Annotated in this window: 63 protein-coding genes (2 of these 63 running past the window's edge); 15 read left to right on the plus strand and 48 right to left on the minus strand. The window is 40.4% G+C overall.

Annotated features, from left to right (window positions below; translation table 11 throughout):
* On the minus strand, positions 1-238 hold the beginning of the coding sequence (locus R50345_RS19140) for a CAP domain-containing protein (protein ID WP_042129204.1). Its footprint begins 284 nt before the window's first position; the window shows 238 of its 522 coding nt (coding positions 1-238); its start codon is at positions 236-238; its stop codon lies off the left edge, out of view.
* A 175-nt stretch (positions 239-413) separates the two neighbouring features.
* Here R50345_RS19140 and R50345_RS19145 point away from each other — a divergent pair, with 175 nt between their 5' ends.
* Both R50345_RS19145 and R50345_RS19150 read left to right on the plus strand, forming a co-directional pair.
* Positions 414-839, plus strand: a complete 426-nt coding sequence (locus tag R50345_RS19145; protein ID WP_042129205.1) for a MarR family winged helix-turn-helix transcriptional regulator — start codon at positions 414-416, stop codon at positions 837-839.
* A gap of 84 nt (positions 840-923) precedes the next feature.
* Positions 924-2,333 (plus strand): MDR family MFS transporter, encoded by a 1,410-nt coding sequence (locus tag R50345_RS19150; RefSeq protein WP_042129206.1) that lies wholly within the window; start codon positions 924-926, stop codon positions 2,331-2,333.
* Between the two features lie 46 nt (positions 2,334-2,379).
* Here the strand turns inward: R50345_RS19150 and R50345_RS19155 are convergent, their stop codons facing one another.
* The 6 genes from R50345_RS19155 to R50345_RS19180 form a co-directional block, all read right to left on the minus strand.
* Positions 2,380-2,853, minus strand: a complete 474-nt coding sequence (locus tag R50345_RS19155) for a GNAT family N-acetyltransferase (protein WP_042129209.1) — start codon at positions 2,851-2,853, stop codon at positions 2,380-2,382.
* Between the two features lie 40 nt (positions 2,854-2,893).
* Positions 2,894-3,163, minus strand: a complete 270-nt coding sequence (locus R50345_RS19160; protein ID WP_042129211.1) for a hypothetical protein — start codon at positions 3,161-3,163, stop codon at positions 2,894-2,896.
* Positions 3,164-3,198: 35 nt separating this feature from the next.
* Positions 3,199-3,861: a DUF421 domain-containing protein gene (locus tag R50345_RS19165; protein WP_042129213.1), complete on the minus strand. Its 663-nt coding sequence runs from the start codon at positions 3,859-3,861 to the stop codon at positions 3,199-3,201.
* Between the two features lie 101 nt (positions 3,862-3,962).
* On the minus strand, positions 3,963-5,201 hold the full coding sequence (locus tag R50345_RS19170) for an ATP-binding protein (RefSeq protein ID WP_042129216.1): 1,239 nt from the start codon (positions 5,199-5,201) through the stop codon (positions 3,963-3,965).
* 659 nt (positions 5,202-5,860) lie between these two features.
* Complete coding sequence (locus R50345_RS19175; RefSeq protein ID WP_042129217.1) at positions 5,861-6,610, minus strand: DUF4184 family protein; 750 nt, start codon at positions 6,608-6,610, stop codon at positions 5,861-5,863.
* Positions 6,611-6,629: 19 nt separating this feature from the next.
* A complete protein-coding gene (locus R50345_RS19180; RefSeq protein WP_042129219.1) occupies positions 6,630-7,334 on the minus strand; it encodes a class I SAM-dependent methyltransferase in 705 nt (234 codons plus the stop codon).
* A gap of 122 nt (positions 7,335-7,456) precedes the next feature.
* Between R50345_RS19180 and R50345_RS19185 the strand changes: the two genes are divergently transcribed.
* From R50345_RS19185 to R50345_RS19195, 3 genes are all read left to right on the plus strand, one after another.
* A complete protein-coding gene (locus R50345_RS19185) occupies positions 7,457-8,278 on the plus strand; it encodes an AraC family transcriptional regulator (protein ID WP_331281339.1) in 822 nt (273 codons plus the stop codon).
* 73 nt (positions 8,279-8,351) lie between these two features.
* Positions 8,352-8,813, plus strand: a complete 462-nt coding sequence (locus tag R50345_RS19190) for an SRPBCC family protein (protein ID WP_042129221.1) — start codon at positions 8,352-8,354, stop codon at positions 8,811-8,813.
* A 54-nt stretch (positions 8,814-8,867) separates the two neighbouring features.
* The gene (locus tag R50345_RS19195; protein ID WP_042129223.1) at positions 8,868-9,227 is read left to right on the plus strand and encodes a VOC family protein; all 360 of its coding nucleotides are present in this window, start codon (positions 8,868-8,870) and stop codon (positions 9,225-9,227) included.
* A gap of 159 nt (positions 9,228-9,386) precedes the next feature.
* Here the strand turns inward: R50345_RS19195 and R50345_RS19200 are convergent, their stop codons facing one another.
* From R50345_RS19200 to R50345_RS19245, 10 genes are all read right to left on the minus strand, one after another.
* On the minus strand, positions 9,387-9,863 hold the full coding sequence (locus R50345_RS19200; protein WP_042129225.1) for a GNAT family N-acetyltransferase: 477 nt from the start codon (positions 9,861-9,863) through the stop codon (positions 9,387-9,389).
* Positions 9,864-10,003: 140 nt separating this feature from the next.
* Entirely contained in the window at positions 10,004-10,783 is a 780-nt protein-coding gene (locus R50345_RS19205) for an SDR family oxidoreductase (protein WP_156114831.1), read from the minus strand.
* An 18-nt stretch (positions 10,784-10,801) separates the two neighbouring features.
* The gene (cysC, locus tag R50345_RS19210) at positions 10,802-11,332 is read right to left on the minus strand and encodes an adenylyl-sulfate kinase (protein WP_081954132.1); all 531 of its coding nucleotides are present in this window, start codon (positions 11,330-11,332) and stop codon (positions 10,802-10,804) included.
* A gap of 51 nt (positions 11,333-11,383) precedes the next feature.
* The gene (locus tag R50345_RS19215) at positions 11,384-11,980 is read right to left on the minus strand and encodes a chorismate mutase (RefSeq protein ID WP_042129231.1); all 597 of its coding nucleotides are present in this window, start codon (positions 11,978-11,980) and stop codon (positions 11,384-11,386) included.
* A gap of 65 nt (positions 11,981-12,045) precedes the next feature.
* Positions 12,046-12,777, minus strand: a complete 732-nt coding sequence (locus tag R50345_RS19220) for a class I SAM-dependent DNA methyltransferase (RefSeq protein ID WP_042129233.1) — start codon at positions 12,775-12,777, stop codon at positions 12,046-12,048.
* A 143-nt stretch (positions 12,778-12,920) separates the two neighbouring features.
* Positions 12,921-14,891, minus strand: a complete 1,971-nt coding sequence (locus R50345_RS19225; RefSeq protein ID WP_042129235.1) for a serine hydrolase domain-containing protein — start codon at positions 14,889-14,891, stop codon at positions 12,921-12,923.
* 193 nt (positions 14,892-15,084) lie between these two features.
* Positions 15,085-15,570, minus strand: coding sequence for a hypothetical protein (locus tag R50345_RS19230; RefSeq protein ID WP_042129237.1), 486 nt, complete (start codon positions 15,568-15,570; stop codon positions 15,085-15,087).
* A gap of 145 nt (positions 15,571-15,715) precedes the next feature.
* Positions 15,716-16,177 (minus strand): hypothetical protein, encoded by a 462-nt coding sequence (locus R50345_RS19235; protein WP_042129239.1) that lies wholly within the window; start codon positions 16,175-16,177, stop codon positions 15,716-15,718.
* Positions 16,178-16,245: 68 nt separating this feature from the next.
* Positions 16,246-17,544 carry a DUF4179 domain-containing protein gene (locus R50345_RS19240; protein WP_042129241.1) on the minus strand — a complete coding sequence of 433 codons (1,299 nt, stop codon included), beginning with the start codon at positions 17,542-17,544 and terminating at the stop codon, positions 16,246-16,248.
* A complete protein-coding gene (locus R50345_RS19245; protein WP_042129243.1) occupies positions 17,537-18,082 on the minus strand; it encodes a sigma-70 family RNA polymerase sigma factor in 546 nt (181 codons plus the stop codon). The genes R50345_RS19240 and R50345_RS19245 overlap by 8 nt, the downstream gene beginning before the upstream one ends.
* A gap of 267 nt (positions 18,083-18,349) precedes the next feature.
* Here R50345_RS19245 and R50345_RS19250 point away from each other — a divergent pair, with 267 nt between their 5' ends.
* Complete coding sequence (locus R50345_RS19250) at positions 18,350-20,158, plus strand: LTA synthase family protein (protein WP_231573827.1); 1,809 nt, start codon at positions 18,350-18,352, stop codon at positions 20,156-20,158.
* A gap of 68 nt (positions 20,159-20,226) precedes the next feature.
* Here R50345_RS19250 and rbsB read toward each other — a convergent pair whose 3' ends face one another.
* The 9 genes from rbsB to R50345_RS19295 form a co-directional block, all read right to left on the minus strand.
* Positions 20,227-21,144: a ribose ABC transporter substrate-binding protein RbsB gene (gene rbsB, locus R50345_RS19255; RefSeq protein ID WP_042129247.1), complete on the minus strand. Its 918-nt coding sequence runs from the start codon at positions 21,142-21,144 to the stop codon at positions 20,227-20,229.
* 12 nt (positions 21,145-21,156) lie between these two features.
* Positions 21,157-22,125 (minus strand): ABC transporter permease subunit, encoded by a 969-nt coding sequence (locus R50345_RS19260; RefSeq protein WP_042129249.1) that lies wholly within the window; start codon positions 22,123-22,125, stop codon positions 21,157-21,159.
* A gap of 2 nt (positions 22,126-22,127) precedes the next feature.
* Complete coding sequence (locus R50345_RS19265) at positions 22,128-23,609, minus strand: sugar ABC transporter ATP-binding protein (RefSeq protein WP_042129251.1); 1,482 nt, start codon at positions 23,607-23,609, stop codon at positions 22,128-22,130.
* A gap of 18 nt (positions 23,610-23,627) precedes the next feature.
* Complete coding sequence (gene rbsD, locus R50345_RS19270; RefSeq protein ID WP_042129253.1) at positions 23,628-24,026, minus strand: D-ribose pyranase; 399 nt, start codon at positions 24,024-24,026, stop codon at positions 23,628-23,630.
* 2 nt (positions 24,027-24,028) lie between these two features.
* Positions 24,029-24,907, minus strand: coding sequence for a ribokinase (gene rbsK / locus R50345_RS19275; RefSeq protein ID WP_042129255.1), 879 nt, complete (start codon positions 24,905-24,907; stop codon positions 24,029-24,031).
* A 27-nt stretch (positions 24,908-24,934) separates the two neighbouring features.
* Entirely contained in the window at positions 24,935-25,915 is a 981-nt protein-coding gene (locus tag R50345_RS19280; RefSeq protein ID WP_042129257.1) for a LacI family DNA-binding transcriptional regulator, read from the minus strand.
* Between the two features lie 138 nt (positions 25,916-26,053).
* Positions 26,054-26,449 (minus strand): VOC family protein, encoded by a 396-nt coding sequence (locus R50345_RS19285; protein ID WP_042129258.1) that lies wholly within the window; start codon positions 26,447-26,449, stop codon positions 26,054-26,056.
* 53 nt (positions 26,450-26,502) lie between these two features.
* Positions 26,503-26,967: a DinB family protein gene (locus tag R50345_RS19290; protein ID WP_042129259.1), complete on the minus strand. Its 465-nt coding sequence runs from the start codon at positions 26,965-26,967 to the stop codon at positions 26,503-26,505.
* A 65-nt stretch (positions 26,968-27,032) separates the two neighbouring features.
* Positions 27,033-27,938, minus strand: a complete 906-nt coding sequence (locus R50345_RS19295; protein WP_042129261.1) for a LysR family transcriptional regulator — start codon at positions 27,936-27,938, stop codon at positions 27,033-27,035.
* A gap of 153 nt (positions 27,939-28,091) precedes the next feature.
* Between R50345_RS19295 and R50345_RS19300 the strand changes: the two genes are divergently transcribed.
* Positions 28,092-28,709: a histidine phosphatase family protein gene (locus tag R50345_RS19300; protein WP_042129263.1), complete on the plus strand. Its 618-nt coding sequence runs from the start codon at positions 28,092-28,094 to the stop codon at positions 28,707-28,709.
* Between the two features lie 90 nt (positions 28,710-28,799).
* Here R50345_RS19300 and R50345_RS19305 read toward each other — a convergent pair whose 3' ends face one another.
* The 9 genes from R50345_RS19305 to R50345_RS19345 all read right to left on the minus strand — a co-directional run bounded on the left by R50345_RS19305 (position 28,800) and on the right by R50345_RS19345 (position 38,755).
* Entirely contained in the window at positions 28,800-29,045 is a 246-nt protein-coding gene (locus R50345_RS19305) for a hypothetical protein (RefSeq protein WP_042129265.1), read from the minus strand.
* 176 nt (positions 29,046-29,221) lie between these two features.
* Positions 29,222-29,773 carry a polymer-forming cytoskeletal protein gene (locus R50345_RS19310; RefSeq protein WP_042129267.1) on the minus strand — a complete coding sequence of 184 codons (552 nt, stop codon included), beginning with the start codon at positions 29,771-29,773 and terminating at the stop codon, positions 29,222-29,224.
* A 338-nt stretch (positions 29,774-30,111) separates the two neighbouring features.
* Positions 30,112-31,476 (minus strand): 3-phosphoshikimate 1-carboxyvinyltransferase, encoded by a 1,365-nt coding sequence (gene aroA, locus R50345_RS19315; protein ID WP_081954133.1) that lies wholly within the window; start codon positions 31,474-31,476, stop codon positions 30,112-30,114.
* A complete protein-coding gene (locus tag R50345_RS19320) occupies positions 31,433-32,671 on the minus strand; it encodes a Coenzyme F420 hydrogenase/dehydrogenase, beta subunit C-terminal domain (protein ID WP_042129270.1) in 1,239 nt (412 codons plus the stop codon). The genes aroA and R50345_RS19320 overlap by 44 nt, the downstream gene beginning before the upstream one ends.
* A gap of 82 nt (positions 32,672-32,753) precedes the next feature.
* The gene (locus R50345_RS19325; protein WP_042129272.1) at positions 32,754-33,932 is read right to left on the minus strand and encodes a glycosyltransferase family 4 protein; all 1,179 of its coding nucleotides are present in this window, start codon (positions 33,930-33,932) and stop codon (positions 32,754-32,756) included.
* A gap of 20 nt (positions 33,933-33,952) precedes the next feature.
* Positions 33,953-34,387: a hypothetical protein gene (locus R50345_RS19330; protein ID WP_042129274.1), complete on the minus strand. Its 435-nt coding sequence runs from the start codon at positions 34,385-34,387 to the stop codon at positions 33,953-33,955.
* Between the two features lie 49 nt (positions 34,388-34,436).
* Complete coding sequence (locus R50345_RS19335) at positions 34,437-36,482, minus strand: alpha-amylase family glycosyl hydrolase (protein WP_042129276.1); 2,046 nt, start codon at positions 36,480-36,482, stop codon at positions 34,437-34,439.
* A complete protein-coding gene (locus R50345_RS19340) occupies positions 36,451-37,593 on the minus strand; it encodes a DUF1611 domain-containing protein (RefSeq protein ID WP_042129277.1) in 1,143 nt (380 codons plus the stop codon). The genes R50345_RS19335 and R50345_RS19340 overlap by 32 nt, the downstream gene beginning before the upstream one ends.
* Before the next feature lie 19 nt (positions 37,594-37,612).
* Positions 37,613-38,755: a DUF1611 domain-containing protein gene (locus R50345_RS19345; RefSeq protein ID WP_042129280.1), complete on the minus strand. Its 1,143-nt coding sequence runs from the start codon at positions 38,753-38,755 to the stop codon at positions 37,613-37,615.
* 200 nt (positions 38,756-38,955) lie between these two features.
* On the opposite strand from R50345_RS19345, the gene R50345_RS19350 reads away from it, so the two are divergent.
* Entirely contained in the window at positions 38,956-39,867 is a 912-nt protein-coding gene (locus R50345_RS19350; protein ID WP_042129282.1) for a LacI family DNA-binding transcriptional regulator, read from the plus strand.
* Positions 39,868-39,916: 49 nt separating this feature from the next.
* Positions 39,917-41,182: an MFS transporter gene (locus R50345_RS19355; RefSeq protein WP_042129284.1), complete on the plus strand. Its 1,266-nt coding sequence runs from the start codon at positions 39,917-39,919 to the stop codon at positions 41,180-41,182.
* Positions 41,183-41,203: 21 nt separating this feature from the next.
* On the opposite strand, the gene R50345_RS19360 is transcribed toward R50345_RS19355, so the two are convergent.
* The 9 genes from R50345_RS19360 to R50345_RS30895 form a co-directional block, all read right to left on the minus strand.
* Entirely contained in the window at positions 41,204-41,956 is a 753-nt protein-coding gene (locus R50345_RS19360; protein ID WP_042129286.1) for a hypothetical protein, read from the minus strand.
* Positions 41,953-42,441 (minus strand): GNAT family N-acetyltransferase, encoded by a 489-nt coding sequence (locus tag R50345_RS19365; RefSeq protein WP_042129288.1) that lies wholly within the window; start codon positions 42,439-42,441, stop codon positions 41,953-41,955. Before R50345_RS19365 ends, R50345_RS19360 begins: the two co-directional genes overlap by 4 nt.
* Positions 42,442-42,455: 14 nt before the next feature.
* Positions 42,456-43,487 (minus strand): aminoglycoside phosphotransferase family protein, encoded by a 1,032-nt coding sequence (locus R50345_RS19370; RefSeq protein WP_042129290.1) that lies wholly within the window; start codon positions 43,485-43,487, stop codon positions 42,456-42,458.
* A 113-nt stretch (positions 43,488-43,600) separates the two neighbouring features.
* Positions 43,601-44,020 carry a DUF305 domain-containing protein gene (locus R50345_RS19375; protein ID WP_052414652.1) on the minus strand — a complete coding sequence of 140 codons (420 nt, stop codon included), beginning with the start codon at positions 44,018-44,020 and terminating at the stop codon, positions 43,601-43,603.
* Positions 44,021-44,082: 62 nt separating this feature from the next.
* A complete protein-coding gene (locus R50345_RS19380) occupies positions 44,083-44,847 on the minus strand; it encodes an ABC transporter ATP-binding protein (RefSeq protein WP_042129292.1) in 765 nt (254 codons plus the stop codon).
* Between the two features lie 15 nt (positions 44,848-44,862).
* Positions 44,863-47,202 carry an FtsX-like permease family protein gene (locus R50345_RS19385; RefSeq protein ID WP_042129294.1) on the minus strand — a complete coding sequence of 780 codons (2,340 nt, stop codon included), beginning with the start codon at positions 47,200-47,202 and terminating at the stop codon, positions 44,863-44,865.
* Positions 47,203-47,247: 45 nt separating this feature from the next.
* Positions 47,248-47,871 carry a TetR/AcrR family transcriptional regulator gene (locus R50345_RS19390; protein WP_042129296.1) on the minus strand — a complete coding sequence of 208 codons (624 nt, stop codon included), beginning with the start codon at positions 47,869-47,871 and terminating at the stop codon, positions 47,248-47,250.
* Between the two features lie 139 nt (positions 47,872-48,010).
* Positions 48,011-48,580 carry a 5' nucleotidase, NT5C type gene (locus tag R50345_RS19395; RefSeq protein ID WP_042129298.1) on the minus strand — a complete coding sequence of 190 codons (570 nt, stop codon included), beginning with the start codon at positions 48,578-48,580 and terminating at the stop codon, positions 48,011-48,013.
* 74 nt (positions 48,581-48,654) lie between these two features.
* Positions 48,655-48,864, minus strand: a complete 210-nt coding sequence (locus R50345_RS30895; RefSeq protein ID WP_139328600.1) for a cysteine-rich CWC family protein — start codon at positions 48,862-48,864, stop codon at positions 48,655-48,657.
* Positions 48,865-49,074: 210 nt separating this feature from the next.
* Here R50345_RS30895 and R50345_RS19400 point away from each other — a divergent pair, with 210 nt between their 5' ends.
* The gene (locus R50345_RS19400) at positions 49,075-49,623 is read left to right on the plus strand and encodes a MepB family protein (protein WP_042129300.1); all 549 of its coding nucleotides are present in this window, start codon (positions 49,075-49,077) and stop codon (positions 49,621-49,623) included.
* Here R50345_RS19400 and R50345_RS19405 read toward each other — a convergent pair.
* A complete protein-coding gene (locus R50345_RS19405) occupies positions 49,593-50,126 on the minus strand; it encodes a hypothetical protein (protein WP_052414653.1) in 534 nt (177 codons plus the stop codon). The genes R50345_RS19400 and R50345_RS19405 overlap by 31 nt on opposite strands.
* 106 nt (positions 50,127-50,232) lie before the next feature.
* Between R50345_RS19405 and R50345_RS19410 the strand changes: the two genes are divergently transcribed.
* The 4 genes from R50345_RS19410 to R50345_RS19425 all read left to right on the plus strand — a co-directional run bounded on the left by R50345_RS19410 (position 50,233) and on the right by R50345_RS19425 (position 53,492).
* Positions 50,233-50,841, plus strand: a complete 609-nt coding sequence (locus tag R50345_RS19410; RefSeq protein WP_042129302.1) for a methyltransferase family protein — start codon at positions 50,233-50,235, stop codon at positions 50,839-50,841.
* 124 nt (positions 50,842-50,965) lie between these two features.
* Positions 50,966-52,231, plus strand: a complete 1,266-nt coding sequence (locus R50345_RS19415) for an alkaline phosphatase (RefSeq protein WP_042129303.1) — start codon at positions 50,966-50,968, stop codon at positions 52,229-52,231.
* 110 nt (positions 52,232-52,341) lie between these two features.
* The gene (locus R50345_RS32000; protein WP_042123336.1) at positions 52,342-52,740 is read left to right on the plus strand and encodes a helix-turn-helix domain-containing protein; all 399 of its coding nucleotides are present in this window, start codon (positions 52,342-52,344) and stop codon (positions 52,738-52,740) included.
* Entirely contained in the window at positions 52,692-53,492 is an 801-nt protein-coding gene (locus R50345_RS19425; RefSeq protein ID WP_231574208.1) for an IS3 family transposase, read from the plus strand. Before R50345_RS32000 ends, R50345_RS19425 begins: the two co-directional genes overlap by 49 nt.
* A gap of 110 nt (positions 53,493-53,602) precedes the next feature.
* On the opposite strand, the gene R50345_RS19430 is transcribed toward R50345_RS19425, so the two are convergent.
* Together R50345_RS19430 and R50345_RS19435 are read right to left on the minus strand one after the other, a co-directional pair.
* Positions 53,603-54,133, minus strand: coding sequence for a hypothetical protein (locus R50345_RS19430; RefSeq protein ID WP_042129305.1), 531 nt, complete (start codon positions 54,131-54,133; stop codon positions 53,603-53,605).
* An 86-nt stretch (positions 54,134-54,219) separates the two neighbouring features.
* Positions 54,220-54,753 (minus strand): PadR family transcriptional regulator, encoded by a 534-nt coding sequence (locus R50345_RS19435; RefSeq protein ID WP_052414654.1) that lies wholly within the window; start codon positions 54,751-54,753, stop codon positions 54,220-54,222.
* A gap of 176 nt (positions 54,754-54,929) precedes the next feature.
* Here R50345_RS19435 and baiCD point away from each other — a divergent pair, with 176 nt between their 5' ends.
* A complete protein-coding gene (baiCD, locus tag R50345_RS19440) occupies positions 54,930-56,855 on the plus strand; it encodes a bile acid Fe-S flavoenzyme BaiCD (protein WP_042129307.1) in 1,926 nt (641 codons plus the stop codon).
* Positions 56,856-57,077: 222 nt separating this feature from the next.
* Here the strand turns inward: baiCD and R50345_RS19445 are convergent, their stop codons facing one another.
* Positions 57,078-57,671, minus strand: the 3' portion of a protein-coding gene (locus R50345_RS19445; protein ID WP_052414655.1) for a winged helix DNA-binding domain-containing protein. It continues 501 nt past the right edge of the window; the window shows 594 of its 1,095 coding nt (coding positions 502-1,095); the start codon falls outside the window, past its right edge; it ends in the stop codon at positions 57,078-57,080.

Here is a 57,671-nt window from a genome sequence, read left to right on the forward strand (position 1 = left end):
TTGATTTCAAAACTGCAAGATCGGTGAGCCGAGAATTAAGAGTTACTGCAGCAATTCCTCTACTCGTCCGTTCTTCGTTAACTAATCGAAAGACTTGAAGTTCGAATGCATTGGCTTGTCTGATATGAATTCTTGACTGCCCTACTCTTTTCGTTGTTTTACTCGAAGTACGTTTCACTGTTGACCCTTTAGAAATAGAACTTTTCACTCTTCTTATTGATGATATTCTTTTTCTCATAATTTCCCCTCCAGCAATGTATTTATAACAATATATTGTGGAAGAGGTTTTCACGCTTGTACTTAAGTCTATAATACTACTATAAATTTACTTGACATGTATTAGATACTTTATGTTAATATAAACAAAACCATAACGTTGATATATCATCTATATTTGAATTAGGAGAGATCATATGGATTCCAAAGACCCGCTTGGTTTAGTTATTCGAGATTTGCATTTAGAAATAGCCAATTATTTGACCAGATTGCTTGCCCCTGTTCGACTTGCTCCTGAACAACATTTACTTATGGCTTTGCTGCTGGAGAAAGAAGGTTTATCTCAGAACGAGATTGCTTATAAACTTGGGAAGGACAAAGCCAGTGTTGCCCGAATGATCGCTAGCTTAGAGAACAAGGGTTACATTCATAAAGTAACAAGTACGCAAGATCGTCGTTCGGTAAATGTTTTTGTAACAGACGAAGGTAGACAATTAGAAACTAAGATAAATGAGGTGACTATCCAATTAAACGAAATTATTGCAACAGGATTATCTCCTGCGGAATATTCAACACTAAAAACTTTATTAACGCGTGTACAGAATAATGTAAGAGATGCATAAATGATTTTCGCTGTCCTATAGTTGACATATCATCTATTCTATATAAAAAATGAATCTATTTCTGAAAAGAGGTTTCTTCCTATCATGGAATCAACAGCAGCTGTTCAAGTTAAACGTCCCGCCCTTATGGCCTTCTCACTTATGCTAGGTGCATTCGTCGGGCTATTTAGTGAAACCGCCTTAAATATGGCTTTTACCAACTTAATGGATGAGTTCTCAATCAGTGCCTCAACGGTTCAATGGCTAACCACCGGATATTTACTTGTATTGGGAATCCTCGTTCCAATATCCGCCCTATTAATGCAGTGGTTTACCACTAGACAATTATTCACAGCTTCTTTGCTATTATCTATCGTAGGTACATTAATTGCTGCCCTCTCCCCAAATTTCACCTCGTTATTAATTGCGCGTTTAGTGCAAGCCTTGGGAACTGGTTTATTACTCCCCCTAATGACGAACATTATTTTAATTATTTTCCCTGCACATAAACGCGGAACCGTCATGGGGATGATGGGACTAGTGATTATGTGTGCACCAGCCATCGGCCCAACTTTATCCGGTTTGATTGTGGATCATTTGGGTTGGTCGTTTATCTTTTGGATAAGCTTACCTTTATTATTATTTACATTTGGATTTGGATTAACCTTTATCAAGAATGTAGCCAACATTACTAAGCCAAAAATAGATAGTTTATCCATCCTGCTTTCTACTTTTGGATTTGGAGGCATCGTATTTGGATTTAGCAACATCGCTGATCATGCTTTAAGTGAAATCATTGTCTATCTGCCTCTTATCGTTGGTGTCATCAGCTTAATCCTGTTTGTATTAAGGCAGTTTAAGTTAGAAACGCCGATGCTGAATTTACGAGTTTTTAAATATCCAATGTTTACAATAGGTCTGGTGATGGTCTTTTTAGGAATGATGATCATTTTATCCTCTGCCATTTTATTGCCCTTATATTTAAAAGGAGGTTTATTGTTATCAGCTACAGCTGCAGGAGTTCTACTCCTTCCGGGCAGTGTGATTAACGGAGCTATGGCTCCAGTTACTGGAAGAGTATTTGATAAGTTCGGTCCGAAATTATTGCTGCCGCTTGGGTTTTCCATTGCAACAATTGCTGGTTTTCTATTTACAGGCAACTCTACTGAAACTAGTAGCCTAGCCTTTATTCTCATTCACTGCGCAATGTTTATCGGATTAGCCATGGTCATAATGCCCGCTCAAACCAATGGCTTAAATCAATTGCCTGTAAAATACTATCCGGATGGGGCTGCGGTTATGAATACACTTCAGCAAATCGCAGGAGCCCTCGGTACAACGTTTGCTGTTACGCTAATGTCTAGCGGACAAACGCGGTTTGCAAACACAAATCCAACAGCAGCACAGCCTGAAATTTTAACCGCTGGAATTACACATGCTTACTTATTTATCGCAGCAATTGCAGGTATTGGATTGATTTTATCGTTTTTTGTGAAGCGTATTAGAGTTTACTAATTGTAATCAAAAAAGACAGTGGACATGAGATGTCCGCTGTCTTTTTTTAATCCATAAGTTTCTCATAAAATACTAAAGTTAATTTATCGTTTATTACCTTTGTTTCTTCCGTTCGTTTATACCCTACCTTTTCATATAAATAGCAGTTCCTCTGCTCTTGTTCAATACTATCCAGCTCCCACTTTTTTGCATCGCTATATCTCTGTTCAATGATTGCAAAAACCTGCTGGGCAATCCCCATTCCCTGGTATTCTGGCATAATAAATATGGGGCTGACACGATAAGTTTTATTCTCCTTTTTAACGATTCGGACCCCACCCACAGCAATATCAGAATTCTTAATCATATAATAATCTGTAAAAGACTGATTAATTCGGTTTCTCATTTGTTCTACAGACTCATTGGCTGGGCTCGTTTCATAATCCTTATATTTCTCCAGCAATGGCATAAAGGCTTTGACTTGCATTTGATGAATAAATTCTGCATCACTTACGCCTGCTTTACATAAAGAAATTCCCATGAAATTTGTCCCCTTCAAATATTTCCTAATATAAAGACCATCAGATATTCTTTTTATCACCCGATTTAGAGGAATCTCTAAAAGAGCCCGAAATGCCCGTAAAAAGTCCAATTATACCAATAAACATTCCTATCCCGCGACCGTCCTCATAGGCTAATATCACAACTGCTCCAAATAATGTGGTGTGAAGGCCAAAAAGTTGAGTTTGTAGCACACTAGGTCGGATAAAATCTAATAATGCTCCTGCGTGAAACATTACCGTAACTAACACAACTAGGGCGGTTAAAATCAATAATCCTAAATTTAGCATGATAACCTCCGTTAGAATATTATTAACAACAAGGTTTATCGTTTGTTTTTAGGTATGATATAGAGCGACCCGTCTTCCTTGTATTCAGCATAAGCAATATCCTCAATGCGTTTATAACCTTGCTCCTCGATCCATTCGTGGATCAGCATCTTATTCATCGGTCTGCCACGCATGGAATCTTCCAGTAGCCTGCCCTTATCTATAATTGTAATAGAAAAATCAGAAGACTGCTCCGGCTGCCCATCTTCAGACTTGCGCATAACCGACAAAGAACCGTTCGTTTCAAGCAAAGCATACTTTACTTCACTTAGAGAAAATATATTTTGCTGCCGCAGCATAAACAGCAGTTGGGTAAACTCGATATCATATTTCTCCATCAAATCCTGATTTACTTTACCATCGTCGATTAGCAACACTGTCCGACCTTCCGCCATGTTCCCGAACTTCACAAAATGGGTAGTCGCCTTTTCAAACAAATAAGACAAAGCGGTCCAGACGAATAGAGCAAACAGCAGCTGCCAGATCTTCACCTCATCATCGTATATCGTATTACCTACAATCTCACTTAAAATCAATGATGACAGGAAATCGAGTGGTGTCAATTGGCTAAGCGTCTTGCGGCCAGTAATAAAGGTAATAATCCACAAACCAAAGAAGCTGATGATCAGTTTGACACCTATAGTTATAAAAACCTCCATAGCCGCACCTCCTGATGGATTAATACAGGCTCGTAGCCTTTTTACACAAAATCCATTCATGAGAGGTATTACACTTTCCTAATAAAGGATAAACAGTCCGATTAAGTTGGGATAGTGATAAGAAACGTTGTTCCTTTGCCTTTTTCGCTATCGACTTCAATATTTCCTTTTACCTTATCAATGGTACTGTAGACCATTAGCATTCCCAGTCCTGTTCCTTCTGCTTTGGTAGAATAATACGGCTTACCTAGACGTGATATTTCTTCCTTAGTCATTCCAATGCCAGTATCTCGAATACTGATGATAATATTTTGTTTTTTTTCCGAAATATCAATGAACAGGGTGCCGCCTTCTTTTTCTTTCATGGCTTCAATTCCGTTTTTATAAAGATTAATTAGACATTGCTGTATTTGGTTCCGATCATAGTTTTTTTTTAACGAATTATTAAAACTAAATTTGACCTCTACTTTGTGCATAGTGGCATAAGGCATGATGATATTTTTAGTATATTCAGACTCCGCCTTCATATTAGAATAAACCATATTTTCGGACTGTGGCTTGGCAAAAGAGAGATAATCACTCACGATTTTTTCAGCCCTCTGTAGTTCTAGCAGAGATAGTTCTACGTATTGTTTTTCCTCTCGGGTGATCGAATTAGATTTATTCAACAGTTGTAAAAAACCGCTGGTCACTGTAAGTGGATTTCTTATTTCATGTGATACACTAGCCGCTAGCTCGCTGACGACATTTAATCTTTCAGAATGCATAATTCGGTCGCGATTCTTAATATTAGTAATTATCTTTTCTATTAGAATCATATTGATACTCATCACCCCGGCATGCGTCGTAAAGGCATTTAAGGTGAGAATCCAGAATTCCCTATTTAAACTTCCCTGTGTTAAACCTAATGTAATTAGGTAAAATCCCATCGTCAGAAAAGAGATGCTCGTTGCCGCGATGATGCGACCTTTCGACTCTAATTTTAAGAACCTTTTACTATATAGTGGGACCAGGATCAGGATTGTGGTGGCAAAAAGAAAGGATTGTAACGTCCCCTCTCCCCCCACATAGAATCGATAGATATTTAAAAGGATATATAGCGGCAGAACGTTCTTGTACCCGCCAAAAAGAGCCACAATAATAAATGGGACATATCTCAAATCAAAAATAAAGCCAATATCGAGTTTAAACGGTTTAGCAATACAAAGACACATGGTCACTGCCGACAATAGAACTAGAATCTTACTATTATAAGCAAAAGCTCGATTCTCAAAGAAAATTAGAAACATTAAGATTGGAAACAATAAAAACAAGAAATTCAAAAGCAAAGTCTCAAACAAAGGATAACTTCCTTTCAGGCTAGTGTTGCTTAAAATAAAGGATAGGACAGCGTGCTGGAAAAATACGCTAAAGTAATATTATAAGTTAAAGTTCCTCCTATTAACTATGTATTTCTCAACCATTTTTAAAATAATAAAAAAAACACCTGACGGCGTCCTTAGAGGTAAAGTTACAAGCTGAGTACATCCGTAATTCCATACTCGTATCCGTGTGAGGTTCTGCTTACCAACCGTATAGCCTTTATTTCGATGAAAAAAGCACATATATTAGGGACGGACCACATTGCACTTATTCCCTAACAACAATCCCATCCCGGGTGAATCAGGGCGAATAACGGCGCTGGCTCGTTACGTTACCTGCGGCACATTGTATTCGGTTTTTCGCATACATTTATCCGTAAGCTCGACTAAAACATGCATTTCTGGAGGATATAAGGTCCACTCGGTCCGTTATACATCCCAAAAGAGGCGTGTACTTAATAAAAAACAGGGCTCCCCATGGCCAGCAGTTGAATATAGGACCATCCATTGTATTTATTTCACATTTCTCCGCAGTCTCAAAATTTCACAAATTCTTTTATTGCAAAAAACATTCAATGGATGCTTTAATGATGCGATGATTTTCTTACTCGTAATTTATTTAACGAATCGAATTATGATTATTTTGTCTTTTGTAAACCTCTTATTATGATCGATACAAGCAATATTCCTAAACATCCACCTGTAATAGGCGAAACCACAAGAATACCAATTATATTCTTGCTCGAACTAAAAAGTAACTTCATACTGGTTACTGCTATCGCTACAACAACTACTGATGTCCAGAAAATACTTTTTTGTATTGTTGTTACTGTTGGTATCATGGTTACCGTTTCACGATGGCGATACAACGACCTAACTATGATCCAAGTTACCATGAGTAATCCGAATATGGAAAACGAATGCTGCAATATTTTATAAAAAGTGAAATTATAAATCACTATATCCCTTAATGGGGGAAATTGACCTACAAAGTAACCATTGAAATGTGTAAAACCATCGATGAACACGTGAGTAAAGAAACCAATAATCACAGATATGATGAACACTATCCAGCCCTTAGAGGTCAATCTCCACTTGCTCAAGGTATTGTACGCTCGTTGATCTATATTATAGTTCGAAGGAAGATGCAATATTAATATCTCCTTAACTAAAAAATGGAAAATTAGTGCAATAATCACACATAGGGGAATTGCCTGTACTAATAATCCTTTTATAGAATGCCCTATACTTTGATGGGGCTCAAGCATAATAAAATATTCAAAATCAGGTGACATACTTCCCAGAATCAAGCCGGTAGAACTAAAGTATTTTGGTTTCACATTTTTAAAAGGAAGTGCAAAAATAGGATGAGCAAAAGTGAAAGGCATAACAATCTCCTAGTGTTTATTATATTTTTTTAGCAACAAAGGTTATACAATCTGTTGTCAGTTTTACGGGCTGTCCATTTCTATCAATTTGATATTCTAATAATTTTACAAATCGTTGTTTAACTTCCCATCCAGTGTACTGCTGAACTAATAAATCCATCATTCTTTCTGTAGATATATTCACTTCGAATATCGGGTCTAGTTCTTGTCCATTTTCAAGGTTTACCTCTTGTATGTTCGATCCGATAATAATGCAATTGATTCCATTTCTTTTAGTTCCAATAATCATTTCGTTAAGCTTACTTTCCAGAGCTTTTTCCGAACTTATATGTTCCAAGGCAGATACAGCTAAGATAATGTCATATTCCTCTTGATCGATAATGAAATATTCAATGTCAGATAGTCTTGTTACAATAAATGGTTCAACTCCAAATTTTCGACTATAACCTTCCAATTTTTCTATGGCCGACTCCAATAAATCAACACAAACTATCTTCCCATTTCTATTTTTCATGAATTCCGCTATGGCGATACTATTTCTACCAATCCCAGCTCCTAAATCTAATACACTTAAGTATTCTTGATCTCTGTATTCTTCTAATAGATCGATTACCGTCTTTACGGGTCTATGTAGCCAGGAACCTGGCTCGAACAAATTATAACTATCGTAACACAAGTCATGATATCTCTTCTCTTCAGTTCTTATATTCGCTATTCTGTCCATATCACACCTCGAGCTTTCCTTATTACATATTTTCAACTAAGCATTGTGCGGCGTTCAAATAAAACCTAAAATACTACATATATAGGTTTTTTTTGATATCACACTATGAACCCCCTATGATAATGAAGGAGATGGTTAACGTAAAGCCTACTCATCTACCACATCATAGCTATATCCACGCGACGGAGCTAGCTATTCAATACATGAAGGAGCATCTTGATGAAGAAGTAACCTCAGAGCAACTCGCTCATCTAGTCGGTTATAGCGCCTATCACTTCACTAGAATATTTAAGAAGGCAACAGGAATTTCACCACGCCAATACTTGTCCGCCTTGCGGATAGAATCTGGTAAACAAGCGCTGCTGAAACAACCTTCGTTGCTAACGAAGATTATGCTCTCGATAGGCTTCCGAAGTGCCGGCTCCTTCCATCATCGGTTCAAGCAATTCGTCGGCCTATCACCTAAGAAGTTTGCAGCCACTTCATCTGAATTATTCTCCCATATGAATCAATATGAACACACACCCTTATCATCTGATATATTGCCATCCTCACCACAAATGTGCATTCACTGTCAGCTAGAGACACCACCGGATTTTCGCGGTCTATTATTTATAGGTTTATTTCCACGCCCCATTCCCGATCAGAAACCCATCGTCGGTACTGCGCTCAATATGCGCAATCGCGAATGCATATTTACTGATATCTCACCTGGTACGTATTACATACTTGCAGCAGGTATTCCATGGAGTCGTAATCCTGTTGACTATTTTAAGTTAGATACTTGTTTGCGAGGAAAATTTGATGAACCTGTTGAAGTGACTATTACAACGAAGTTACACGTACAAATCCTATTAAGAGATCCGCTCCCGTATGATCCACCAATCGTCGTTAATTTGCCGCTGTTATTGTTTGAGAAATTTAGCCGAAAGCGAGCAAACTAGAAGACTTTACAAGCTGATTAATCACATATACTTAATCAAATTGACAGAAATCTTCCTGATAAGAGGTGACCAGATGAGTCTAGTATCACAAATCGTCGTAAACAGTAATCTAGATTTGGTATGGAAGGCATGGACTGAAGCGGATCGTCTATCGGAATGGTTTGCACCAGAAGCATTAGTCGAATTGAAGGAAGGCGGGAAATACGAACTTTACTTCGATCCTAGCAACAAGCAATCGATGAGTACCGCTGGCTGTAAAATACTTCGGATAGAAGCACCTCATACACTCGTCTTTGAATGGAAAGGTCCTGATCCGTTCTCTGAAGTCATGAATAAGCCCGCAAATCTAACACAGATTGAGATGAAATTGAAAGCTCTTTCCGATGGTACACTTGTTACGATATGTCATTCGGGATGGACAGAATCTGAACCGTCACAAAACGCTAGAAGCTGGCATGAGCAGGCTTGGGCACAGATGCTTTCAAGTCTTAAGAACAAGTTAGAGGCAGGTCAAGGAATATTGTGCTGTCAATAAATGATCCTATCCCTTATTTGTGCACGTATTCTAACCTATTGGAGGAATAATTATATGCCTAATATCAGTGTTATTTCTATTAACATAGCAGATATGACTGCTGCCATTGATTTCTATTGTAATAAATTAGGATTCGAAATCTCCACCCAATATGATGATTGCCTTGTTAGCTTGAAGCACGAACCTATCCCGATTGTACTCTGTCAAGTGGAGCTCAATACTCAAGTTCAGTATCCAAGAGAATCACAAGTTGTAATTGGACTCCAAGTCGAGGACCTAGTCGCTTCTATTCAGCAATATAAGCTGCTTGGTATCAAAGTGCTATACGATGAACCTCGCGAGTGTCCTCCAGGCATCTATAACGCCATTGAAGATCCGTTTGGCAATGTAATTGAACTGTTGGAATATAGCTAATTAGTATAAACCGTTACTAGCATTTTCGAGTAGCGGTTTCTCTCATTGCTTTCAGACATCAATGCCTGTTCCATCTCCGAACGTGAATTGTGATTTGATACTGCTTCAAAGTAACGATGATTTCACGAAACGGTTCGACATCTCCAAGTGGAAAGCAAATCAAAGTCGCAATAGGGTCGTTTGCTCGCCTTCAATAATTTCGCCGCTGTCACGGAAGCCGAAGCTTTCATAAAGTCTTTTAGCGGGCAAGTTATCAGCCTTATAAGAAATCCAGCAATATTGTGCGGGACCTGCTGGTAAGGTGCGGATAAATTCCAAAATTCTTCTCATGGCTTCTCGACCGTATCCCTGATTCTGGTATCGTTTATCAATCATTAGTCGCAGGATACAATAGCTATCGTTCACGAATGATGGAACTTCATATCCAGTGATTCCATAAGTCAACATCACAAAACCAACCGGCTCTTCATCCGCGTAAATCGCAAACGGAATTGGATGACCACCATTGGTTACAAGGACATAACACGAAGCCATACTTGATAAATTGGACGCAACGAAGCGACGTTGATCATCTGAAACTTCCAGGTTAAAAATGGCACGTCGGTTTTCTAGTGTAATCTTTCTGAGAGTAATCATACTGGGCTTCTCCCTTCATATCTAAATTATTGAGTTTGGATATTATATCATCAATTCCCATGTTTTGTAGCGATAGTCTGCCCACTAGCTAAAAAAGGCTACCGTTCAATCGGTAGCCAGGATGAAGTACTTATGTCTTTTTATTTTCCTAGAAATCCACCTTCAGATTTTATCACTTGCCCCGTGATCCACTGCGAATCATCACTCGCTAAGAAACTAATGCCTCTAGCTGCATCTTCTGGCAAGCCGATTCTTCCAATTGGAAACATAGGCAAAAAGTGAGTTTTCATCTCATCTGTTATCCAGCCGGAATCCGTAGGACCCGGATCAAAACCATTGACTGTGATATGTAGCGGAGCTAAACCAACAGAAAGAGGTTCAATTAATCCGATTAGTGCACCCTTCGTCATTATATAAGCTAGGTTATCAGGGTCAGGCCCTTTAGAAACCATAAAAATAATCCTACCTGGAGTCCCCTTTGAATGATTCTTTTCGAATCTTCTGGCAAATTCAGTACTGAGTAAAACCGTGCCTCGATTGTTCACTACATAATGTTGATCTAATGAAGTGATATTCAGGTTCTGATAATTCGTCGGCACACAGTAAGCCGCATTATTAATCAAAATCGAAGCCTTTCCTAATGACTCTTCCACCTGATCCATAATCTTTATCGAGATTTCAGGATTGGCAAAATCTGCTTCCATGTGACTCGCCCTGACTCCCAAGCTTTTCAGTTCTGCACAAAGTTGCTCCGGCCATTCTTTTTCTCCACCATTCCCTTCTGTCTCATCAAAGGGATGCCAATGCGTAAAGAAAATATCCACCCCCTGGCTTGCAAGTGAACGGCATATGGCTGTACCGATCCCTGTGGATCTGCTTGCTCCAGTAACGATTGCTATTTTATTATTCAATGAGTTCAACTCTAGCACCTCCATTCATTAATTAGGAGGATAGGCATCCGCTCTAATTTTCATAGCTGATTGGCATTGAAGGATTTTCAATACGCATTCATCTATGGAATACTTATCCGTCTCTACGATCACATCCGGGCAAATAGGCTCTTCATATGGAGAGTCAATACCTGTAAAATGCTTGATTTGTCCGGCTCTTGCTTGTTTATATAGACCTTTCGGATCTCTCTCCTCACATACTTCCAGAGGGCATTGCACATAGACTTCCTTGTAGGAATCCCCAATGAGAGAACGGACCTTTTCACGTGTGGAGCGGTAAGGAGAGATTGAAGCAACAATCACATTCAGGTTCGCATCAAGCAGAATTTTTCCAATCTCACCAATTCTCCTGCCGACTTCCAATCGATCCTCTTCGCTAAATTGTAAATCCTGATTAATTCCTTTCCTCAATGTATCACCGTCCAGAATGTAGCAGTTCTCAATGTGCTTTTTCAGTTCCTCAGCAAGTGTTGATTTACCTGAACCCGATAACCCGGTCAGCCATATCATTTGATTCATTAATACGTACCTCTTCCTGCTTAATTCTATTGTTAAAAATCCCTTGTATAGTTACTCTAGCTTAAAAACAATCTCAGTGCCTGTCCCATCCTTCTTTATGGGTACACTAAATTCCTTAAACACTAATGTAATACCGGAGATATCATCTGGGAGAGGTGGAGATACTACGTAGTTATAGGCTGCATGTCCTGATGAACTTCCACCATTCGTCATTCGACAATCATACGATTTATCTATATATAACTCAAAGTGGTTAGGTTTATTAGCATATAATTCAGAGGTAATATCCCAATCCATACTAAGCGTGATAACACTTGCATTACTGTATTGTCGTATAGAGGTCAGTGTATAGAAGAACTCATCTGCCTCAATAGATTGTAGAACAGCAACATGTTTTCTAAAATCAGTTGGCTCAACCATCGGCTTAAAATGTTCTTCATTAAATAATGTCCCAAATACCGATTTCAAAAAATCCTCGTAAAGTTCAAACTTGCCCGCCCAATCAGAAATATACTCAAATGGTGGGAATCCTGGATTATTATCTGAGCATTCTTTACGTTGTTTTATCAATGCACAAATCTGCTCATCGATCTCAATAATTTGTTGATCATAATGCTCAGTGGGGCGTATATATGGCATTCGTTTCATCGTAGACCTCCTCATTGCAATTCTTTTCATTCATATGCTCATTAGACTAGCGTTACTTTAACAAACTATTTTATACATTTAAACACGAGAAAAAGTGGGATTCTCATCCTTCTCATATACTCGCCTTCACTATCAAAAAACTGAGGATTTGGTGTACATTCTCTAATATCCTCTATTTTAAATCCTACATTTTTCAGTGACTGAAAATACTCTTCAAAAGTTCTATGGTACTTAACTACACTTTCTCCAATCCAAGGCTCCATTCTCTTACCCATTTCAAAATAATTATCGACGATCCAGTCCGACTTTCTTTCTGAAGTTGTTGCACTTTTCATGGATGATGTTAGAACCGGATGCTGTACACTAAAAATAAACTGACCATTAGGGATAAGCGCACTACGGATACTATCAAAGATTGGTTCTAGGTCTTGTAAATAATGAATAGCTAACCGAGAGATTACCAAATCATATTTCTCTTTTGGGTAATTCCAACTCTCCATAGTAGCATGATGAATCTCACTTTTAGATGTATTTAACAATTCTTTTGCCGCTTTCGCCATATTACTTGAACCTTCCACACCTTCGTAAAAGTTACATCCCTGCTCAAGCAACTCATATCCGAACTTAGCATCCCCGCATCCTAAATCGAGCACCTTTTTCCCAAATACATCGCCCATTAGATCATATATAACCGGCTTTTCAATAATGTTATTTGGGCTATCCGCTCTGTTTCTTCTCAATAAATAGTTATAGAAAAAATCCGCATTGTCATACACCGATGACCCTTTGTAATCCAAAAAAATACCTCCTTGCTGTATAGAGTATACTTTTGGGTAATTTTAGCATTTAAAACAACCTTATACTACCGATAATTTCATTTAGCTCTTAAACCTATCATTAAAAAAACAACCTCAAAGAGTCTCTTTGAGGTGTCCAATTTTTAGTGTTTGATTGGCAACGTATAGTATCCAAAAGCAAGATCAAGTAATGCACTCGCTTCTTGACGAAGTAAAGGCTGTTTCGATCGGAAATTGACAGACCCATCATCATTCACTTTTGTATCAGGATCTACAATGCCTTGTGACACTAATGCTATGATCGAATTAGTGGCCCATGAGTCTGTATCACCTTTAAGCGTAATTTCTGAAGCTTGCTTAGTTTGTTTTAGATTTTGGATCATAACGGCCGCTTCTTGTCTTGTGATGACAGCATTACGATCAATACTAGGAATACCTTTTTTCGTTAATTCTTTATTCCCCTCAATTAAATGAGGAAACCCGTACCATCCATGAGCAAGAATTAAAGCATCCATAAACTCACCTTGTGTCATGGTTCCCTGTGGTTCGAAATGGTTGCCAGATTTAGCACTTATCACATCAAGCGAATACAGGTTGTAGATGTAAGATTTATAAGCGTTGTCCTCAGATACATCAGCAAATGCTGGCTTCGTGTGAACCTTACGAGCATCTGAAACAAAATCTGGGCTATTAGGATTCGTATAATAAAAGTATTCGATCTGATCTTTATGATCTTTTTTAAAGGCCAATTTGTTACCTAATTCATCTTCGAACAATAACGGATTAATCATTCGTAACGTATGTGTACCGCTAGTTCCAGTTTCCATAATCAGATTACCATCAGCATAGGTGAAGTTCGATTTCAAGAAATAGAATCTCGTATTTAAATAAGTTCCAGTATATTTAGCGGCATCAGATGCATCCAATGGGAGATACGTTGGTGTCTCTGGAGCTTTCTTTTCAGGAAAATAGTGATCCATCAAGGATTCATAGATATCTAAACTCATCATCGTGTCATTGTTATAGGACATGTAGAAAGCGGTATTCTCCTCTGGTAATAATACGATTAGGGATTGATGACCAGGCATATTTCCACCTTTGAGAACCACATGATGACCATTCATCAGATCATTACGATACCCTTCAAATCCACCAATCGTTGTCATCGGAAGCAATTCATTCGCAAAAACGGAGTACGTTTGCATCATCTTTGTGGTTTCTTTACTAATGATTTGCTTTCCATACACATTACCTTGTTGTTGAAAAAGAGTTAAATACTTAGCCATATCTTCACCAGTTGAAAGGATGCTGCCCTGTGGCCCATCAGTAGGAGCATGCCCATATGTTGGATGTGGTTTGCCATCTGGACCATAATGTGTGGCCATTCTATTTAATAGTTCTGGGGTAAAACGTGCACTAGTAGAATTCATTCCTAACGGTTTGAACACATGGTTCTCCATATACTTATAAAACGGGGTACCACTTACGTTCTCAATCGCATAGCCCGTAAGTAAAAAGGCAAAATTATCATAGGTATACGCTTCACCAGGCGTCCGAACGACCGTCGGCATATGCTCCGTCATAAACTTTTTCATGGGGATGTCTTGATCTACATATTCCGGTGCAACAAAGTTAGCTTTATCCGGGTAATCAAAGCCCGTAGTGTATGACAACATACTTCTTAAGGTTAACGGAGTTTCCGTATCATTAGGTACTTTCATTCCTCCAAGATACGCATTGATATCGTGATCAAGATCCATCTTTCCTTGTTCCACTAGCTGCAAAGCTGCTAAAGCAGTAAATGTCTTCGACACGGATGCGATCTGAAAGACGGTATTCTTATCGACAAGAATTTTCTTTTCTTTGTCCGCATATCCGTACCCTTTATTCACGAGCACCTTTCCGTCTTTAACCACTACAAAATTGGATCCGTTCACGTTGTATTCTTTCATTTTTTGAGCAAATATAGGGTCTACGAAAGCTTCGATTTCTTTTCCATTAAAAGATCCTTTCGAACTTGTTGCGTTGTTGGAGACTGGTACTGAACATGCTGTAAATACTGCTGTTGATAATAATAGTGCGATGACGCTGAGCTTGCGTGTCTTTTTCTTCATAATGTATTCTCCTCTAAAATGTTATTTGTGAATGGTTAACCTGTTATGAGTATCACAAAGGGAATGTCATTCCAGCTAGAAACGTTCTGTCACCAATTAGCTTTGTTACATGTCATATGACGTGTCGATTAAACATAAAAAGACACCAACAAGGAGTCAGTGTCTTTCATTTCACCTATTAGATTAGAAGAGATTATAACCATCTCGAAAAACTCTTATGAGACACATTGATCTGATTTCGTTCGGCCCAAGCTTTTAACTGTTTCATCACTTCATCTTCATCTTTTTGTGACAGAAAATTAAAACATAATTTATAAGGAACAAATTTATTCACTTTAGGTCTAATCCCAACTACAGGACTAAAATATCCTTTTATATAAATATCATTAATCCGATCTGCTTCTATTCTTAGATCTTCTATTAATATAGATTCCGGTTGAATCTGAATTTCAACAACCCTTCTGATGGTAAATATTCTGTAGACTAACACGATTTCGACTATCAGACAAAAAATAGCCTGACCATAAAGTAAACAAGAAAGCACTAAATCGTCGCTAGCTGTATAGCGATGGTTCAGGTTATAAATTTGAAATAACTGAATACCCAATAGCACACTGATGCTTATCAGCAGTGGTATTAACGACGGACGCCTTACTCTATAAACCCCTATATGATCCATGTGCCCCTCCTTTTCTCACGTCCATATAGATTACCATATGTTATAAAAAATGGATATTACATCTTGGTGCTTGGAGAAAAAAATACGGGGCGCCCCATCAGCCATTTCAAGGCTCTTGGAACACCCCTTGTATTGCCAAAGCCCCTTAGAGCCATCTCATAAATCTTTTGGGAGACAGTTTAACTTGATTACGTTCAGCCCATTTGGTTAGTTCTTTCATTCCCCTGTATTCCTGTTCAAGAAAACTAAAACATAATCTATAGGGAGCAAATTTATGATCAACAGGTTTAATCCCTATTACCGGCTTGAAATAGCCCTTTACATAAATATTCTCAATTCGCTTTGCTTCAATTTCTTTATTTCCAACTATTATCGAGTCCGGAAGAATCTTGATTTCAATAAACCTTCTAATCGTAATGATCCTATAGAGCAATACGATTACAACTATCAGACAAAAGATTACCCAAAAATATCCGATATACGAAAGTACTTTACCGTTCGAATTTTTTATGACGCTTGTCAATAGTAAGCCACTTGAAATAATCATTGATAGCAGAAGTGACATTAAAGAAGGACGACTCACCTCATAAACTCCTGTATTATCCATGTGCCCCTCCTTTTCTCACGTCCATATAGATTACCATATGTTATAAAAAATGGATATCGTACTTCTTTTCACTTTACAGGTATCTTAATCTCTTTATTGTATGCCTTTAAGTAGTGCATTCCTTCTATAAGAAGTGATTCAGGCTCCGTTTGTGTATCAAATAATAAAGTTCGTTCTTTCATTAGTTTACCGTCCGCTTGCTTGATCTCTTTTCGATTGATTGTTGTTTTTAAAGGCGTACTCTCGTTGTTCGTTTCTATAGATACTCCGTCCAGCATTACATCCTCATCAGAAGCAATCGTTATTTCAATGCCTTGAGAGGTTTTGGATACATCCTTTAACCATAGTTCTTTATCACCCAGCTTTAATGGCTTGTCACTTATGGAAGTCTGGAGGACATACTTTTCGTCCAGCTTCTGATATCCAGCAAAATCTTTAACGATTATCTGCATGGAATGCAGCTCTTTCGGCAACGTATCGAAGCGAATATCAAAGTTTCTTCCACCTAAAGATGATTGACTGCCACTCCCCAAGATCTCTACAGGCGCTCCATTCACAATTAATTGTATCCCATGTAATGCTAAATTCACCCGATCAAAATTCTCGACATCCAGCTTCCCTTTAATTACAGTCATCGTTGGTGTAGCTGTTATCGATTTAAACGTAATCGTACCTTTGTCCACTTTAACCTTCTTGTTGATCGATTGTTTAATCTGAGCTTGCATGGCCTCGTTCGGGTTATAAGGAAACGTAACAGTCCCTTCGCTCATCTGACCGTTCACTTCTAGCTGCTGCCAAAAGTGTAGTGTTAATTTTTTCGAAAATGGATTTACGCTGTCAAACGACATCGTTCCTTTAATCTCCGTATGTTCTTCATTGATTAATGAGGTCCCACTTACTACGTTAGAATCAGTTAAAAAACCACTTATCTTAGAAGGTCTAAAAGCGTCAACTGACATATCCTCTAATCCATTTGGGTTAGTTAACGTGTAATACATAATGAATTGATTGGCGTCCGCCATAATTCCGTTAATGGTAAGCTCCGTCCCATCTACTAACATTGTCTTTTTGTTGATGTTTTGCCCCATCCCTTTTTCATTTAGCTGTTGTAACGTTGTGCCTTGAAGCAATTCATCAAAACCAAAAAGCTGCTTCCCATAATAAGCAAAAGCATTGTAGTTCTGTCCAGAAATCACTGTCACTAATACAACAACCGCCGCGACCTTCCAAATCGGCGCTATTCTTTTCGTTCTTTTTGCGGGAGCCGAATTCAATGCCTTTCTTAATCTCATTTCTAATTCTTCAGGTGCGGTAATGGACGCTATGCGCGTCTTCTCATCAGCTAATCGTTGCTCGATGTTATTCATTAACATCACCTCCGAAATGATTTCTGAGCGTTTGTATTCCATGGTAAATTCTTGATTTAACAGTTCCTATCGAGACCTTTGTAAGGTCAGCTATCGTTTGATAATCGAGATCATGAAAATACTTTAATTGAATCGCTTCTCTTTGATGCTCATTTACTTGTAGCAACAAGGTCTCAATATCCATTTGCTGCTCACTTCTGCGAAATGGATCACTACTCACAGCTTGGTCTAAATCCCTATCGTCAACGGTACTCCAATCCTCTAAAAGCACCTGTTTCCCGCGCTTATGAAGTAGTTGTTTACACACATTCACCAAAATCGTCTTACTCCAGCTATAAAAAGCTTCTTCTTTCTTTAGTTGATCGATCTTTTCGTACAGTGTGACGATCATTTCTTCCATGGCATCCATGGCATCATGTGTATTCCTCATATAGCTGAACGCTAGCCTATAATAAACGTCTTTTTCAGACATTATTAAGTGGAGCAACGCTTCTTTATTCCCCTTTTTGGCTTTTTTCACCCAACGTGCAACATCCATACCTTCACCTCTCTCCTTTATAAGAGTTAGGAGTACCTTAAAAAGTTCATTTCGCATAAAAATAATTTTTATATAATATGTACGGTTTCATTCACCCAAATGTAATATTAAGGAAAATAAGTCTCTCACATACCCCAATCTAGTTGATTTTAAACACTTCAATGTAATAGAATGAACTAATCTAAAAGAAAAGGATGGGCATAAGAGATGCCGTTTAAAGAACCTCGTACACTTAGTAAAAGATCTCTATTATTTTTCTCTCTCATTATGCTGGTTAAAAGTTATTTTGCTTGGTATTTTTTATTCGAAGATGGGCCTACTTGGACCACATGGCTTAAAGAAATCCCTTTTGTGCTTCTAGTCTTTTGCTTGATTGAATGGTTCGCAACAAAACGGAAAATTGCCATTTACATGCTGGTCAATGTGTTGATCACTACACTATTTTTCTCACTCATTGTATATCATAATCATTTTGGCATCATTGCTACTTCGCAAGTATTAGATCAAGTCAAACAAGTTGGAGCTGTTAAGAAAAGTATTTTTTCGGTTCTGCGTCCGCAATATATGCTTATTTTCGTAGATATCATTGTCATTAGCTTGGTCATGTTTAGAAAACAAAAGGCACTTGATTGGAAAAAAGCCATGTCGCGTAAAAGTAACCGGAAAGCGGTTGCGATCTTATTCTGTATTTCCATCATCATTTGCGCAATGAATATTTTCCCTAACCGGGCCAGTATGAACGAAACTGTAAAAGCAGAGCAGATGGGCATTCTCAATTATGAAGCTTACTCTCTGTTAGCCAATCAAGAGGAAGAGCAAATCGACGTCTCTAAGATTACACAAGCAGCAATTGACGAAACTAAAGGAATTCAAGCTTCCACTGATCCAGTTTTATTTGGAGCCGCCAAAGGAAAGAACCTGATCATTCTGCAGATGGAATCTTTCCAGAACTTCTTAATCAATCTTAAGATTGACGGGGTAGAAATCACACCGAATATGAACAAGCTTGCGGCTAGCAGCTACTACTTTCCACGTTTCTACCAGCAGGTAGGACAAGGAAATACTTCTGACGCCGAATTCATTGTAAATACTTCTTTCTATGTTCCACCTGATGGTCCAGCCACTCAAATGTATGCACCAAAAGAACTTCCAAGCTTGCCTAAGTTACTTCAAGCGCAAGGTTATGATACGGCAACCTTTCATACGAATGAAGTCGATTTTTGGAACCGTGGAGAGCTTTATAGTGCCTTAGGATTTAATCGATATTACGATAAGGAATACTATGGTGAAGAGGACACGGTATTTTACGGAGCATCTGATGAAGTATTGTATGAGAAAACTGCTGCAGAGCTAGCAAGGATGGATCAGAATGATCAGCCTTTCTACTCTCATGTCATTTCAATGTCAGCGCATAATCCATTCTCAATCCCTGAGGATAAATACAAAATGCCCCTACCAGAACGGTTCGAAGGAACGTTAGTCGGAGATTATATTCGTGCTCAGAATTATGCTGACTATGCGCTTGGACTTTTTATTGACGAACTCAAACAAAATGGGGTTTGGGATAACAGCTTGATTGCATTGTACGGAGATCACCGCGGACTTCCTATCTTCTCTTTGAAAGAGGATGATCACGTCCTACTACAGGAGATCCTGGGTCATGAATATACAGAACGCGAATTAATTAATATTCCATTTATCCTATCTGCGACAGGAATTACAACGCCAAGTGTAAAAGAACAGCTAGGCGGACAAGTGGATATTTTGCCTACTGTATCTAATTTATTGGGTGTATCTCTAGCGGATCATATTCATTTTGGTCAAGATTTACTAAATCAATCGACTTACAACCTACTACCTCAGCGATATTATTTGCCAACAGGCTCTTTCGTAAATAATGAAGAGCTCTTCCTATCTGGCAGTGGCTTCGAGGACGGTCAGCATTATACCTTATCTGGGGATGGTAACCACACGCAACAAACTACAGAGGATGAGTTCGAACGTGCTTTAAAGCTTCTCCATCTGTCAGATAGTTATGTGACACAGTTACCGGATAGAGTAATTGAGGAAAAATAAGCTTATTTATACCAAAAACACTGCACTCACCAAATTGGCGAATGCAGTGTTTTTCTATAACCGTTTATTTATTCTTTTACAACCAGTTTAAGAGGTGCGGCTATCAGTTGTTCAACCGTCTTGCCATCTAACACATCTTTCGCTGCTTGAATCGCTAACTGTCCAATTAATGCAGGCTGTTGAGCAACAGTACCTGTCAGTTTACCCGCCTCTATGGATTTGAGTGCATCTTCATTACCATCAAAACCAATGACAGGGATATTCTTACCTGAACTTTGAATCGCTTCAATAGCTCCCAGAGCCATTTCATCATTATGAGCGAAGACCGCTTGTACATCTGGGTTTCCTTGGAGCAGGTTCTCCATAACAGTCAACCCTTTCGTACGGTCAAAGTCTGCGGTTTGCTTCGCAATCACATCAAGCTCAGTGTCGGCGATTTCATGGAATCCTTTCCCACGTTCACGAGTGGCTGAAGCTCCTGGTGATCCCTCAAGCTCAATAACCTTTGCACCTTTTCCAAGCTGCTCAACAATATATTCTGCCGCCATTGATCCACCTTTTACATTATCAGAGGCAACAAGGGCTTTTATATCTCCCTTATCTGCAGAACGGTCCAACGTAATGACTGGAATACTTAAACTGTTCGCCGTTTGAACAACCGTCGAGATCGCTGAAGAGTCAACTGGATTGATTAACAGCGCATTTACACCTTTTTGCATTAAATCTTCAATGTCATTACTTTGCTTGGCCGAATCATTCTGCGCATCGATAACGAGAACTTCCATGCCTAACTTCTTAGCTTCTGCCAAAACTCCATCTTTAACGGATACAAAGAACGGATTATTCAGGGTAGATATGGATAATCCAATCTTCATATTCCCCGGACCCCCACCGCTGCTAGGCTTAGCCCACTCTGGAGGCTCTAAGGAACAACCCGTCATAAGAATCAATAGTAAGGAAGTAAAAATTAATGTGAGCTTTTTCATGTCGAATCCCCCTTATACGGCTTTCTTACGGTCTATGAGCACAGCAATCGCAATAACGATCCCTTTAACTACCATTTGGTAAAATGATGATACGCCGAGCAAGTTCAAGCCATTGTTCAGAATCCCGATAATAAGGGCACCAATCAATGTACCAACAATACGTCCACGACCACCCGTTAAGCTCGTCCCCCCTAATACTACAGCCGCAATCGCATCTAACTCATAGGATGTTCCTGCTGTTGGTTGTGCTGAGTTCAATCTAGAGGTCAAGATAGCCCCTGCCAATGCGGATAACATACCGGTTAAGGAATAGATCATTATTTTGATGCGGTCTACTTTAATCCCTGAAATAATGGATGCTTTCTCATTCCCCCCAATGGCATACGTTTTACGGCCAAATGGCGTTTTATGAAGTACAATCCACAGGACAGCGAATACGATAATCATCGTGATAGCAGGTACAGGTATTCCTAGTAAATATCCACGGCCAAACAATTGAAACGTCATGCTGTCACCTAGACCAGTGATCGGATTACCGTCTGTGTATACAAGCGTTAGCCCGCGGAAAATAGTCATGGTCGCCAACGTAGCGATAAAGGGTGCCATTCTGCCTTTCGTAATCATTAGACCGTTGACCATCCCCATCAGTCCACCCGCTAAACAGCCCACAATAATAGCTAAGATCGGATCCCAGCCTGACAACATCAAGTTGGCTGTGAAAGCACTGGATAAGGCTAGAATAGAACCTACTGATAAATCAATGCCACCCGTTAGAATAACAAAGGTCATCCCAAAAGCGATAAGCGCATTAATTGCGACTTGTCTAAGCAAGTTCAGTATATTAAGAGGTTCCATAAAGCTTGGGTTCAACACGGTTACGATAATTATTAGAATGATTAGCCCTAGTAATGGCCCTAATTTCTGTGTGATTTGCCCGATTTGGAAACCTTTCTTTACACTCTCATCTTTGATAGTAGTCATTACTATTGCCCCCCTGTAGCTAACGTCATGATTTTTTCTTGCGTAGCTTCTTGTTGTGTAAGTTCTCCACTGATTTCCCCTTCATGAACAACTACGATGCGGTCACTCATCCCTAGGACTTCAGGGAGTTCTGAGGATACCATAATAATGGCGACGCCACGTTCGGTTAATTCGTTCATTAACTGATAGATCTCCCGTTTTGCCCCTACGTCGACACCGCGTGTAGGTTCATCGAGGATAAGAACACTGAGGCCAATACCAATCCATTTGGCGATAACTACTTTTTGTTGATTACCTCCAGATAAATTTCGCACCAAAGTCGATGAGGACTGCGTTTTGATGTGTAGCCGCTTAATGAGCATGTCCACAAATTCTTGTTCTTTCTTATCAATGATTACGCCCTTGGGGGCAAAGCTATATAAATTCGTCAGCACCATATTATCTCGAATCGAGAAATCAAGGACTAACCCCTCATCTTTGCGGTCCTCTGTAACGAAGCCGATTCCAGCCTGCATAGCATCATTGGGATTTCGAATGGTAACCTTCTGTCCCTTCACCCAGATTTCACCCTGATCTAGTGATTCCAATCCGAATAAGGTTCTCATCATTTCTGTACGTCCTGATCCCATTAATCCGGAGAATCCTATGATTTCACCAGCTCGTACTGAGAAATTAGCATTTTTAAATTGGCCTTTCTTTGAAGCATTCTTAACTTCAAGAACAACTCCTCCAGGTTTAGAAGTTCGCTCAGGGAACCGATCTGTTAATTCACGACCTACCATCTTCCGAACTACATCGTCAAAATTAGTCTCAGGAATGGGCTTCGTGTCTACGGTTTTCCCGTCCCGCATAACGGTGATTCGATCACATATCGTAAAAATCTCTTCCATCCGGTGCGAAATATAGACGATAGAGACGCCTTCTTTCTTCAGTGAGGCAATGACTTCGAATAGTTTCTGTATTTCTCTCTCGGTTAATGCAGCGGTGGGCTCGTCCATGACAATAACTTTTGCATGTGTCATAAGCGCTTTAGCTATCTCAATCATTTGTTTTTCACCTACCGAACATTCCCCCGCCTCTTGGTTCAAAGGAATGGTCACAGAGAGCTTAGCAAACTGTTCATTTGCTAACGCTTTCATCTCTTTCCTATTTAACAGGCCGAATTTGGATGTTCGTTCCTTGCCAATAAACAGATTATCCAGAACCGTCATATCCGGCCACACATTTAGCTCCTGATGGATAAATGCAATTCCATATTGTTCTGCCTCTTTGGGATTCGTAAAGTATTTCTCCTGATCATCTATACGAATCGTTCCTTGGTCACGTTGGTGCAGACCAATCAGAATATTCATGAGTGTAGACTTACCTGCGCCATTCTCACCCATCAGGGCATGGACTTCACCGTCCTTGAGTTCAAAATCCACACCGGTCAATACTCGGTTAGCGCCAAAAGACTTATGAATATCTTTCATCGTAATGTGCATACACTTCGAACCCCCTTCTTATCCAAAATAGACCCCGGCTTGCAGAATGCAGTTTGCATACGGCTTAGCTTCACCCGTGCGAATAATAACCTTAGCTTGCTGGGTTAGTTGTTTAAATTGCTCATGTGAATACGCTTCTATGGGTATTTCCTTAAACTTATTATTTAAGTATTGAGAAGTAGCTTTATTGTCCGTAGCTAATTCTTCTGCCACAATTACCTTTTCGATGACCATATCCTCTGAAATGATATCAACGATATCTTGGAAACTAGGAACCCCTAGTTTAATCGCGAGATCAATCTTCGGAACACCAGGTGGAACTGGAAGCCCAACGTCTGCGATGACAATTGTATCGGTGTGACCTAAATCCGTAAGCACTTTGGAAATATGGCTGTTTAATATCCCGTGTTTCTTCATAGCTACATATTCGCCTCCACCTCTGCTCTTGTTGGCATACCACCTTGAGCACCAAATTTAGTAACGGATAAAGATGCCGCTCGATTGGCAAACTTTACACTATCCAGAATGGAGCTGCCTTCAGCTAACGCAACTGCAAATGCCGCATTAAAAGTATCTCCAGCTCCAGTCGTATCTATAGCATTCACTTTGTAAGTAGGAACCAGAACTTCTTGTTCACCATCATAAAATCGCACGCCATTGCTTCCCTCTGTGATAAACAGCTTGTTGGGATATTTCCGTAAGGCATCAGCAGTACTCATCTTAGGGAATAAAATTGTACATTCATGTTCGTTAGGTGTTAGATAAGCAGCCTTTTCTATAATCGTGTCACTGATAGGACGAGCAGGTGCCGGATTAAGCAGCATAGGTACATTAAATTTATGGCAAAGCTCACTTACATAAGATACTGTTTCTTCAGGTATTTCTTGTTGGATTAGCACCATATCAGAGCCTTTAATAACATCAAGCGCTCGCTCAACTAAAGCAGGAGTAACGAAATCATTTGCTCCCTTTACAACGATAATGCTATTATCACCTTCTGCTAAAATGATGTGGGCTGTCCCGCTTTCGGTATGTGTAACCGGTTCCACATTTGTGATAAGAACCCGATTTCTCTTTAGATTATCCATGATCTCCTTACCATAGAAATCTTCACCTACACAACCAACCATCGTAACTTCGGCCCCTAGACGCGAAGCTGCCACAGCCTGATTCGCCCCCTTACCTCCTGGAACGGTAGCGAAGCTCTCACCTAGAACAGTCTCCCCTGCATGAGGCCGCTTGGATGAAGTCACCACCAAATCCATTGAACAGCTTCCAATGACACAAATCTTAGCCATGTTCATCAACCTTTCTTATGTCGTCATCTATGCTTTACTTCTTGTTGTTTCCCGCTCCACAAAGCTGACGGGTAATTGAATGATTTTATCTTCTACCTTATCTTGCTCAATTAACTTAATAAGTAAACCCGCCGCTTCTCGGCCCATGTCATGTGCTGGCTGACGAATAGTGGATAACGAAGGTGACAAAAGACTGCTAAGCGGGATATCATCAAATCCAATAATTTGGAGATCCTGTGGCACTCTTTTACCTAAGCGATGTGCTTCATGAATCACTGCCGTCGCTACGATGTCATTACTGGCAATTACACCGTCTGTATCTATATATTTATCAAATAACTCTACAGCCCATTGTTCTGCTTCTGTGTGGGAGAACGATGATGTCTGGATCACATGATAAGTGATTCCCATCTCATCAAGCACTTCTATCGCACCTTGAAATCGATCCTGCGCCGGTTTAATATGTGCCGGTCCTTGCATCACTGTAATCTTAGTGCTTCCCCGTGCAATGATTTCTTGAGCAGCAAGGCGTCCGCCCTTTCTGCCATCTGCGTATACGGAGGGACTGTCATTAGAAGTACGGTCAAGAAATACAACCGGGATTTTCAAGTTAGAGTAGATATCTTTTTCAGGAAAATTAGTGGATGAGATCATGCCAATGACATTATTTTGGATAAAGGTTTGAATATAATCCAATTCCTTTTCTTCGTTCTCATCGCTATTCCCAAAGATAATGCGATAACCATGCTCCTGCATCCGATCTTCTATCCCACGTGCTAATTGCGGGAAGAATGGGTTCGTAATGTCAGGTAATAGAAGTCCGATTAATTTGGATTTCCGTTTGTACAAAGATCTTGCAACCTCATTAGGGGTATAATTCATTTCTTTGATCGCTGCTTCAACCTTTTTTCGAGTATCGATATTAACATAACCAGATTCATTTATAACTCTTGAAACGGTTGCTACCGACACCCCAGCTATTTTTGCAACATCTTTAATCGTCATCATTCATTTCATCCCCCAATGTGTAACCGGTTACATGTATTACATAAATTAGAGTATCATAAAACCGTTTTCATTACAAATATTTTTCTGTTCCAATATATAACAAAAGATATCGACAAGACATCGATATCCTTAAAAAAGCTAATAAACCAGCTCACAATCATGGTGTTCCCATACATCAAATAAATTACCATCCAAATCTTCAAAGACAAAAAACTTCCCATATTCTCCTTCATCGCTAATGTTTCCGGCTTTCACATCTTCTGAAACTAAATACTGATGAAGGGTTGAGATATCATTTGTAAAGAAAGTGATCACCCATCTTTTTTTATCCCTTACCTCGAATACAGCTCTCGAATCATGATCACTTTGAGTTAAACATAGGATCGGTCTATTATCCCTAAATAAGCTTAAGTTGCCTTCTCTCCGATCTCTTATATTAAAGCCAAAATGTTTCACAAACCAAGCTGCAGACTTCTCTAAATCTTCTACAGGAATCACATTATAAGCAATCCCTAGGATTCTTCCTACTTCCATTGAATCCCCCCCCAAGTTGCTGATCCCACTAGTGTTGATCCGATTTAATGACTTCAATCTGCAAATCGATTTAATAGTTTTATAGTATTGAAATGCATCCCTTCATGGTAAAGCGTGAAATTTATGAATTCTCCGATAGTATTTAATGTTAATCCACTACCGGTTGTAAGAGGGGTCACTTGCTCACTTAAGCGATTGTTCATAGCTTCCCTGATACGTTTGGGTTGCTCCGAAAGCATCTCGATTAACACTTCAAGTGTTGGTGGCTTCTCGCTCCACTCTGCAGGTTTTGTCCCTTTCGCAAATAATCGTTCAAAGCTTTCCGGCAATTGCATAAGCTCCCTAGCGGAATGAAAAGCAAACTTCTCTTGCACCAAATAAATATGTCCCAAGTTCCATCTGATGTTGTTATTGAAACCTTCTGGAATGATATCTAGCGTTTCCTCGGAAAGCTCTTCAACTGCACGAACAGTAACACTACGCACAAATTCAATTTGTTTGAACACGATTGTATCCATCATAACCCCTCCCCATTTTTCATCCATAGTTTACCATAAGATTATCTTCAATTTCCTAAAAATGATTATATATTTATTGATATTTGCTTCATGACGAGCTTAATAAATGACTGAATATAACTCACCTTAAGCTCCTTCTTTCTGTAGCCCATCCATATCGAATGATTAGAGACTACATTTTCCACATCAACCTTGGCTAACGTCCCCTGTTCAAGATAAGGCTTAGCTAACAAAGCGGATACAAAACTAACCCCATACCCGGCAATCACAGCTTGAATAACCTCATTCACTCCATTAAATTGAAGCTCAACTCTTGGCTGTTGTACCTTTTTTTCTTCACATATTCGAACAAGTCTCTCTCTAGCTGCACTGCCTTCCTCTCTCATAATAAATGCTTCAGACATCACTTCTTCAAAGCTAACCTGCTGCTTAGCAAAAGGGTGCTTAGAAGCGACCACGAACACATACTCGTCCTTGTATAACTCCCGATATTCAAATATGTCTGTATGATGCGAAGGGAACTCCATATCACTGTAAATCGCCACGTCCGCTTCAAAGCTTTTTAATTGTTCCATCACTTCCTGAGAATTAGTAGTAGTGATTTGAATTTTTACTTCCGGAAAAGATTGTTTGAATAATGACGCCCACCTCGGAATGAGGATACTTGTAGCCAGATAATTACCTGCGATCCGAATTTGACCCTCAGGAAATTTGTGATGATTCTCAATGATCTGCTGTACTTGTTCACCCATGGCAAATAACTTCTCAAGGGGATCGATCAGTCTTTTTCCAATCGGTGTAAGTACCATCCTCTTTCCTTTGACCTCTAATAATAAAATTTGATTCTCCCGTTCAAACTTACGGATCTGCGCAGATATAGCGGGTTGACTGATATGTAAACGTTCAGAAGCTTTGGTCACACTGCCTGTTATCGCCACGTAGTAAAACAATTTTAATACATGAAAGTTCATCGTGATATCTTCCTAACCATATAAAATAAAATCATTATTCAAGAAGCTTCGTTTCTTACTATAACCATACATTATGGATGCTAACTATTATATATTGTTTATTTATATTTTTTTATCCTATACTTACAACTATTCATAAGGGAGGTTTCGTTAATGAAGGAGACAGTATTATTCTTAACCCGGCATGGACAAACCGAATGGAATTTGCAACAACGGATGCAGGGGCATCAAAATTCGGCACTTACAGCGTTAGGTGAGCAACAGGCTGAATGGTTGAGAGATCGTTTGGAAGGCGAAAATTTAAGTGCAATTTATTCTAGTACTAGCCCAAGAGCATTGCATACTGCGCAGATTTTACGGGGAAAGCGGAGTTTATCCATTCAACAGGATGCTTCTTTAATGGAAATTAACATGGGCATTTGGGAAGGAATGAACACGGATCAGATTGAACAAGATTATCCTTTACAATACTCTCATTTTTTCACAAGACCTGATCTATATCTCCCTCTAGCTTCAGGTGAAACCTACAGTCAGCTTGAACAAAGAGTAACGCCGACTATAGAGCGTATCATTAACGATAACGAAGGACTTGAGGTGCTTATTGTCACTCATCGGATAACGTTAAAAGTTATAATGGCTCATTTTCTCAATAAATCATTGCAAGAGTTAGGGGAAATGCCGGATATTCTCTCCACAGCCTTATGTAAAGTAACGCTAACTGACCATCATACTACCATTGATCTCTACGGCGATACTTCACATTATCTTTGAAAAAAAGCCCCACGAAACGTTCACAGTATTAGGTAACTGCAAAAAAAGGTAACTCCGATATAAACGGAACTACCATTTTAGAGTTCAAAATTACATCTCTACGCTTTTGATTACAAAGCTACGGACCTTCATCCATTTTCCTGAAATGAATTCGTCAATCGTTTTCGTCTTCGGTCTAACACAAAAACGATGCTTGCTTCCTTTATCAAATCCCACCGCTTCAAAAATCAAAGCGTCACCTATTTGCTCCTTAAAGAACACTTGCTTCAATCCCAATCTATTTAACATTTCAAGCTTTACACTCTCAATATACGTACGTGAATATTCCTTAGACATATGTGTTCCTCCTAGTAGTGGTAGTAATATTATAAGATCAATATTAAGAAAATCAACCAAAGATCACATAATCATTATCCACAACCGTCTAAACCGGGATACATCTCATCACCTCAATAAGAAAAAACCAACCCATAGTCTATGGGTTGGCTTCTACGTATGAGATGATTACAAAATTATTTAACTTCTGTTGTTCCAGTCACTTTTCCGTCAATCTTTGCAGATGCTTTCAGATCCTCGCTTGTGAAGTATAGGTTACCGTCAATTGTTGCGGTTTCAGGCAGAGTAAAACCTTTCGCTTCTACATAAACATCGCCTTTAATCGTTCCGCCTTCAATTTTCAAATTTTCACTTTGTACAGTAAACTTAGGTACGGTAAGTGTATAACTTGCAGTGATCTTATGATCAGCGTCTTGTGAGTAGAGGGCAATCTTACGATAGATGTCGCCATCAGCGGCTCCTTTATCATGGAATTCTCCAGCTACAACAACCTCTTCAGGAATCGTTACATCATTTAGAATAGCTACAATCCAGTTTCCATCTTTGCTTACAGCTTTAGTAAATGCATCTGCTTGATTAACAATCGAGGCAGTAGTGACTGCATCTGTCTGCTCAGCAGCCGGAGCTGAAGTTGCCGCCGAGTTAGTTGCTTTATCCTCGTTTGCTCCACAACCAGCCAATACCGCTACCGAAACCCCGGCCACCAAAATCATTTTAAATAGTTTCATTTCGATTCCCCCTAATTTTGATTATAAATTAATTATATATTAAAATTCTTAATAATTAAGTGAATGGTTTCACAAATTTGTGTCAGTATATAAAGCGATTTCATTGTTCTGTCTCGTCTGGATTAAAATTTGTTTTCATGAGAACACCTCTTCTCGCTGACTTATTTAGGTTCTTAAATCTATTTACCCAAAATATAAAAATCATCACAAGGAAGAGTATGTTCATAGAAAAGTTAACAGTTTATCAACTAGTTAAATGAAATAAAAAAAGCTAGAGCACACACAGCGCTCCGCTCTAGCTTGGTAGCTCCACCTTAAATACGTTGTCTTAAATCTCGTCACTGCAAAATTTCAATCTCAGCAAATTGAGACAGATCATTCAGAAACTCAGGATAAGAAACAGCGATACAACCACAATTCCGAATAATAGAAGGCTTTTCCATACTACTAGCTAGAACGGCGGCAGTCATAGCAATTCGGTGATCACCATAACTATCCACGACTGCAGGCGAAGGACTACGACCACCAAAGATAATAAGTTCATCTTCGTCATAAGAAGTCTCGAGTCCAAACGCCGCTAATAGCTTGGCAGTTGTCTCCAATCGGTTTGTATCCTTATCCTTCAGCTCCCTACAGTTCCTAATGACGGTAGTCCCCTCAGCGAATGCTGATACTACAGCTAACAATGGAACCTCATCGATCAGACTCTGTACTTTTTCGTTGCCTTCCACATGTACGGAAGTTAGCGTTTTTCCTGTAGTGCAGTAAAGATCCGCTATTGGCTCACCCGATATTAGCTGCCTTTCCCGATGTAGCTTCAGATCCAACCCCATCTCTCGTAGCACGCTGACGAATCCAAACCGAGTTGGATTCACACCTACATCTCTGATCCAAAGTTCCTTTTTACGATCCATACTACGAATCGTAAAAGCTGCTAGCAAAAATGCAGCGGAAGACAAATCGCCTGGAACAATCACATCTTTCGCTGCAAAGTTATAACCACCTCGGATAGAGGTAACGTTATTCTGGATTTCAATGTCAATTCCAAAATAATTCATCAATCGTTCCGTGTGATCGCGACTCTGGCACATTTGTCGATAGCTACTTGTTCCATCTGCATAGAGACCCGCAAATAGAAAGGCTGATTTCTCCTGTGCGCTAGCTACTGTAGCCTCGATATTGATAGGGCTCAATGGGAACCTACCGTTAATCACAAGCGGAAGGTAGCCTTCGCTTTCGAGATAGGTGATCGACGCTCCCATTTCTATCAGCGGTTGTGCCACCCAATCCATAGGCCTAGTAGATAGAAGTCGATTGCCGGCTAGCTCGACTGCAAATGGATGACCGGCCAGAACAGACATGATAAGTCTCGCAGATGTAGCAGTATTCCCGATTTCAAGTCTGGCATCTGGAATTCTTAATGATTGTAGCCCCAATCCATAGACAGTTAATGCATTACCATTCCATGCAAACGTTACACCTAATTGGCGCAAAATAGCGATACAACTCTCAATGTCACGAGATCGCAGTACATTATGAATAACCCCCTTCCCTTCGGCAATGGCGTTCATCATAATTGCCCTCTGAGAAATAGATTTATCCCCGGGAACCGATGCATATTTGAATGAATGCTCGTCCAACTTCGCGCTTACCCTCAAGTCAAATTTTGTTGGCAGTTCGGTTTTGTTCCGTACCAATTCCATTCCTAATCACCTCGTCATCCGAGAGTATTTGCGAATATTTCATATCTCTTCCAGGAGCGAGCGGGATTTTTCGGTCACCTTGCGCAGCGTAGCTACGGTAACGCTGGCGCTTGCGCTCTAAGCCAAGGTTGTTATCGAATGTGTAATCAACCAACTCGATCGCATTCCTGCGCCTCGCTAGTTCAATCAGCTTTGCCCCCATCGCAGTTCTTACCATCACCGTAGAGGAGGCTTTTACTGACACTCCAGTTTTGCTGGAATCAAAAATATTCGGGTCCCCATCTGAAATGGAAATATCAGCTATTCCAGACCACCAATCGGGGCAGGATAAGCAGCGGAATGTCTTGAATTTCTTGAACTCTTCTACCAACCTGTAAAACGGCAGCGAATGTTCTTTGCCATCCCGTGTTCTGACCACAAACTGTCCCGGATATTCTCCTTCTCGGTAGCGCATAAAGAGAACATCCTCTAGCTGAACTCCCAGAATTCCAGCAATCAGATGTTCGGTTCCAGCCAAAGATGTATTCGAAGCGCAACCCAGTTCAATCGTAAAGGCTACCTTACTAGCCAGGAAAGAGGTAGGTGTGTCCTTTGGTAAGTTGAGTAATTTATTAATGCCTTGAATTTGACAGGGAACACCGATAATTCCAATTCGCTCATACCGGGAATCATTCAACAAGTGAAGATTGGGGGTGATGCAATAACTCGTTTGCGCACATTCGATAATTTTATCCACTGAATCTGCAATAAACGCCTTCGGAACCCAAGGCTTTTCTTCATCTCTACCTACAACGATAACCGCATCCGCGACTTTCTCTTCCAGGGCCGTGATAGCCAAAATAGTGCCCGCTCCCCCTGCTGCTGCTCTTCCGAGAATATCCGGATCTGCTGCCGATAACTGATGAGTAGAAATATATACACCTGTCCAGCGTTCCGACTCGGAGCGGTTACGACCAAAGATTCGGAGCTCAGATTCCATAACGCCGGTATCATAACCCGGACAGACCTCGGTACAAAGCGTACAGCTTCCGCAGCTATCCATGGCTAGCTCCTCGATACCTTGAAATATAGGCAGAGGAACCGAGTCACTACTCATCGATAGAAGACCCTTAGGACATACGGCGGCACATAAACCACAGGATGTGCAGAGATTATGATCAAGAATCTCTTCCTTCAAGGTGTTAAAAGACGTCATAACGGTGCCCTCTTTTCTATAGAGTTTGGAAAATTCGACCTTAAAGTTCCTCACTGAATCCATTGTCTTGGAAATATCCCCGTCACAGTTTAACGCCGCTGAGCTTGGAATAGACTTCCTTTGTCCGCAAAGCTATGCTTCTCCAGTCATAGTGCAACTCAGTTTCCGTTCTGCCGGCTTCAGCAATACGGCTGGCCAGGGAATAATCTTGAAGAATCCGCAGGATATTTTCGGCAAGTATATATGAGTCCCCTGGCACGCTAGTCAGCCCAGTTCGTCCATCCTCTACAATCTCCGCTAAACCTCCAACGTCAGAAACAACTATAGGTGTTCCACTCCCCATCGCTTCAATTGCCACAATACCAAAAGGCTCATATAAACTCGGAAACACACACAAGTCCGCAATTTCAAGCAAGAAATTCTTCTCCTGATTCTTGATGAATCCAGTAAAGAGCACCTGGGAGTTAATATCGGAAGCTATACTTTCCAGCTCGGATAACATTGGACCACGCCCAGCAATGATAAATTTACAATCTGGAATCACTAAGAGGACCTCTCGGGCACTTTCTAAGAGCACCTGAACCCCCTTTTCTTTCACTAATCTTCCAATAAACAGCACAATCCTTTCTTCTGCCTGTGCATAAAGTTCTCTTTGAAAAGTGTGAGGCTCCTTAAGTTGCAGCGAGCTAAGGTCAATGCCATTAGGAATCACTTCCATTTTCTGTTCATCAATCGCATGCACATTGCAAACCTCGTGCTTCATATAGGAACTGCAAACAATAACCTTGTCTGAAAGAGATACGAGTTCATTCTCAATAGAATGGATACCCTGCTGCTGTGGCGTGAATAACCCTTGATTCCTACCATATTCCGTGGCATGAATCGTCGTAACTAATGGTAGGTTAAGCTGATGTCGTAAAAGAATAGCTGCATACCCTACCAGCCAATCATGCGCATGAATGAAGTCAAATCTGACATTACCAAGAAGCTGGGTCTTCACATAATCCACAATCGCCAGATTAAATTGGAGGACCCAATCTTCAAAATCAGTCAGGTTCTCGTACGAATTCACCCGATGTATGAACACACCTTTTTCCGTCTCGAAAATAGGACTTTGGGGCGCGGAATTGGTCACTACATGAATCTCTGTCCACTCATCCTTCAAGTGCCTGGACAATTCATAAACATGTGGTGCGATCCCTCCAATAATCAGAGGGGGATATTCCCATGACAAAATTAAGACGGACACGGGTTTTGGCATACATGCTTCCTCCCAATCTCTCAGTTTTTAGATAGAGAATAACCCGTAAAATATTCCCACCATGTGTTCTGTTCCAACAACGGAGGAGAGGCATGATCTCTTTGAAAGGAGAGCCAATCCGAATAATGCGTTTCACCATCCTCCAGAACATGCAAAACTTTAGATCTCGAAATGGATACAAACGTTTGCGCTTTTTTAATAATCCCTAAATCGGCATAAAAATAACGGTTTTCCACACGGGGGAGTCGCATTTCTATTGTTTCTCCAAGAGACTGTTTCACCGGAAAGAGAAAACGTGAGAATTTATTATCTACTGAAAGTGTAGTTAAACGAACCGCCTGCTGTAATTCATACCATGATGCATTAAAATGCCTAGAAATAAGATTTCTCATGCCTTCGTCCAGAGCTGTCTGAAATGTCAATCGTTCCCCATCATACTGCAATCTTTCTTCCATACTTGGCATCTCCTAATACAGATTAGATACCTCCAGTCGAACATTTACATTAACTCTGCCATTCTACCGTAATTTCAGATACACCTTCTCGCGGGGTCGTAAACTTATGTGGCAATCCCTTTTCCCTGTCCACCGATCCGGATTTATTTTTCTTAAAAAGTATAAATTCCACAGTACAGTCTGCCGGCAAGCTGATATCACAGTACCAGGAAGGATAGCGGTATACGATATGGTTATAAAACGGACCCCTCGCGCGATCTATCTCCCACTCTCCAAGCTCATACACATTTCCTGACACATATATCTGCGAAGCATAATCTGTGAACGCATTCGTTACTACGAAGCGCACTGTTACTAATGGAGCTGTCCAGACTGTTAAACGGCCGGGCAACAGAAATTCACTTTCTTGACCCGTTGTCCCCATAATCTTGTGGCTACCTGCCGACAAATACGGAATACGTGCAACAATCTCATCAGCTTTCCAAGAAATAACGTTTGCACACTGACCGCCAACAAATAAACTTCCTCTATCGCCCAGATGTCTTCCATGAATAATAATCTCATTGCCTGGTACGCCTGCTTTAGGATAATAATGTACGGCTACTGGCTCTTCTTGCTCAGATTCATATGCGTACACATAAGCAGATTGTGGCGCCAGTACCTTATAAGACAATCTTCCTCCACTATTAATACAGATATCATTGCCTGCAAATACTTGTTCCAACAAGCTGGAGTACTCCCCTTTTGGTAGTGAAGTCACCATCTCAGGGATCTCATGTGTAGATTCTTCTACATTCAGCATGATTAAAGCCACATCTCGCTTATAGCTCCGTTCAAACACCAGCACTCTATTAGTCATGTAAAGTACCTTTATTCCCCCGTAAGCAATGGCGAAGTTCCGTTCTCTTAAACGATTAAGCTGAGACAGTATTCGATACGCTGAAGTTTCTCTGTTGAATGCACTCATCATAGCGCGATTATTTGGATCATCCCCACCGCACATATACTGTTCGGTTCCATAGTATACCAAGGGAATTCCAATTGAAGTGAGAAGCAAAGACAACGCTAGATCCGTAAGTGAGGGATTCTCATGAACAGTAAAACGAGTCATATCATGATTATCCAAAAATATAAGTTGATCATATAAATGTTCGTAGCTATTGGCAGATCCGCTTAACATATCGATGAACTGTTCAAATCCACCTCCCCCATGAAAAATACTCCGTAAAGTATGGCTGAACATAAAATGAAGCAGGCTTATTCCGCTATCATTGGCTAAGGCGGCATTATCACTCGGGCTTTCATGGGCATGCAGAAACCACTCGCCGAATACAAATGCTGGCTTGTAGGCATGAATACATCCTGAAAATGATTTCAGCCAGCCTGGCGGAATATGTTTAGCCGCATCAATTCGTACTCCGTCAACCCCATACTCCAGCCAGAATCCAATACCTTCACGTAAAATAGCATCCACTTGCGGATTCATTTGATCCAATCCAGCTAGATCATACAAATTACGGTAGAGAGAGTCTTCTGCATCCAAAAAATCCGTTCCGCCATTATGGAGAAAGACCCTCTCCATATCTCCCGAGTAAGATGCGATAAACTGACCTCTGCGGTACAAAGCACCGTTCTCCATATAACCGGGATTAAGCTCCAGCGCCGGAGAAGTATGATTAGGTGTGAAATCAATAATCACCTTTAGCCCCTTCTCATGAGCGACGTCTAGCAGCTCCTTGAATTTATCCAGTAATCCAAAGTAAGCATTCGCCTTTAGGAAGTCTCGAGGCCAATAACCGTGATACGATGTCGTACCTCCTTCATCCCCCATACAAGTATGGACATTCTCTACTGGCTGAGAAATCAGGATCGCCTTGAACCCCATTTCCGTAATATAACCGTCCTTAATTTTGCGAATTATCCCTTCCCAGTCCCCACCTAAGTACTTTCGGAGATTGGATTGATCTGAGCTAAACAGTTCTGCTGAGGGGCGAATTCCGGGATCACCTTCAAAGAAACGATCCGTAATAATCTGATAAACAGAGTGTCCGGGATTTAACATATCACTTTCCTCTACCGGCAATAGAGGAGGCATTCTCTGCTTCCAATAACAAGTTCATCACATCTGCTGCTTCTTCGATTAGGTCTACATGAATTAGAAACTTTTGTTGTAACTCTACTTTACGGGCTATCCGCCGCTCATAGGGATAAGTTTCGTACTGTCCATAGGAGGACTCTATTTTATCAGGTAACAGCAGCGAGATTGGACGCTTGGAATAGATTCGCAATATTTCTATAGCATCACGAATTTGCTCATCATCATTAAATCCAACGATTAATAACACATGATCCGGATTAAAAGACTTTAACATAGCAAAGCGGAGTGAATTGAATGCAATATTAGAGGTAGGAAGTATGGAGCTTTGCCCGGCCATGATAATCCATTCATTGCCGTTACGTTCAGAATGGTCAACAACTGTATCAATATAATAAGGATATTGTTCCAACGGCCGTTGTTCCAGAAATTTGAAGATATCGCCTTCCGGTTGACCAAACAGAAAGCCTGTAGGTTCAGTGATGAACGCCGTTACTGGAATGTCATTCTTTTTGAATTCTTTGAATAGCTTCATTTGTAAGGTAAACTTGCCGATGCAGCCTCGAGTGGCGAAGATTCCGATTCTTTTAATTTTTTTGGGGATAGAGAACATGAGGGCTTCATTCTCAAATTGCTTTAGGTATCGTTCCGTGTTAGAACCTTCCGTACCATAACGTGCGTCCATGTCTTTAAAAAGGTTGCCACGAGATCCGTGGATTACCTCGATCTTAATCTGATTCTCTTTCATCCAGCTCAATGTATCCTGATCATAGATATCATGAACGCTGATAACACGTATACCTCTCAAAACTGCATAGGTTACTAATTTCCGCCACAATCCAGACAAATCATTTTCGTCAAAAATGCCCTTATTTCCACCGAAGGAGGTACCTGGATCATTTAAGATTAACGTATCTACACCCGCTAGACCCTCTTCTTGGGAAGCATAAATAAAGATATCTGATAGAGTCCCATCAACAAGTTCACCGGCATCACAGCCTGCCTGAAAAACGAAGTCAATGACTGAAACAATTTCTACATCCAGCAGATCGCGAAAACGGATAAGACCCTGTGTAATTTTATTGAATGGATAAAGAGCTACCTTCTTCATATTCACAGCCCCCCGCAGTTTATTGACTGATGGATTTCCTATGCTTAATCAGTTCACTGGTTAATTTGCCGATATCCAGTACGCATTCCACATGGTCTACGTCAAAACGACTTCGGATTTCTTGTTTTCGCCGCTCCATTTCTTCAGGTGTTTTGAATTCGTATTGTCCAAAATCAACCTCATATTTATCTGGAATAAGGATTGCAAAAGAGCGGCTTCCATTTCCATAAATTCTTAGAATATCAAGACTATCTCTGATTTGCTCATCATCGTCGTACCCAGCTATGAGCACTGTCAAATCAGGACTGAAAGCCCGCAAATAAGAAATTTTTGTAGCAGCAATAATGAAATTCTCATTCGGAAGCAAAGAACCTTGCCCTGACAAAATAATAAAATCACAGCCGTCATTCTCCGCATCCCGAACAGCAGCATTAATATAGTACGGGTATTGATTTAGAGGTCTACGAGCGATGAACTTCATAATATCTCCGCCTGGCTGATTAAACAGAGATGCGGTAGGCTCGGTGATAATCGTCCTTACCTTCTCTCCTGCTTTCTTGAGCTCTCTAAACAAAGACATTTGTGCCGTAAATTTACCTAGACATCCACGTGTCGCAAATATGCCCACCTTGCAAATCCTTTGATTATAAGTTTTGATTTTGGTATCCAATTCAAAATAATTTAAATAGGTAGTTATTTCATCAGTAGGAGATGGAAATGCATACTCATCAACCATTCTACTCACCAATCGATCTGGGATTTGCTCATCAATATCGATTGTAATTTGGTTCTCTTCCAACCATTGAAGTGTGTTTTGATCTAAAATCTCGTGGACACTAATTATTCGTATGTTATGCTCATGCGCCGCGAGTACTAGCACTCTCCAAAGCTCTTTAAGATTAAATTCTCCGTATACGCCTTCGTTGTTACCAAACGAGGTTCCCGGGTCATTGAGGATCAGCGTATTCGCTGACCGAAACGCTTCTTCGATATTGTCCGTGATTGGGATACCCGCAGCTGCGCCTTCGATTAACTCTCCTACATCGCAACCCTTATGAAGGACAAAATCAACCACTGCCGTCACATTAAAATCCGTCAAATCTCTGAATCTGAATATCCCTTGAGTGATCTTGTTAAAGGGATATAACACTACATTCTCCATTCGCAACCGCCTCCCCTATTAGATTCTGATGGACAAAAAACCGATAAGCTTAATCGGTTAAGCCAATCCTACAATAATTTCCCAATTATTTCAATATAGAGAAATTTGATACTTTAGTCTCGTCTCCTTCCAGGGATTGACGCTTTGGAATCGGAATGTTAATCTTTAGAAATATCATACAAAAAGGGAGTCGTTTACTGGTGAAAAAGACTACAATGAAGGACATCGCGCTACGAGCTAATGTCTCCGTTGCAACTGTGAGCTATGTTCTGAACCGCGTCGATAACCAAACCATTCCTGAGAAAACCCGTAATCAAATTCTACTCCTCGCGGAAGAACTTCATTACATTCCTAATCTAGCAGCCCGTTCACTTGCCAATAAAAAAACGGGATTGATAGGCGTGCTTGTCAATAATTCTACCCAGTTACCTCCTTGGAAGCTCTACGCGCAATTCACATTTATTCGTGCTTTGGAACAGCGATTAACAGATGCCGGATATCATACACTTTTATACTCTCTTGGTACTGATCACCCTTCACTCGATATCATCGTCGAAAGAAAACTCGAAGCCGTCTTTCTGATCGATGTCCAAGATGAATCCTTCTACTCGATTTCCAAGCATTTTGTAGAAGGTGTTCCCTTGATTTTGATCGATAGTATGGTTGAAGATAAGCTGTTTAAGCAAGTTCTTTTCAATTATCGTTTAGCGCTACAAAAGGTAATGCCGGAGGATCCTTCAGAGGTGTGTTTAATTATGGAGAGCTTCAATAACTCCCTCCTCACTCGCTTTATTCAAGACAGTCTTCCTTTATCTGAAAAAGCTATATTCAAAGTTCAAAATCTGGAGGAATTGAATACAATTTTATCCAAGGGGATCTTCAAAGAAGCCATCGTTATTAATGAGTTTATTGGGAGTTATGTTGAAAAATCCGGGGTATTCTCACGTCTTTCTGTTCTTTGTACCTGTAATTGCCCAGAAATGCTTGGTGAAAATGTGCAGAAATTTGTATTCACAGGGGATAAGGCAGCCACCGCTTTTGAACTGATGCAAGAGTTATTAGATCGCTCTGACTACCCCGCACAAGAGAATAATCGTTATTTTGTGGATTAATTTTTTTTGGATATTGACTTAAGCGCTTAAGTAGAGAGGAGAGTAACCAATGACAGATCCCGCTTTAGCAAAACATGCATCCACCGCCGTTCAATCCCATCCTACCCTTTGGGGAAACCGGAGATTTATGCTACTACTCAGTTCTTATTCCATTTCCCTGTTTGGAAATACCTTTCACAGCATTGCTTTAAGTTTATGGGTGCTTCAGACAACCGGTAGCGCTAAAATGATAGCTATTATTACGATCATCAATTTATTGCTCAGTTCATTCCTCGGATCGATAGGAGGTACACTGGCAGACAGGATCAACCGCAGAACCATTATGTTGGTCACAGATCTGATAAGCTGTGGTTTAGTAGTTACGCTTGCTTTAGCTATATCTATGTCTTCAACATCATTCGTTATCGTGGCCATATTGACGGGACTTACAACTGTCTCTGCATTATTCCAATCCCCTGCTTATCAAGCTTCTATCACCACTGTTGTTGGCAAGGAGCATGTTCAAAAAGCAGTCGGGATTCTGAACTTGTCGGAGAACATCTGTCGAACGATTGGGTTTTCAGCTGGAGGTATTTTTGTAGCAAGTTTTGGTGCGGCCGATGCCATCCTATTTGATGGAGCTACATTTTTTGTTTCCTTTCTACTGGTTCTTGCTGTCCGCTCCCTTCCACTGCCAAACCGAGTGAATAACGGACCTAAGGAAGAAAGAAAATTCACGCAGGATCTTGCGGATGGCGTTCGTTATATTTGGAAATACCCCTTCGCACGAGCAATTATCATCATGCTCCCCACGCTCACTTTGTTCTTTATGCCTTCCCTGATGCTAACGCAAGTCATGGCCGTCAAAGTATGGAATTCTAGCCCCTTTCAGTTTGGTCTGATGGAAGCCTGTATTCCACTAGGTTATATGATTGGCTCGAGCATGATCTTGTTTCTCGGCTCCAAATTAAAGAATCGAGGCTTCCTCATTATGACTGGACTGTTATGTCTGGGTCCCATGTACCTCCTGTTATCGTTCGTCACTACCGCTGCGTTAGCCATTCCCATCATTCTACTGATTGGCTTCATGTTCTCATTCTGTACATTGCTGATCAATACCATTCTCAGACTGGAAGTTTCGGAGGACATACAAGGCAGAGTTTTCGGTGTACTTGGCTCCATTATGAGTGTAGCGCCCTCTATTGGCCTTACAGCCGTCTCAGCCTTGTCTGATCATTTCAGTCCAGCCCCTGTCATGGGTTCCATCGGTGTATTGCTACTACTGTTTGCTTTATCGACGTTGACTAAGTTAAAGGTGATTCGTGATTACAGGTAAATTCACAACCTCTTATGAACATTAGCGCCCATTTTTCCTTATTACGCGCCTATGTTGAAGCTCAATCAGTAATTGAACAACTGTAATGATCAATAAGAAAATTCCCAACACACCTGTTAAAAATGGATAAATCAGAGGAAAAATTACACTTGGATAACTTTTAGCAATATCTGAATAGTAACCCATACCCATTAGTGCAGTACCCGAAAATTCGATAAGCTTGACACCTAGAGGATTATCACTTCTTTGAGCATAACTCAGTGATTTTTCTTCTATGCTGCCATCATGCGAAATCGTGATTATTTTCCATTTTTGCTTTTCCATCGGCTGACTATCATCTGTAAGCCTTTGGACTATATTGATTTCTTTTTCGCCAGTCTTTCGATCCTTTACAGTAAGGATATCTATCCATGAGAAATATCTGCTTCCTCTTTCCCGATTAGACAGCCATATTTCATCAGGGGTTGAGATTTTTTGATCATTTAATAGAAACTGCACTTTGACAATATCACCAGGCGGGACATTCTCCTCTTTATCCCAGAGCGTCAATTCTGCAATCCTGCCTGTATTTTCTTCTTCAATTTTAATATGCTTATCGTCAACCACTAGTTCTTGAACGTTTAAAGTGTTATACCCTTTTTCAGCATGGTCTATCTTATAACGCTGTTGGATCTGATCTGAAATTATATACTCACGGATATAGTTGAACAACGGGCTAAAAGAAATCGCTAACAAGAAAAATGAAATCGTCGATAAATACATTATTTTCTTCATAATGAATCCTCGTGAGCGATCGTCAGCTTGAAATTTTGTCTTGAACCGCCTTCGGGGCCATTTGGAACTCTATTCTGCATAGGAACGAAACCAAACTTCTGATAAAATCTTCTAGCAGGTTGACCTTCTGGATGATCCTCTCCAAAAGTAGTAACCAATATCTCTGAGGGAGCTTCAACACTTTGTAGAATATGGTTAAGTAGGGCTGTCGCTACTCCTCTATTTCTTGCTTGCTTTGAAACTGACAACCAACCAATCTTATAATTCGGGGCGTTGGACAAAGAAAATAACACTCCACCCAGTAATCGAGAACCTGATGAACCACTATTCTCTCGTATGCAAAAAGCACTTTGTCGACTGATATTTTTCTCTAAGGCTAGCGTGAAATTCGGATCATCTACCATGGGTCCAAAAAGAGACTCCACCTCTGCCGCCAGCTCCAGCCACCCTTTTATATCTTCCATGGTAGCGTTTACTACATTCATATATAAGTTCTCCTTTAGTAGACTTGATTACACCATTCAATACACTCTGGAATAAAATCAGCGTAGTCCTTTAACCCTAATATACTTCTGGTTACTTCAAGGGTTCCAAGTTCTCGCTCCGTATCATCCGTACTCTCTATTCCAAGTGATCGTCTGATATTATAAGCTAACCATTCTAGCTTCCCATGAAAACCATAGTTGAGAACATCGGACCAGTTAGCATAAATCCCGCCACCATGACCCAGGTAGGTACTAATAAGTGTGCAGAAGGCATCTTTGCTTACACTTCCCGATTCAAAACCTGACCAATAAAGAGCTACATCAATTAACTCTTGTGTTGGATGGATAGGCCCTGCTGCTTCCCAGTCAATAATAATGGGTACGCGATGCTCATCCCATAGTACATTTTTTTGATCTAAATCTCTATGGCTGATTATCATATGATTCGATAATTGTTCCGCTGAAGAATCTACTAGTTGTTCCCAATGATTTATTTGGCTCAAGTGATCTAATAGCAAGGCAGACCATTCCACACCCTCCTGTTTTGCTTGTAGAGCATACTTATTCCAAAGAACGGTGGATGTATTTACTGGCTCAAGATTCACATTAGGATGATGATCAAGAAGTGTAGAGAAATCGATCTTATGAAGTTTTGCAATGAGTTCGCCAATCACTTTGCAGCACTCCATATCAATTTCTCCTGATGACAAAGCTTTACCTTCGACCCATGGAAACAATAAATAGAATTGACCCTCAATTTCATGCATAAAACAATCATTGGTTACAATCGCCGGTACCGCATTTATTCCATTTTGATAAGCCATATTCGCAACTTTTTCAGAAAGAGTATAGTTGTACATAGCAGTATCTCGCTGCATAATTTGAGGGTTTAGAGCTTTCACTGCATAAAGCGCTTTGTCCGTTTGTAGACGATACATTCTGTGAAGAAGGCCGCCTGTTACCTGTTCAGGTTCATTTTTCAGATTACCTAACTTGTATTTTGCACATAGCATTTCAAAATTTAAGTTATAATTCAGATCTCCCATGTTATGTATTCCTTTCCTGATAGAGTAAAACATATAAAGTATATCTCTATAACTCTGAGCCGTAAACTAAAGAAGCAATTGCTTTGATCCGGAGATCCGGGGTAAGCAATCGCTTAAATGGATAAGGCTATATTAGCATTCACTCCGTTGGTTACAGCTGCAGATCCCATTTCCGCGAACATAGTTTGCGCTATTTTCTCGAACCTCTTCATATACTGAGATCGTTCGAAATCTGTATTTGTCAGCATTCTGCATTTACACTGAATAGCTTGCATATTGGAGATACTTTTAGTTTGTGCTGAAATGATATTTGTAGCGATGCTCTGCAGCTCCAGATTTGTCGTGTACCTAAGAATATTCCGAGACATCTCAATGGCTGCTAGATGATGTGGAATCATCTGCCGAATAAAGGTATTGGAAATGCTACATAAGAGGGGGACACTTGTCATCCTTCTAATCATGGTTTGGAGTATCTTGCAGAATTCATTCAGATAAGCTTGGGTCACGTTGCTTAGTTTAGGATTTCTATCCATAAAGAGCATAACTCCTTTTTGGATAGTGTATGAAAAGCATTATAGGTATGATCCTAGAACAATCAGAATCCTAATTTAAACAACCAGGCAGCCAGCTTCTCTTCCCGTTCTTTTAAGTCACCATTTAATCGATTAAATTTTCCAAGCCTGTGCTCAGAAGCTATACTGCCATCCAGCATATATAGGACACGCTCTGCCTGAGCAGCGACTTTCGCATCATGCGTAGCCAGTAGAATCGTTGTACCTGTCTGATTAATATCTATTAATATCTCCATAATTTCACTAGCAGCTTTAGAGTTCAGTGCACCTGTCGGCTCATCACCAAATAGAATATCAGGCTCATTGATGATTGACCTGCAGATCGCCGCTCTTTGCAGTTGTCCACCCGACACTTGTGTAATATCACGCTCAGCGAGTGCGGAGATCCCGGTTTTTCTCATTAACTCAGCGGCTCTGTTATTGATGGTTCTACGACTAACAATTTTAGCTCGATAAGCGGATAAGATGATATTGTCGCGAATAGTCAGGTTTTTTAAAAGATGCATCTGCTGAAAAATAAATCCCATTTGATTTAAACGCAGTTCAGCTAATTCACGCTCAGAAAGACCACTGATGTCCTGCCCTTTAAAAACAACACTTCCTGAAGTCATCCGATCCATACCGCTGATCGTATAGAGCAATGTTGATTTTCCTGAGCCAGAAGGCCCCATTATAGCTACGAATTCTCCCTTCGATACCTGTAGATGAACATCTTTTAATACCGTTTGCGGGGTTCCTTGCCCGGTTACAAAAGTTTTATTTAAACCCTTCGTCTCTAATATGAACATACTACCACCTCACCCTCATTCGACAATCAGTTTAGATAAATTGGATTTCTTCATCGATATCGTGCTTACTACGGTTGTGAGTGCTACAATGAGCATGAAAAAAAGAGGGAGTACAAGATAAGCTACAACCGGATTAACTACAAACTGTATTTTGGATGCTCCCATAAAAGATCCGAGTAATTGAACGAATTTTTGACCGATGGTATTAGCTGCAAAGGTTCCAAGAATGATCCCAAGACCTGAAACCAATAGTAGCCTTACCTGATATTGCTTTCGAATATCTTCCAACGTAAAGCCAACGCTTCTCAAAATCGCAATTTGTGAGGCGTCCTTCGCTAGCAGCATTTTTAGAAATAAAGCTGTAATCAATACTGAAATTGATATCGAGATGGCTATGGATAAGCCAGTGACCAGCTTTAATTGGCGAATCGTATTCCCAAGCGTCTGAGATAAATAGCTTTCTAGATGAGTAACTTTGGCTGGATAAAATAACTTTGCATATTGATCCATTTTCTCCTGAACGGAAACATTCGGATTCACATCTAAAGCTACGATATACCATAGCACGGACTTCGGGTTATAAGGTAATCGGGCTTTTGCAGTTCGACCACCGTTCGTTATATCTTGGTAGATCCCGCTAACCGTCAATTTTTTCGAAGCGCCATCCACCTCCAGAATAACGCTATCCCCTACCGTTTTGTTCCATTCCTTGGCATTCAGATCAGAAAGAGCAATCTCATCTCCACTTTCAGGGGTTCCTCCGTTAACATAGGTGAGCGGAAAAATAGAGAAATCTCCTGTTTCAACATTGATGTTCTCCCATACGCCATCGCTGCCTAGCACTTTAAATCGAGAAGTAATTAATGGTGAGAATTTAGCTATTTCGGAGTCCGTATTTAGCGTCGTTATCAGTTCATTAAATCGCTTCTCTATTTGATCAGATGGCTGCAAATCTATTCTCATGTCACTCTGCCCTACACCCATAAAAGAAATAAACCGAGGAGACTGAAGGGTATTCAATATATTTACTGGTACAAGAATGATAAACAAACAGATCACAAATACGAAGAATAGCAATCCGAACATGGTGAAACGTCCATAAACATCCTTTAGGCCAAGAAAAAGATTCACATTTAGATGCTTGCGCTTACTCAGATCCAATCTACGTGTATTGCCTCTCATCTCTCCCACAGTCGCTGACCTTAAAGCTTCTACTACTGTTATACGATTAAACCTTCTAAGAATAACTCTGCAAAAGAACACAATCATCCCGAAGATCAAACCGACCGCTAAGACGGGAACAATAGGCTGAAGGATCGTTTTCGGAGCAGTCCCCAAGTACAAGGTGATATTCGCTGTAAACAATCGCACCACACCCAAAGATAATAAATATCCTAGCAGTGAGGCGCATGCTGCCATCACCATATATTTTGCCAAATAGATCTTCCTAATATCTCGCTGCGAGATTCCTATTGCTTTCATGACGCCAATCTCTCTGTAATCCTCCTCTAAGGTCGCGATCATCGTAAACCTTAAACACAGGGTGGCAATCATCATAAGAAGGATGCTTACTAAAATAATGACAACTGCAATAATCCCATCTGTCAGAGCATTCAGCGTCTTAAACAAAGGATAGTCTATCATTGGTCCTTTACTGGGCATATCTGAGGATTGATAGGTATTCCGGAACTCGCCAAGTCTACTTAAATCGGTGATTTGAAATTCAATTAGATATTCAACTTCTCCATGATTCTTCTTAAGTGCATTATAATCCGTGTCATTTACGACAAAGCGCTTAGAGCTAACAATTGCTGGATTCATTTGAATGTCACGGACAAAATCCGTAACAATAAATTTTTGATCTAACTGTCCATTGGAAAGGATAACCTGATCACCAATGTTCAGATCATTCTGCTTTTTATAATAAATAGGAACTGCGATTTCTCCTTCAGATACCCTAATCACTTGATTCTCTAAATTCAGCAGCAAATCAAATGATGGGTTCTGCTTAACAAAACCTATATCCATTACGCTGTTCTCTTCCGACTTATTGCTGTTACCCAAGACAATCTTCGAGCCATCTATCCTTAGCATTTCTACTGTCTGTTGATTCTTAACAGGTGGATTTGTAGAGGCGAATTGTTGAATAACTGCGTTATCTATTGGACCAGCATGCATTTGAACAAAATGGGGAGCTTTTGATTTATCCAGAAAATTACTTAAAGAACCGGACAATTCCATAATGACTTGAGAAGCACAGGCAGCAAGCAAAGCCGATAACATCATAAAAATAAATAAGACGATCGTTATGATTTTATTCCTTTGAAAATCTTTTTTCACAATTTGTAGCAGCATTGACGATCTCTCCCCTGCGTCACATTCATCCTCCTTGTTCGAACCTTACTCAAACATTTGCGTTACGTAAGAAAAGCTTCCTTTTTCAGCGCCTAATGTAGTCTCCATAATATAAATAAAGCTCTGAATTTTAAGAATGATCTCTTCCGGTTCCCATTTGAATATCCCTTCGTCAAACAGAAATTGTGAGGCGACCAACAGAAATTCCATCGTTTCTTTAGGATAGGGACAGTGGAACAAGTTTTCCTCGATTCCCTGCTCAATCACCTCTGTTAATACAGGCGTTAGCTTCAAAATAGTTTCAGCCAAGCTTTTCTGATGGATTAGTGCATTCTCAGCTTGATGAAACTGTTCAATCATCTGACCTTTTCTCTCCGAATCAGGCTTCTGCGCCATTATGATTTGAAGCAGCTTTTCATGTACGGAGAGATTTGAATCAGCAGCAATGATCTTGGCAGCGTCCACTCCAGCATCGATGAATCGCATGACCACCGCATCCATAACCTCCTCCTTCGACTTGAAATAATAATAGAACGTACCTTTGGCAATCCCGATCTCCTGCAAGATATTGTTCACTGTAGTTCTCGCATAGCCTTTAGTAAAAAAAAGCATTTCTGCTATATCTAATATTTCATTTCTGCGTTCTTCCGGTTCTTTTGAAATCCTCATATATTTCGAGTCCTCCTCTTCGTAGACCGACCGTCGGTCTATTCCAATTATATACAATTAATTTATCGTGTCAATACTGCTTTTCTTGAATAACAACATAAAAAAAGAGAATTGTTCTAAGTGAACAACTCTCCACAGCTCAACGATTCTCTTGATTTCCCAATATTTCATCAATCTTCTCTTTTGCACCTTCCCATGAGGTCAATAACGGAAATCCGTATTGTTCACGAGCTCTCAAATTCCATGGATGTGGAATACAAAGTACTTTCCTTCCGTCCTGCAATGCAGGAACCAAATTGTGAACCCCATCATCAATCAGAAGATCATAATTAATAAGATTCTTTCGCTTACAAGGGAAGAAATTTTCTAGGGGAATAAACGGCATATGCTTCTGCAGCCAGTTCCATTTTTCAACAACTGCCTGGGGCTGGGCCGCCGTAACGATAATAACATCATAAGCGTTGTGAAGCTTCTGCATTTCACCTACAACATGTTCGTCGAACAATTCAAGCTCCTCATATAAACCAGGCCGTCCATAGAATACCTCTTGTGTACAATCTGGATGACGTAAATGGTCCGTATTCCAATCAAGCATCTCCTCGTACTTCAGTACATGAGTGGGGAAATCATTGTTGTTATGGTATATAGCTCGTTTGACTAGATGGCATATCGTGTCATCCATATCAACTGCAATTATAGGCTTTCTCATCTGTGTCCCCCATATGTTTTTTATATTACTATTTAAGTATACACAATATAATTACTGTTTTCGTCTTGAGTTAGTTAAATTTCCGGTTGATGTTTTTTAAACGCCTCTACGCATCTTTGACAAATACAGGCTTTGCCTCTCAGTTCTAAAGGTACCTGTTCTAGTAGTTCTGCAGGAATTTCCGTATGAAAACACCAACAACCACCACTGTCAGCACCACAATAATTTAATTCTTTACATAATGGACAATACCGTTGTTCAACTTGTTTATTCTTTATATCCAAAGCCTATAACTCCCCCATAGATCATTTAAACAGCGCTCTTTATATTAAAAAAACTCACTCTCTGCAATACCTCTACAATTATCTGAGTATACTTCAAAAATAAACGACTCCGGAACATCTGCCCTGTTCACGCTTGTGAACTCGCTATTCTTGCATTAAGATAGTGAGCATTAGGAGTTTCAATGGGACTCAACCGGGAGATTTGAACAGATGAGACTTAAGAAACAAAGCTCTTCAGATATTATTCATAGTGATCTACTTGCTACCCAGGAACTTGTATATAACCCTTGCAATCTTGATTGCTCTGATCTCATTCATGAAACACACAATGCTGAATATGGTGCGTATATGTTTAATTTAAACGCGCTATCCATTAGATTCCGTGTTGCAAAAATCACACCTACAAAGATCGGGCAGTTTGTGACGTTATGGGAGAGAACTGGAGATGGGCCGATTCAACCTTATGACATATCTGATCCTGCCGATCTCTTCGTTATAAGTACACGCAAGGAAAATCACTTTGGTCAATTTTTATTTCCAAAAGCAGCCCTAGCTAACCAAGATATATTATCTAATAAAGGCGAAGGTGGAAAAAGAGCAATACGTGTGTACCCGCCATGGGATACTCCCACAAGTCGTCAGGCTCAAAAGACACAAAAATGGCAGTTGGAATATTTCTTAGAGATCCCAGCAGATAAGCCACTGGACTTTCTTCGTACGCAAATGCTTTACGGTTTCCCATTAAATCGTACAGTCTGACCTATATCCTCCACATGCTTTATATCCGCCCATAAAATAAAATAATTATACAAGACATCTCCTATATTCACAGCTTCTGGATATTTCATGATAATAGCGGCCTGATGGTTCCATTCCTCTACCTGATCAGCAGAAGGCACAATCAAACGCGCCTCTATTTTCTTTTCTTTCTGCCCCTGCATTTTCATCTCAATGATTTGTGGATCGGAGCCATAAGGCTTCAGTTGATGAAATGCATCCATGTTTGCTACATCATCAATGGATAACCTCTCACCAGAAAAAGCGGATAATTGAAAGAATCCGTTTTCCCCCTGATATTTTTCATCATATTCTGGATTCTTTACCCAATCGGAAGGATACTTCAAAGAGACCTTATACTCTTTTGAAGTATATGTTGAAACCCCCGCTCGCTTGACAAGCATTCCGATTCCAGTGCTTCCTAATGCAATAACCGCTATAACCAACACCCATAACCACCATTTCTTATACACTGTTCTTAACACGTTATCCTCCTGAAGTAATATTGGGTTGACACGCACAGCATGAAGAAATAAGATATAGATAAACATATGAGCAATCGTTCATATGTATTAGTGAGGAGGAAATACAATGAATAATCTAAAAAATATCCTATCTCTCATTCTTTTTTGCATTTTCCTTATTTCTTACCTTATGAAGCTCGTTATCCTATACAAGAAGAACCATATTAAAGGAAATGTATTAGCAAAAGGTAAAAAACTAGCCAAGATTCATTATACCGAGCTATTCGTTAAGATTACCACTTTTGTATGGGGTGCAACGTGGTTTGCGTTCTCCTTAGCTGAGTCATACATAGTTACACTAGTCGGTGAGCAGTTTGATAATCCCGTCATTCACTTTTTCGGGGTTGGGGTAGCGGCCCTCGGATGTTTCATTTTTATTCAAGCAATGATTGCTATGCGCACTTCATGGAGAGTTGGGATTGATAAGACTACTGTAACAAAACTCATCACGAATGGTATATATAAATTTAGCAGAAACGCCGCATTTGTCGGTTTTGATCTCATGTTTCTGGGATTATATCTTATGTACCCAAATCTATTAACACTAATTATATTCCTACTTAACATTATCGCCATACATTTACTTATTCTTCAGGAAGAACAGCACTTAAAGTCCGTATTCGGAGCTGAATATATTAAATATTGTAATCGTACACCTAGATATATTTTATTTTGAAACCATACCTACTGCAAAATCAAATGTTCAACAGCGCTTTTTACATTTTTTACAAGTAACGAAAACATTCTCTTAATGTAATTACTATAGTATGAGGTTGTAAACATACATTAGGAGGGAAATTATGAAATCACCGAAAAAGCACGGCGTTAAGACGGCCATTGTAGCAACTGCAGCAACTGCTCTCTTCGTTTCCAACGTAGTCATTACGCATGCCCCTAATCAAGCCAATGCAGCTTCATCAAACACACGAAATGTGATTCTGTTTGTCGGAGACGGGATGGGAAGTGCCCAGCGCAATGCCATCCGCCTAGCTACAGTAGGTGAAAAAGGAAATCTAGCGATGGATTCTATGCCATATGCCGGACTCATTCATACAAGCTCCACTGTCCCTGTTACAGATTCAGCTGCTTCAGCAACAGCTTATGCCAGCGGAGTCAAGACTTATAACGGAGCCATCGGGATGGATGCAGATAAAAAGTCCGTCCAAACCATTATGGAATATGCAAAATCAGCAGGAAAATCTACAGGTGTTGTAACTACAAGTCAAATTACAGACGCTACAGGCGCTGCCTTCGGCGCTCATGTCGAAGATCGCTCCAAACAAAGTGATATCGCTCTGCAGCTCCTAACCAAGAGCAAAGTTGACGTTCTTCTCGGTGGAGGCGAAGATTTCTGGTATCCGGCAGGAAATCCAGGAACGTTCGCGGATGAGCCTACTGAAGATCCTTCAGAGAAGAGTAAGGGTACTCAAGGTAACCTTGTAGAAAAAGCTAAGCAGCTTGGATATTCCTATGTAACGAACAAAACAGATATGCAAAAGGCGAAAAGCGGCAAGCTTCTCGGGTTATTTGCAAACGAGGAAATGTTCCAGCAAAAGCCAGAGGGTGAAGGAGATATTTATAATCCGGTTGTATCCTTGCCTGAAATGACGAAAAAAGCGATAGACACGCTTGCAGCAAATAAAAAAGGATTTTTCCTGATGGTTGAAGAAGAAGGTACTGACGAATTTGCACACCAAAACAACGCCAAGATGACAATTAAAGCGGGGCAAGAGTTGGATAAATCCGTACAGGTCGCCAAAAATTTTGCTAAAAAAAATCCCGATACCCTTGTCTTAGTTCTCGCTGACCATGAAACAGGTGGGTTCTCTATTGAAGCTGTGAATGCTGAAGATGAGTCAGGCGACGGTATTTCTAAAGAGGATGGTCCGTTTGCCATCGCTAATTCCAAACAGAATTTTGTGGTGGACTGGACGACCTCGGGTCATACAGCAGTAGATATTCCTATTACAGCCATGGGTAAAAATGCTCAGTTGTTTACTGGAATCTACGAAAACACTGAAGTATTTACTAAGGTCGCCCAAGCCATGGGCCTTAAAGTGAAATAATAAGATCGGACAGAAAAAAAGACTAGCCAGACTTTTGAAGTGCACCCCTTAGAATAGACATTGGAAAAAACCCCTGGTTTATCCGATGAAATTCTAGGGGGTGCATTTTTATGGCGATTAAAGGACAGAAGTTTAAAAATTACTCAGATGAGATTAAAAAAGAGGCCATTCGTTTACATGTGGAGGAAAGATGGACTTATCGGAAAATTACGGAGCATTTTGAGATACAAGATCAAGGACGGGTAAAGAGATGGATGAAGAAATACCGAGAGCTAGGGGAATTTGGGCTACTAGATCAACGGGGGCGTCGTATTGAATATATCGATCAAGATAGGTATGTTCAAAAGCTCAAACGGGAAAATGAAATGCTAAAAAAGTGTTTGGAAATCTGGATGCAGGAGGTGAAACGCACAAATATAGAGTCATTGAGAACGCTGCAAAAGAGTATGCCGTTAGCAACCTGTGTAAACTCTTTAGGGTCTCTAGAAGTGGATACTACGCTTTCCTGAAGCGCAAAGGAACAGATCGGGATCAGGAAGCAAAGGCGCTCATTCAGAAGGTCTATGAAAGGTATGAAGGAGTCTACGGTTATCGCCAAATTCAATTGTTCTTGCTACAAGACCACGGGGTTTGGATGAATCATAAGAAGGTACTCAGAATTATGCAGGATTTAGGCATTCGTTCGAGGATCCGCCGAAAACATCGTTGTAATTATGCTACTTCTGAAGGAGACCGTGTGGCGAAAAATATTTTGAAACGGGATTTCAAAGCGGATGCTCCCAACCAAAAATGGGTGACAGACATTACGCAATATCGTGTAGGCGAAAAGTGGCTCTATCTTTCTGCGATTAAAGATTTATTCAATAACGAAATTATCGCTTATCAAATGAGCGCTAGGAACGACAACGAACTGGTTCTCCGGACCTTTGAGCAGGCGTGGAGTCAGCAAAAAGACGTGACTGGACTGATCGTTCACAGCGATCAGGGATTCCAATACACGTCTCATGCATACCACGACATGCTGCCAAAGGTTGGGGCCCGAATCAGCATGTCTCGCCGAGGCAATTGTTATGACAACGCCTCTATGGAGAGCTTCTTCTCGCATCTCAAAACGGAAGGACTCTATCCTTATGATATCCGAAATATGGATGAGGCACAAAGGAAAATTGAAGATTACATTCGATTTTATAACCAACATCGGCCACAACGAAGGTTAAATAAGCTGCCTCCGGTAGAGTACCGGAAACAGCTTATTGCCTAGGGTCTTTTTTCAGTGTCTATAAAATGGGGGCTTGACCACTTTCTGGTTAGTCTTTTTTCATTGATGAACCACAATCCTAGGTTTTCCCTTACACTCTATGATCTCCACAACTACTTAGCATCTGTCCGAACAACAAACGTGATTTCCTTGGTCTGGTCTACCCACTCACCTGTCAGTCGAAATCCCCTTATAGTTGCCCCTGCTTCATAATCCTTACTATCTGAACTAAGAAAAGACGCCATATTCGAATCGAGCTTAAAAGTAGCTGTCTTATCCTCAAATTCAACAGTTACCGGCGTTGCTGTTTCTTTTTTATACTTAAAAGTGCCATCATCTCTCAAAATATAATCTGTCAAATTGTAGCTGTCTGGAGCTGTATCGCTAAATTCGATTTGTATGATTTTTCCAATCTTCACATAGGGAATTGAAACATCCGGGTCAGCCGTAAGGCTTTGGAAAGATGCACTAACTTCTTCTAAATCAGTGTTCTTTTCAAGTGGCATCACGATAGATTGAATTACTCTCCCTTTAGATGTAACCGTTACTTCCTTAATTACAGTATCGCTGGCCTGTTCTCGATCGCAAGCTGGGAAAATAAACAGAAGCATAAGACTAAGGGTTAATAAGTATACTTTTCTCATGGAAAGCCCCCTTCTATCCCAATATCAAATGTACCATTCATTCACATTGTTATCGAGGTGTGTATGTAAGATATCTGTTATATGGATCAATGCTTATCCCAGGAGTCCAGTTTATGAGAAAGCATATGAATTAACTCTAGCTCATGTAATACCATACTACGGGTATAAAAATATAGCTCTTCAGAGTAAACCAAATCTTCACCGTTCCCAAGCACTAGGGATAGCTGTTGTAAATGTTCCAGCTTCTCTTTCATGTAAGTCTCTCTGTAATCAAGTAATCTTCGGCGGGCCTCCTGATCCAGTAGCTCATAATAAGCAAGACGAATAGACCATTCATTATCAATACGGATAGTCTCCAGCGTAAATTCGTTCAAGCAGATATGAAACCGCTCCTCACCCTCGGCTGTGATCGAATATACATACCGTTTAGGCCGGTTTTCCTGCATTTCCGTTTTTTTAATTACCCAACCTCGCTTTTCAAACAATTTCAGCTTCGGATACAGCGAATTATTATTAACGATTTTATCGTTACCCATTACGAAAATAATATTTTTTTTAATCTCATAACCATGCTTTGACCCTTTCATTAATTGAGCCAGAATCAAGACTTCAATATCCATGTTCATCCTCCGAACTACCGGACTTCATTTCCGGTCATTTTCTTATCTTACCTCAAGGACTACATTTGTGCCAAATACTTCGTGATTTTATGCACATACTTTTATCACCCCATTCGATAATATAGGTTAAAATAACCTAATTATTTTTAACCTAAGTGTAGAGAGGAAGTTATTTCATGGAATTCGCACACTTGTTCAGCAAAGGTACGATCGGAAATATGGAGCTCAAGAACCGGGTCATTTTACCTGCCATGGGAACAAAAATGAACGCTCCGGGTGGTTATGTCAGCGAGCGCTTGATTGATTACCATGTTGCACGCGCAAAAGGCGGTAACGGCTTAAATACAGTTGAAGTAACAACCATTCACCCAACGGCTGCTTCTGATGATGCTCCAGCCATTTATGATGATAAATTCATTCCTGGCATGACCCTATTAGCTCAAGCTATTCGTGATGCAGGCGGCAAAAGCTGTCTTCAGTTATGGCATGGAGGGAAAGTAACTCCTAACCTGATTCAAGTCTCCTCCTCTCCTGTTCCTTTCGAGGGTGTCAGTCATATTCCCCGAGAGCTGGAGCTTCACGAAGTTAGCGAGATGGTTCAAGCTTACGCAGAGGCTGCTTCACGTGCGAAAAAAGCTGGTTTTGACAGTGTGGAATTCCATGCCGGTCATGGTTATTTGCCGCAACAATTTCTAAGCCCAGCTATGAATTTCCGTCAGGATGAGTACGGGGGTTCTTGGGAGAATCGCTGTCGCTTTCCGCTCGCGTGTATCCGTGCCATTCGAGAAGCGGTTGGACCCGGGTTCCCTATCTTGATGAGAATCTCAGCGATCGAGGATCTACCGGGCGGACTAACACTGGAAGATATGAAGCTCTTCTCGAAGCTGGCTGAGGAAGCTGGTATTGATGCGATTAATGTATCGCGTGGCGTTCCAGCAGGCACAGCTATTAAATATGAAGTACCTCCAATTGATCTACCCGTAGGCTTCAATGTAGATAATGCCGCACAAATTAAATCCGTGGTTAGCATCCCAGTTATCGCCGTAGGACGTATTAATGATCCAGCGATTGCGGATCGGATTATTGCCGAAGGACTGGCTGATTTCGTAGCCATAGGCCGCGCTCAATTGGCAGATCCTGAATTCTGTAATAAAGCATTAGCTGGACGTGCGGACACGATTGTTAAATGTGTGGGCTGTGATCAAGGCTGCTTCGATGGATTCGTGAATCCGAAAGTGCCTTTCATCAGCTGTGTATTTAATCCTGCAACCGGACGGGAAAGTGAATATGAATTGCAACGGGCGGGCACGCCTAAGAAAGTGCTTATTGCTGGTGGTGGACCAGCCGGATTAGAAGCAGCAGTCACCTTGAAACGGCGTGGGCATTCTCCGATATTATGCGAAAAGAATGACATTCTTGGCGGACAGCTTTATATCGCCGGAGCCGCACCGCGTAAAGAAGAAATGGCCGCCGCCGCTCTAAATATGGGAGAAGCCGCTAAACGTGAAGGTGTGGAAATTCGAATGAATACAGAGGTTACTCCAGCACTTATCCAAGAAATTAGTCCGGATGAAGTCATTCTTGCAATCGGCTCCGCCCCTGTTATTCCTCCAGTAGAAGGCGTTCTGAGTGGTCATGTTGTGAATTCACATGATGTATTATGGGGAACAGCCCATCCTGAAGGTCGAGTCGTTATTATTGGAGGGGGATTAGTCGGTCTTGAGGTCGCTGAGCTGCTGGTTGAACGTGGAAATCAAATCACTGTTGTTGAAATGCAAGCCGATGTAGCAAATGATCTGGGAATCCTTCGTAAAATCTGTGTAATGGAAAGTCTCTATGGCCATGGCGTTACATTAATGACTAACAGTAAGTGTATGGCGATCCACAAGGATAGTGTACTGGTTGAAAAAGATGGGGAGCTTCATAGCTTGCCAGCCGATTATGTAGTAATTGCAGTAGGTTCACGTGCCCTCAACAAGCAAACCCTTCAGGACTTCTTGGAGGAAAGTGCCATTCCTTATCATGTAATTGGTGACGCTGTGCAAGCTCGCAGAGCGCTTAATGCGATTTGGGAGGGTGCAGAATTAGCTAGACGAATCTAGTTCATATGATCAAATAAATGTATGTAAAATAAACCCGGCAGGCCGCGCCCGCCGGGTTACATTATTAATTGTTCATTCTGTGATGTGACGGTCCCCTATAGCCTATGTATTCGTCTTCGCTTGATCAATAAAGCTTATTAACTCGTCCTCATTCATGAACATGATATTCATCCCTGAACGATATTTGAATTTACTCAAGTTTATTCCATAGAACAATTGTCCTCATGTCAATGGAGAGTACACACTTATATTGAGTATCGGTAGGTCAATAAATGTAGCATATTTTTCAGCAGCTTTAAACACCGCTTCTTTAGCATTCCAAAGCTCTCCAAAAGGATGGATGACAATCTCAACCCCTTTTTTCTTAATTGTTCGTTTCCATGTACCTACAACTTGGCCACCTACAACAATCATCGGCAGGAAAACACCGTTATTTCCAGGGACAATCAAAGGAGCCGTCTCTGGCTCAAGTACAGCGCTCCGGTCCTTATATCCAAGGATGTACTCATCAAAACCCGGTAGTAAATAGACTCCAGAATCTTCATCCGCAGGAGCTGGTCGATGGGAAGTCATCCAATACTCGCCGCCGTTTATATCCTCCGATTGAAGTTCATTATTCACAGATTCTAACCCACGTCTAGCATCTGTAAGAGTTATACCTGCCCACCAAGCGAAGTCTTGAACGGTCGCCAATCCACGGGCAGTAAAATACCGTAAGGCGAGTTCTTGCAATGCTCCTTCGTAAGATAGCTCTCGGCAATCCGGCACCCACTCCTCTAATAACACAATCGTTTGCTGTTTACCATTCATCGGTCC

The organism is Paenibacillus sp. FSL R5-0345, from assembly GCF_000758585.1.
Classification (GTDB): Bacteria; Bacillota; Bacilli; order Paenibacillales; family Paenibacillaceae; genus Paenibacillus_AQ.

Excerpts from the sequence above, each read along its gene's own strand:
- R50345_RS19435 (WP_052414654.1), bottom strand. The coding sequence starts at position 54,753 with ATGGATATTGAAGTCTTGATTCTGGCTCAATTAATGAAAGGGTCAAAG.
- R50345_RS19390 (WP_042129296.1), bottom strand. The coding sequence starts at position 47,871 with ATGAGGATTTCAAAAGAACCGGAAGAACGCAGAAATGAAATATTAGAT.
- R50345_RS19260 (WP_042129249.1), bottom strand. The coding sequence starts at position 22,125 with ATGACTACTATCAAAGATGAGAGTGTAAAGAAAGGTTTCCAAATCGGG.
- R50345_RS19225 (WP_042129235.1), bottom strand. The coding sequence starts at position 14,891 with ATGAAGAAAAAGACACGCAAGCTCAGCGTCATCGCACTATTATTATCA.
- R50345_RS19400 (WP_042129300.1), top strand. The coding sequence starts at position 49,075 with ATGAGACTTAAGAAACAAAGCTCTTCAGATATTATTCATAGTGATCTA.
- rbsD (WP_042129253.1), bottom strand. The coding sequence starts at position 24,026 with ATGAAGAAACACGGGATATTAAACAGCCATATTTCCAAAGTGCTTACG.
- R50345_RS19165 (WP_042129213.1), bottom strand. The coding sequence starts at position 3,861 with ATGGAGGTTTTTATAACTATAGGTGTCAAACTGATCATCAGCTTCTTT.
- R50345_RS19285 (WP_042129258.1), bottom strand. The coding sequence starts at position 26,449 with ATGGAAGTAGGAAGAATCCTAGGGATTGCTTATAATGTGATTCCTGTA.
- R50345_RS19340 (WP_042129277.1), bottom strand. The coding sequence starts at position 37,593 with ATGAAGAAGGTAGCTCTTTATCCATTCAATAAAATTACACAGGGTCTT.
- R50345_RS19190 (WP_042129221.1), top strand. The coding sequence starts at position 8,352 with ATGAGTCTAGTATCACAAATCGTCGTAAACAGTAATCTAGATTTGGTA.
- R50345_RS19195 (WP_042129223.1), top strand. The coding sequence starts at position 8,868 with ATGCCTAATATCAGTGTTATTTCTATTAACATAGCAGATATGACTGCT.
- R50345_RS19290 (WP_042129259.1), bottom strand. The coding sequence starts at position 26,967 with ATGGATACAATCGTGTTCAAACAAATTGAATTTGTGCGTAGTGTTACT.
- R50345_RS19335 (WP_042129276.1), bottom strand. The coding sequence starts at position 36,482 with ATGCCTCCTCTATTGCCGGTAGAGGAAAGTGATATGTTAAATCCCGGA.
- R50345_RS19320 (WP_042129270.1), bottom strand. The coding sequence starts at position 32,671 with ATGACGTCTTTTAACACCTTGAAGGAAGAGATTCTTGATCATAATCTC.
- R50345_RS19175 (WP_042129217.1), bottom strand. The coding sequence starts at position 6,610 with ATGCCTTTCACTTTTGCTCATCCTATTTTTGCACTTCCTTTTAAAAAT.
- R50345_RS19365 (WP_042129288.1), bottom strand. The coding sequence starts at position 42,441 with ATGAATGTAGTAAACGCTACCATGGAAGATATAAAAGGGTGGCTGGAG.
- R50345_RS19395 (WP_042129298.1), bottom strand. The coding sequence starts at position 48,580 with ATGAGAAAGCCTATAATTGCAGTTGATATGGATGACACGATATGCCAT.
- R50345_RS19305 (WP_042129265.1), bottom strand. The coding sequence starts at position 29,045 with ATGTCTAAGGAATATTCACGTACGTATATTGAGAGTGTAAAGCTTGAA.
- R50345_RS19325 (WP_042129272.1), bottom strand. The coding sequence starts at position 33,932 with ATGCCAAAACCCGTGTCCGTCTTAATTTTGTCATGGGAATATCCCCCT.
- R50345_RS19370 (WP_042129290.1), bottom strand. The coding sequence starts at position 43,487 with ATGGGAGATCTGAATTATAACTTAAATTTTGAAATGCTATGTGCAAAA.
- R50345_RS19145 (WP_042129205.1), top strand. The coding sequence starts at position 414 with ATGGATTCCAAAGACCCGCTTGGTTTAGTTATTCGAGATTTGCATTTA.
- baiCD (WP_042129307.1), top strand. The coding sequence starts at position 54,930 with ATGGAATTCGCACACTTGTTCAGCAAAGGTACGATCGGAAATATGGAG.
- R50345_RS19410 (WP_042129302.1), top strand. The coding sequence starts at position 50,233 with ATGAATAATCTAAAAAATATCCTATCTCTCATTCTTTTTTGCATTTTC.
- R50345_RS19245 (WP_042129243.1), bottom strand. The coding sequence starts at position 18,082 with ATGGATGTTGCACGTTGGGTGAAAAAAGCCAAAAAGGGGAATAAAGAA.
- R50345_RS19330 (WP_042129274.1), bottom strand. The coding sequence starts at position 34,387 with ATGGAAGAAAGATTGCAGTATGATGGGGAACGATTGACATTTCAGACA.
- R50345_RS19345 (WP_042129280.1), bottom strand. The coding sequence starts at position 38,755 with ATGGAGAATGTAGTGTTATATCCCTTTAACAAGATCACTCAAGGGATA.
- R50345_RS19310 (WP_042129267.1), bottom strand. The coding sequence starts at position 29,773 with ATGAAACTATTTAAAATGATTTTGGTGGCCGGGGTTTCGGTAGCGGTA.
- R50345_RS19150 (WP_042129206.1), top strand. The coding sequence starts at position 924 with ATGGAATCAACAGCAGCTGTTCAAGTTAAACGTCCCGCCCTTATGGCC.
- R50345_RS19295 (WP_042129261.1), bottom strand. The coding sequence starts at position 27,938 with ATGAACTTTCATGTATTAAAATTGTTTTACTACGTGGCGATAACAGGC.
- R50345_RS19160 (WP_042129211.1), bottom strand. The coding sequence starts at position 3,163 with ATGCTAAATTTAGGATTATTGATTTTAACCGCCCTAGTTGTGTTAGTT.
- R50345_RS19355 (WP_042129284.1), top strand. The coding sequence starts at position 39,917 with ATGACAGATCCCGCTTTAGCAAAACATGCATCCACCGCCGTTCAATCC.
- R50345_RS19215 (WP_042129231.1), bottom strand. The coding sequence starts at position 11,980 with ATGAAACGAATGCCATATATACGCCCCACTGAGCATTATGATCAACAA.
- R50345_RS19230 (WP_042129237.1), bottom strand. The coding sequence starts at position 15,570 with ATGGATCATATAGGGGTTTATAGAGTAAGGCGTCCGTCGTTAATACCA.
- R50345_RS19235 (WP_042129239.1), bottom strand. The coding sequence starts at position 16,177 with ATGGATAATACAGGAGTTTATGAGGTGAGTCGTCCTTCTTTAATGTCA.
- aroA (WP_081954133.1), bottom strand. The coding sequence starts at position 31,476 with ATGGAATTGGTACGGAACAAAACCGAACTGCCAACAAAATTTGACTTG.
- cysC (WP_081954132.1), bottom strand. The coding sequence starts at position 11,332 with ATGAATCAAATGATATGGCTGACCGGGTTATCGGGTTCAGGTAAATCA.
- R50345_RS19265 (WP_042129251.1), bottom strand. The coding sequence starts at position 23,609 with ATGCACATTACGATGAAAGATATTCATAAGTCTTTTGGCGCTAACCGA.
- R50345_RS19385 (WP_042129294.1), bottom strand. The coding sequence starts at position 47,202 with ATGCTGCTACAAATTGTGAAAAAAGATTTTCAAAGGAATAAAATCATA.
- R50345_RS19180 (WP_042129219.1), bottom strand. The coding sequence starts at position 7,334 with ATGGACAGAATAGCGAATATAAGAACTGAAGAGAAGAGATATCATGAC.
- R50345_RS19375 (WP_052414652.1), bottom strand. The coding sequence starts at position 44,020 with ATGGATAGAAATCCTAAACTAAGCAACGTGACCCAAGCTTATCTGAAT.
- R50345_RS19155 (WP_042129209.1), bottom strand. The coding sequence starts at position 2,853 with ATGGGAATTTCTTTATGTAAAGCAGGCGTAAGTGATGCAGAATTTATT.
- R50345_RS19250 (WP_231573827.1), top strand. The coding sequence starts at position 18,350 with ATGCTGGTTAAAAGTTATTTTGCTTGGTATTTTTTATTCGAAGATGGG.
- R50345_RS19300 (WP_042129263.1), top strand. The coding sequence starts at position 28,092 with ATGAAGGAGACAGTATTATTCTTAACCCGGCATGGACAAACCGAATGG.
- R50345_RS19240 (WP_042129241.1), bottom strand. The coding sequence starts at position 17,544 with ATGAATAACATCGAGCAACGATTAGCTGATGAGAAGACGCGCATAGCG.
- rbsB (WP_042129247.1), bottom strand. The coding sequence starts at position 21,144 with ATGAAAAAGCTCACATTAATTTTTACTTCCTTACTATTGATTCTTATG.
- rbsK (WP_042129255.1), bottom strand. The coding sequence starts at position 24,907 with ATGGCTAAGATTTGTGTCATTGGAAGCTGTTCAATGGATTTGGTGGTG.
- R50345_RS19280 (WP_042129257.1), bottom strand. The coding sequence starts at position 25,915 with ATGATGACGATTAAAGATGTTGCAAAAATAGCTGGGGTGTCGGTAGCA.
- R50345_RS19430 (WP_042129305.1), bottom strand. The coding sequence starts at position 54,133 with ATGAGAAAAGTATACTTATTAACCCTTAGTCTTATGCTTCTGTTTATT.
- R50345_RS32000 (WP_042123336.1), top strand. The coding sequence starts at position 52,342 with ATGGCGATTAAAGGACAGAAGTTTAAAAATTACTCAGATGAGATTAAA.
- R50345_RS19185 (WP_331281339.1), top strand. The coding sequence starts at position 7,457 with ATGAAGGAGATGGTTAACGTAAAGCCTACTCATCTACCACATCATAGC.
- R50345_RS19380 (WP_042129292.1), bottom strand. The coding sequence starts at position 44,847 with ATGTTCATATTAGAGACGAAGGGTTTAAATAAAACTTTTGTAACCGGG.
- R50345_RS19200 (WP_042129225.1), bottom strand. The coding sequence starts at position 9,863 with ATGATTACTCTCAGAAAGATTACACTAGAAAACCGACGTGCCATTTTT.
- R50345_RS19360 (WP_042129286.1), bottom strand. The coding sequence starts at position 41,956 with ATGAAGAAAATAATGTATTTATCGACGATTTCATTTTTCTTGTTAGCG.
- R50345_RS19415 (WP_042129303.1), top strand. The coding sequence starts at position 50,966 with ATGAAATCACCGAAAAAGCACGGCGTTAAGACGGCCATTGTAGCAACT.